45 protein-coding genes are annotated in these 47,390 nt (G+C 41.3%); 35 read left to right on the top strand and 10 right to left on the bottom strand.

Annotated elements, in window-relative coordinates:
• The coding region (locus tag GLIP_RS18545; protein WP_040523599.1) for a glycoside hydrolase family 16 protein at positions 1–480 on the bottom strand (480 nt) is incomplete at its 3' end.
• Between the two features lie 407 nt (positions 481–887).
• On the opposite strand from GLIP_RS18545, the gene GLIP_RS18540 reads away from it, so the two are divergent.
• The gene (locus GLIP_RS18540) at positions 888–2,273 is read left to right on the top strand and encodes a malectin domain-containing carbohydrate-binding protein (RefSeq protein ID WP_153886376.1); all 1,386 of its coding nucleotides are present in this window, start codon (positions 888–890) and stop codon (positions 2,271–2,273) included.
• A 41-nt stretch (positions 2,274–2,314) separates the two neighbouring features.
• Positions 2,315–5,764, top strand: a complete 3,450-nt coding sequence (locus GLIP_RS18535) for a hypothetical protein (RefSeq protein ID WP_040523597.1) — start codon at positions 2,315–2,317, stop codon at positions 5,762–5,764.
• 176 nt (positions 5,765–5,940) lie between these two features.
• Here GLIP_RS18535 and GLIP_RS18530 read toward each other — a convergent pair whose 3' ends face one another.
• Positions 5,941–7,512 carry a sugar porter family MFS transporter gene (locus GLIP_RS18530; protein WP_008846228.1) on the bottom strand — a complete coding sequence of 524 codons (1,572 nt, stop codon included), beginning with the start codon at positions 7,510–7,512 and terminating at the stop codon, positions 5,941–5,943.
• Between the two features lie 202 nt (positions 7,513–7,714).
• On the opposite strand from GLIP_RS18530, the gene GLIP_RS18525 reads away from it, so the two are divergent.
• The 4 genes from GLIP_RS18525 to GLIP_RS18510 all read left to right on the top strand — a co-directional run bounded on the left by GLIP_RS18525 (position 7,715) and on the right by GLIP_RS18510 (position 14,044).
• On the top strand, positions 7,715–8,890 hold the full coding sequence (locus GLIP_RS18525; protein WP_008846227.1) for a sensor histidine kinase: 1,176 nt from the start codon (positions 7,715–7,717) through the stop codon (positions 8,888–8,890).
• Positions 8,887–9,705, top strand: a complete 819-nt coding sequence (locus GLIP_RS18520) for a LytR/AlgR family response regulator transcription factor (protein WP_008846226.1) — start codon at positions 8,887–8,889, stop codon at positions 9,703–9,705. Before GLIP_RS18525 ends, GLIP_RS18520 begins: the two co-directional genes overlap by 4 nt.
• Positions 9,706–9,899: 194 nt before the next feature.
• Entirely contained in the window at positions 9,900–10,940 is a 1,041-nt protein-coding gene (locus GLIP_RS18515; protein ID WP_040523596.1) for an efflux RND transporter periplasmic adaptor subunit, read from the top strand.
• The gene (locus tag GLIP_RS18510) at positions 10,940–14,044 is read left to right on the top strand and encodes an efflux RND transporter permease subunit (RefSeq protein WP_008846223.1); all 3,105 of its coding nucleotides are present in this window, start codon (positions 10,940–10,942) and stop codon (positions 14,042–14,044) included. Before GLIP_RS18515 ends, GLIP_RS18510 begins: the two co-directional genes overlap by 1 nt.
• A 79-nt stretch (positions 14,045–14,123) precedes the next feature.
• Here the strand turns inward: GLIP_RS18510 and GLIP_RS18505 are convergent, their stop codons facing one another.
• Entirely contained in the window at positions 14,124–14,963 is an 840-nt protein-coding gene (locus GLIP_RS18505; RefSeq protein WP_040523595.1) for a DUF2797 domain-containing protein, read from the bottom strand.
• 172 nt (positions 14,964–15,135) lie between these two features.
• On the opposite strand from GLIP_RS18505, the gene GLIP_RS18500 reads away from it, so the two are divergent.
• The 3 genes from GLIP_RS18500 (at position 15,136) to GLIP_RS18490 (ending at position 20,107) form a co-directional block, all read left to right on the top strand.
• Positions 15,136–15,609, top strand: coding sequence for a SixA phosphatase family protein (locus GLIP_RS18500; protein WP_008846221.1), 474 nt, complete (start codon positions 15,136–15,138; stop codon positions 15,607–15,609).
• A gap of 123 nt (positions 15,610–15,732) precedes the next feature.
• Positions 15,733–17,628 (top strand): tetratricopeptide repeat-containing diguanylate cyclase, encoded by a 1,896-nt coding sequence (locus GLIP_RS18495; protein ID WP_008846220.1) that lies wholly within the window; start codon positions 15,733–15,735, stop codon positions 17,626–17,628.
• Between the two features lie 106 nt (positions 17,629–17,734).
• A complete protein-coding gene (locus GLIP_RS18490; RefSeq protein ID WP_008846219.1) occupies positions 17,735–20,107 on the top strand; it encodes a DNA polymerase II in 2,373 nt (790 codons plus the stop codon).
• Between the two features lie 60 nt (positions 20,108–20,167).
• Here GLIP_RS18490 and GLIP_RS18485 read toward each other — a convergent pair whose 3' ends face one another.
• Positions 20,168–20,395 carry a YgaP family membrane protein gene (locus GLIP_RS18485; protein ID WP_008846218.1) on the bottom strand — a complete coding sequence of 76 codons (228 nt, stop codon included), beginning with the start codon at positions 20,393–20,395 and terminating at the stop codon, positions 20,168–20,170.
• A 212-nt stretch (positions 20,396–20,607) separates the two neighbouring features.
• Here GLIP_RS18485 and GLIP_RS18480 point away from each other — a divergent pair, with 212 nt between their 5' ends.
• Complete coding sequence (locus GLIP_RS18480; protein WP_008846217.1) at positions 20,608–20,976, top strand: response regulator; 369 nt, start codon at positions 20,608–20,610, stop codon at positions 20,974–20,976.
• Between the two features lie 52 nt (positions 20,977–21,028).
• A complete protein-coding gene (locus GLIP_RS18475) occupies positions 21,029–22,156 on the top strand; it encodes a MalY/PatB family protein (RefSeq protein ID WP_008846216.1) in 1,128 nt (375 codons plus the stop codon).
• Between the two features lie 18 nt (positions 22,157–22,174).
• Here the strand turns inward: GLIP_RS18475 and GLIP_RS18470 are convergent, their stop codons facing one another.
• Complete coding sequence (locus GLIP_RS18470) at positions 22,175–23,371, bottom strand: Nramp family divalent metal transporter (protein ID WP_008846215.1); 1,197 nt, start codon at positions 23,369–23,371, stop codon at positions 22,175–22,177.
• Positions 23,372–23,506: 135 nt separating this feature from the next.
• Entirely contained in the window at positions 23,507–25,711 is a 2,205-nt protein-coding gene (locus GLIP_RS18465; RefSeq protein ID WP_008846214.1) for a TonB-dependent receptor, read from the bottom strand.
• 155 nt (positions 25,712–25,866) lie between these two features.
• Between GLIP_RS18465 and GLIP_RS18460 the strand changes: the two genes are divergently transcribed.
• Positions 25,867–26,517 carry a UPF0149 family protein gene (locus GLIP_RS18460; protein WP_008846213.1) on the top strand — a complete coding sequence of 217 codons (651 nt, stop codon included), beginning with the start codon at positions 25,867–25,869 and terminating at the stop codon, positions 26,515–26,517.
• A gap of 16 nt (positions 26,518–26,533) precedes the next feature.
• Here GLIP_RS18460 and GLIP_RS18455 read toward each other — a convergent pair whose 3' ends face one another.
• The 3 genes from GLIP_RS18455 to GLIP_RS18445 all read right to left on the bottom strand — a co-directional run bounded on the left by GLIP_RS18455 (position 26,534) and on the right by GLIP_RS18445 (position 28,140).
• Positions 26,534–27,163, bottom strand: a complete 630-nt coding sequence (locus GLIP_RS18455) for a tetratricopeptide repeat protein (RefSeq protein ID WP_008846212.1) — start codon at positions 27,161–27,163, stop codon at positions 26,534–26,536.
• A 190-nt stretch (positions 27,164–27,353) separates the two neighbouring features.
• A complete protein-coding gene (locus GLIP_RS18450; protein WP_008846211.1) occupies positions 27,354–27,590 on the bottom strand; it encodes a TIGR02647 family protein in 237 nt (78 codons plus the stop codon).
• Positions 27,591–27,618: 28 nt separating this feature from the next.
• Positions 27,619–28,140, bottom strand: a complete 522-nt coding sequence (locus tag GLIP_RS18445) for a hypothetical protein (protein ID WP_008846210.1) — start codon at positions 28,138–28,140, stop codon at positions 27,619–27,621.
• Positions 28,141–28,276: 136 nt separating this feature from the next.
• Between GLIP_RS18445 and ubiD the strand changes: the two genes are divergently transcribed.
• The 23 genes from ubiD (at position 28,277) to rplQ (ending at position 46,110) form a co-directional block, all read left to right on the top strand.
• Positions 28,277–29,761, top strand: a complete 1,485-nt coding sequence (ubiD, locus tag GLIP_RS18440) for a 4-hydroxy-3-polyprenylbenzoate decarboxylase (RefSeq protein WP_008846209.1) — start codon at positions 28,277–28,279, stop codon at positions 29,759–29,761.
• Positions 29,762–29,776: 15 nt separating this feature from the next.
• Positions 29,777–30,475: an NAD(P)H-flavin reductase gene (fre, locus tag GLIP_RS18435; protein WP_040523594.1), complete on the top strand. Its 699-nt coding sequence runs from the start codon at positions 29,777–29,779 to the stop codon at positions 30,473–30,475.
• Positions 30,476–30,586: 111 nt separating this feature from the next.
• Positions 30,587–32,998, top strand: a complete 2,412-nt coding sequence (rnr, locus tag GLIP_RS18430) for a ribonuclease R (protein ID WP_008846207.1) — start codon at positions 30,587–30,589, stop codon at positions 32,996–32,998.
• 2 nt (positions 32,999–33,000) lie between these two features.
• Entirely contained in the window at positions 33,001–33,750 is a 750-nt protein-coding gene (gene rlmB / locus GLIP_RS18425) for a 23S rRNA (guanosine(2251)-2'-O)-methyltransferase RlmB (protein ID WP_008846206.1), read from the top strand.
• A gap of 289 nt (positions 33,751–34,039) precedes the next feature.
• Entirely contained in the window at positions 34,040–35,680 is a 1,641-nt protein-coding gene (locus GLIP_RS18420; protein ID WP_008846205.1) for an AMP-binding protein, read from the top strand.
• Positions 35,681–35,962: 282 nt separating this feature from the next.
• Positions 35,963–37,330: a DUF4397 domain-containing protein gene (locus GLIP_RS18415; RefSeq protein WP_008846204.1), complete on the top strand. Its 1,368-nt coding sequence runs from the start codon at positions 35,963–35,965 to the stop codon at positions 37,328–37,330.
• Between the two features lie 292 nt (positions 37,331–37,622).
• On the top strand, positions 37,623–37,991 hold the full coding sequence (gene rplN, locus GLIP_RS18410) for a 50S ribosomal protein L14 (RefSeq protein ID WP_008846203.1): 369 nt from the start codon (positions 37,623–37,625) through the stop codon (positions 37,989–37,991).
• A 12-nt stretch (positions 37,992–38,003) separates the two neighbouring features.
• Complete coding sequence (rplX, locus tag GLIP_RS18405) at positions 38,004–38,318, top strand: 50S ribosomal protein L24 (RefSeq protein WP_008846202.1); 315 nt, start codon at positions 38,004–38,006, stop codon at positions 38,316–38,318.
• A gap of 16 nt (positions 38,319–38,334) precedes the next feature.
• Complete coding sequence (rplE, locus tag GLIP_RS18400; protein WP_008846201.1) at positions 38,335–38,874, top strand: 50S ribosomal protein L5; 540 nt, start codon at positions 38,335–38,337, stop codon at positions 38,872–38,874.
• Between the two features lie 11 nt (positions 38,875–38,885).
• Positions 38,886–39,191 carry a 30S ribosomal protein S14 gene (gene rpsN, locus GLIP_RS18395; RefSeq protein WP_008846200.1) on the top strand — a complete coding sequence of 102 codons (306 nt, stop codon included), beginning with the start codon at positions 38,886–38,888 and terminating at the stop codon, positions 39,189–39,191.
• Between the two features lie 12 nt (positions 39,192–39,203).
• The gene (gene rpsH, locus GLIP_RS18390; RefSeq protein ID WP_008846199.1) at positions 39,204–39,596 is read left to right on the top strand and encodes a 30S ribosomal protein S8; all 393 of its coding nucleotides are present in this window, start codon (positions 39,204–39,206) and stop codon (positions 39,594–39,596) included.
• A gap of 13 nt (positions 39,597–39,609) precedes the next feature.
• The gene (gene rplF, locus GLIP_RS18385) at positions 39,610–40,143 is read left to right on the top strand and encodes a 50S ribosomal protein L6 (RefSeq protein ID WP_008846198.1); all 534 of its coding nucleotides are present in this window, start codon (positions 39,610–39,612) and stop codon (positions 40,141–40,143) included.
• Positions 40,144–40,155: 12 nt separating this feature from the next.
• On the top strand, positions 40,156–40,509 hold the full coding sequence (rplR, locus tag GLIP_RS18380; RefSeq protein ID WP_008846197.1) for a 50S ribosomal protein L18: 354 nt from the start codon (positions 40,156–40,158) through the stop codon (positions 40,507–40,509).
• Positions 40,510–40,518: 9 nt separating this feature from the next.
• Complete coding sequence (gene rpsE / locus GLIP_RS18375) at positions 40,519–41,022, top strand: 30S ribosomal protein S5 (protein ID WP_008846196.1); 504 nt, start codon at positions 40,519–40,521, stop codon at positions 41,020–41,022.
• 6 nt (positions 41,023–41,028) lie between these two features.
• Entirely contained in the window at positions 41,029–41,211 is a 183-nt protein-coding gene (gene rpmD, locus GLIP_RS18370; protein WP_008846195.1) for a 50S ribosomal protein L30, read from the top strand.
• A 3-nt stretch (positions 41,212–41,214) separates the two neighbouring features.
• Positions 41,215–41,649 carry a 50S ribosomal protein L15 gene (rplO, locus tag GLIP_RS18365; RefSeq protein WP_008846194.1) on the top strand — a complete coding sequence of 145 codons (435 nt, stop codon included), beginning with the start codon at positions 41,215–41,217 and terminating at the stop codon, positions 41,647–41,649.
• Between the two features lie 5 nt (positions 41,650–41,654).
• On the top strand, positions 41,655–42,974 hold the full coding sequence (gene secY, locus GLIP_RS18360; RefSeq protein WP_008846193.1) for a preprotein translocase subunit SecY: 1,320 nt from the start codon (positions 41,655–41,657) through the stop codon (positions 42,972–42,974).
• Between the two features lie 24 nt (positions 42,975–42,998).
• Complete coding sequence (gene rpmJ / locus GLIP_RS21760) at positions 42,999–43,115, top strand: 50S ribosomal protein L36 (RefSeq protein ID WP_083880141.1); 117 nt, start codon at positions 42,999–43,001, stop codon at positions 43,113–43,115.
• A 132-nt stretch (positions 43,116–43,247) separates the two neighbouring features.
• Positions 43,248–43,604, top strand: a complete 357-nt coding sequence (gene rpsM / locus GLIP_RS18355; protein ID WP_008846192.1) for a 30S ribosomal protein S13 — start codon at positions 43,248–43,250, stop codon at positions 43,602–43,604.
• Between the two features lie 12 nt (positions 43,605–43,616).
• A complete protein-coding gene (gene rpsK, locus GLIP_RS18350) occupies positions 43,617–44,009 on the top strand; it encodes a 30S ribosomal protein S11 (RefSeq protein WP_008846191.1) in 393 nt (130 codons plus the stop codon).
• A gap of 24 nt (positions 44,010–44,033) precedes the next feature.
• A complete protein-coding gene (gene rpsD / locus GLIP_RS18345; RefSeq protein ID WP_008846190.1) occupies positions 44,034–44,654 on the top strand; it encodes a 30S ribosomal protein S4 in 621 nt (206 codons plus the stop codon).
• A gap of 22 nt (positions 44,655–44,676) precedes the next feature.
• Entirely contained in the window at positions 44,677–45,666 is a 990-nt protein-coding gene (locus GLIP_RS18340) for a DNA-directed RNA polymerase subunit alpha (protein WP_008846189.1), read from the top strand.
• Between the two features lie 42 nt (positions 45,667–45,708).
• Positions 45,709–46,110: a 50S ribosomal protein L17 gene (gene rplQ / locus GLIP_RS18335; RefSeq protein ID WP_008846188.1), complete on the top strand. Its 402-nt coding sequence runs from the start codon at positions 45,709–45,711 to the stop codon at positions 46,108–46,110.
• A 92-nt stretch (positions 46,111–46,202) separates the two neighbouring features.
• Here the strand turns inward: rplQ and GLIP_RS18330 are convergent, their stop codons facing one another.
• On the bottom strand, positions 46,203–46,964 hold the full coding sequence (locus tag GLIP_RS18330; RefSeq protein WP_008846187.1) for a hypothetical protein: 762 nt from the start codon (positions 46,962–46,964) through the stop codon (positions 46,203–46,205).
• Positions 46,965–47,390 lie beyond the last annotated feature (426 nt).

Here is a 47,390-nt window from a genome sequence, read left to right as displayed (position 1 = left end):
TGGCCATTCACCATAAACTTCGTCAGTAGGTAACATCCAAAACGCTGGCCAACTCCCTTGTCCTGAGGGCAACTTAGCCCGCATTTCAAAACGCCCATAGGTCCAATCACCTTTATACTTGGTTCTTAGTCTCGCCGAGGTGTAGGGTAACTCTGCACCTTCTTGTGCTGGCTTGGCAACAATATTTAGCATGCCATCCGCGACAAACGAATTTTCTGTTGAGTCGGTGTAACATTGTTGTTCATTGTTACCGCCACCATTACAGTTTACTTCGTGACTCCATTTCGATGAGTCGATACTATCGCCATCGAATTCATCGTTCCAAATCATTACCCAATCAGGAACTGGGGATTTAGTATCAACTGTTTTTAAATCTGTGTCTGAATTAGAACCGCCACAACCAGTCAACGAAAGGGCGATTGCTGCGCCTACTGATAGAGACAAGCTGCGCGTCGTGTGCTTAACGCTTTTGATTCTCATTATGTTCTCCGAAAACAAAACCTAAGTGATTTTGACTGGCTATTGACCTCATGCTTCTGCTTTATAAATAGCAGTGAATCATCAGGCGCCAAACCAGTTGTTAAATGTCTGTTTTAATTTGTAACACAAAGGTTAATGGAGGGGAGGCGAAAATCGATAAGGCGGGACTAATAGGAGATGGGACGGACTGAATGGGAAAATACACCTCTAATTAACCATCCTTTGAATCGCGTAATATTCTCTGTACTCCACGCAGCGTAAGGGGTTTCGCTATTTTGTGTCTTGTTGTTGCCTGTTTGCCGCAGGCTTGGTCCGCTTTACCTTGTTTACATTGCATGCCGAAGAAAAACGCATAAGGTGATATGAATTTTTGGAATGAATTAACGAATTTTCAACAAGGTAAGTTAATGCAAAACTATCTTTCGCATCGATTGACATTGTTAGTGCCATTTGTTTCTGCTGTGCTTTTTATATCAGCTTGTGTTGATAGCAATAGCAGGGTCAAATCGGCTCATCCGCAAACTGCTACAACTAAAGTGAACACCCCCTATTCAGAATCGATTGAATATGCAATTAATGTAGGTGGAGGGGATTATATTGGAAATGATGGTATTTCGTATCAAGCTGATGATCTCTCTAGTGAATCGCAAAAAGGCACATCAAAAGGAATAAAAGGAAGTCAGGATCCCTATTTGTATGAGTCATACCGAATTGGTGATATGGATTTACCGCTGGCGTTAGAAAATGGCATTTATGACGTCACCTTGAAGTTTGCTGAGCCTGCGAACTTAGATTCATCTAAGCGATTGTTCGATATCTTCATTGAGGACACAAAACACTTAAGTAATCTGGATATTATGCAAGCTAGAGATGGCAAACCATTGTCCGCTTTAGATCGCACAATACCCAATATAAAAGTGAACGATGGTGTACTTAATATTACGTTAAAAGGTCAACAAAAAGATCCTGTCTTACACGCAATAATAGTGCGCCGCAAACAACAGCCAACGACTGACTGGAAGTTAGTTTGGAGCGATGAGTTCAATTATGACGGGGCACCAGATGAGAATAAATGGAACTTTGATATTTGGCCTGCTCGAAAAGTTAACGATGAAGATCAAACCTACACTAACCGGACTAAAAATGTTCGGGTCGAAGACGGTGTGTTGATTATTGAAGCCCACAAAGAAAAGTATGCAAACGCAGAATATACTTCAGGCCGAATTCACTCAAAAGGAAAAGGTGATTTTCTGTATGGCAAAGCAGAAATTCGCGCTCGAATTCCTGCTGGACAAGGAACTTGGCCGGCAATTTGGATGCTACCAAGCGATGCGTTTAAATATGCCACCAAATGCGGCCCTGGTAACGATTGGCAAGGAAATGGTGAATGTGATGCCTGGCCGAATTCAGGTGAAATAGACATTATGGAATATGTAGGTTACGACCCGCACAACATTCATGGCACTGTGCATAACAAAGCCTACTACTGGGTAAACTGGGAACAGCGGAAAGCCAGCATAGATATCGGCGATGAAGTGAATCAAGAGTTCCAAACTTATTCTATTGAATGGGGACCTGAGCATATTCTTATCGCTTACAACAATACACCTTACTTCTTTTATGCAAACCAAGGTGAGGGTTGGGAGGCTTGGCCTTTCGATCATCCTTACCACATCATCTTAAATCTTGCGATTGGCGGAGGTTGGGGGCGTGCTGGTGGGCCAATCGATGACAGCATTTTTCCCGTTCGTTTGGAAGTCGATTACGTACGAGTTTACGAACTTAATCAGTAAGCTTGTCTTTTATGAATTTATACAACTCTGCAGCTAAATATATGAAAAATATTGAACAAAAATCCATTACTGGCAAATTCGTCAATTTAGACGGTGAGCGTTATTATAAAATTGAAAATGTTGATCAAATGCCAGCGTTCTTTATTAGTTTGGTATCTGACAGTGATCACTGGCTATTCGTGTCTTCTACGGGAGGCTTAACTGCAGGTCGGGTATCTCCCGAAACTGCTCTTTTCCCATATGTCACAGTGGATAAAATTCATGAAAGTAGTCATCACACAGGATGTAAAACCCTCTTTAGAATAACGGCAGATGAACACATTGTTGAGTGGGAACCGTTTAACTATTTGCGCGAACATAACTACGCCATTGAACGTAATATTTATAAAAATATATTGGGTAATAAAGTATGTTTTGAAGAAATAAATCACACTCTACAACTGGCATTTCGTTATACATGGGCGAGCAGTGACGAGTTTGGATTCTGTCGAACATGCGAATTTGAAAACCAAGGTAATCGCGACATTAACGTTGAAATGGTAGATGGTTTTCTAAATATTCTGCCAGCTGGAACGCCAAGGTTTACTCAATCACAATCCAGCAATCTGGTAGATGCATATAAGTTTACCGAGATAGATGAACAAACAGGGGTAGGCATTTTCACCTTATATTCAGGTATAACTGATCGCGCTGAACCAAGTGAATCGCTTCGCGCTAACGTAGTGTATTGTCTGGGATTAGATTACCAAAATATTTTGTTATCAGAATCCCAAATAGCGGATTTCAAACGTCAGCAAACAATTACTGCTAGACCGTTTTACCGCGGGGTCCGCGGGGCATATTTAGTGAACAGTCAATTTGACCTGTTGGCAGCACAGCGTAAAAACTGGAAGTTGGTAGCAAATGTTGAATTAGATCAAAAACAAGTAACAGCATTGCTAGAAAGTATTCGAGAGCCGCAAACCTTTGATGCTAAGTTGCTAGATTCAATCGCTTCAGGAAGCGACGCCTTGGCTAAAATTATGGCGAGTAGCGATGGCTTTCAACAAACCAACGAAGAATTAGTTACGGTGCATCATTATGCCAACACCTTATTTAATGTGTTACGAGGTGGTATTTTTAAAGACCAATATAAAATTAATCGCGATGATTTTATAAAAACGATAAAGACGTTTAACCAAAAGGTTTATCTAGCAAACAAAGATGTCCTGTCGAGTTTGGCAAGTACCATTTCAGTACAGACACTTTTAAATAAAGTGAGTCAGTTGGATGACATTCAATTGCAGCGCTTGGCGTTCGAATATTTGCCGGTTACGTTTGGTCGACGTCATGGTGACCCGAGTCGGCCTTGGAATCAATTTGCAATTAATTTGAAGGATAAACAAGGTAACCCGTTACTGTCATACCAAGGTAATTGGCGAGACATTTTCCAAAACTGGGAATCCTTAACTTTTAGTTATCCTGAATTTATAGAAAGTGTGGTCGCCAAGTTCCTTAACGCATCTACGATGGATGGTTATAACCCCTACAGAATTACTAAGCAGGGGATCGACTGGGAAGTGGAAGAGCCCGATGATCCTTGGAGTTATATCGGCTATTGGGGCGACCACCAAATCATCTATTTATTGAAAATGTTGGAGCTATCGAATCAGTTTCACCCTGAAAAACTGCACCAAATGTTACGTCTACCCATATTTAGTTATGCCAACGTGCCTTATCGAATCAAAAACTTCGACGCGTTGTTAGCCAATGCGAAAGATACGGTTACCTATGATAATGAACTAGCCAACCAAATTGAGAAACGCGTTAAGCAGATGGGTTCTGACGGCAAACTTGTGCTGGACCAGAAAGGTGATGTGTATCAAGTTAACTTACTTGAAAAACTTCTAGTACCTTTGTTAAGTAAGCTCAGCAATTTGGTTATTGATGGCGGCATTTGGCTCAATACCCAACGACCTGAATGGAACGACGCTAACAATGCATTAGTTGGGCAAGGTTTATCTATGGTGACCTTGTATTACATGCGTCGCTATTTGCACTTTTTCAGAGCGCTGTTAGCCGAGCAGCAGCAGGATTTTGACTTGTCTTTAGAAGTCAGCCAGTGGTTACATGATACCAGTATTGTGTTAAGTGATATCGCTTCTCATATTTCAAATGGAGACATATCTCCTTCAATGCGTTTTGAATTAATGCAGCAATTAGGAAAAGCGGGTGAAGCATATCGCACGAAAGTTTACCAACTAGAAGGTTTTTCAGCTAAAACAGAGCAATCTATCGATCAAGTTAACAGATTAATTAATGATGCTTTGGTTGCGGTGGATCATTGCATTCAAAGTAATCGTGACGATAACGGCTTGTATCATGCTTATAACTTACTCGAATTGAAACAAAAAAGCACTGATGTTGCTCATCTTTATCCTATGTTAGAAGGGCAGGTTGCTGCATTAAGCAGCGGTGCGATTAAGGGCGAAGAAGCGATTAATGTACTAGAAGCACTGTTTGCATCGGATGTTTACCGCGCTGACCAGCAAACGTTTATGTTGTATCCAGATAGAACGCAAACACGCTTTTTAGATAAAAATTGCGTGCCTCAAGGCGCATTAGATAGTTTATCTGTCTGTCAGCAAATGCTTTCCAATAAAGACGAACGCTTGATTATGCGAGATCAACGTGGCCAGTTGCGATTTAATGCAGATTTAAAAAATGCCAACGATGTCGCAGCCTTGCTTGATGATCTGAGTGAAGACTATGGCGAGCAAATTTCACAGCAGGCCTCATCGATTTTAGCAATTTATGAAACTGTGTTTAAACATAGTGAATTTACCGGTAGATCCGGCGGCATGTTTGGTTTTGAGGGATTAGGCAGTATTTATTGGCATATGGTCTCAAAACTGCTTCTTGCAGTAAAAGAACAATTTTTCCAAGCGATTGACGATGAGCAAAGCGAACAGGTGATTCATCGTTTAGGTGAGTTATATTATCAAGTTCGCAAAGGTATTGGCTTTAATAAAACCCCTGAAGAATATGGCGCATTTCCTACCGATCCGTATTCACATACACCTAAGCATGCCGGGGCTCAGCAGCCAGGAATGACAGGGCAAGTCAAAGAAGAAATTCTTACGCGGTTTGCCGAATTGGGTTTGCATGTCAATAAAGGCCGCGTGTATTTCAACCCCGCATTATTGCGTGCGCAAGAGTTTACCAAAGAACCTACTCAATTCACTTATTTAGACGTGGATGGACAATGGCAAAAATTGCAACTTGCCAGCAATAGCATTGGGTTTACTTGGTGTCAGGTGCCATTTGTATATCACCTGAAGGAACAAGGCAATGCAGAAATAAGGCTAGATTTCGTGGATGGCGAAAGTGAAAACTTGCACCAAAATCAATTATCTGATGAACAAAGCCAGATGTTATTCAATCGCACAGGGCAAATTAGAAAAGTAGAACTAAGCGTAAGTAAACAGCATTTGTTTATTCACGAAAACTAATTTAGTTTCACAGGTTCATTATTTTAGAAGAGAAATGGAGTGTATTTGCACTCCATTTCTCTTTCTCTGTTCTGGGCAAAGGTAAGCGCCAACTCCTCCTACGATGTTAAAGGTACTTCGTTTCCTGTTGATTGGATAATCAGTAAATTATTTTGTAGAAAGCTAGTTATACGGCACTACCGCACTAACATTTCTTCCAATTCTTCCAAGGATTTACCTTTCGTTTCTGGTAGATAAACGATAATAATCGCCAAACCAATTAGTGCGAACAAGCCATAAAATGCGAAAGTGAACGTAGCCCCTAATGTGGCTAATTCCCATGGGAATACCAACTGTACTAAAAAACTAACCGCAGAATTAATAAGCCCTACAAACGAAATGGCAATTCCGCGAATTTGGTTAGGAAATAGTTCAGAAAATAGTACCCACATCACTGGGCCCAGAGAAATTGCAAAGCAAGCAACAAACCCTAATAAACTAGCAAGTACCCATTTTTGATCTACTTGAATCGCTGCAGCTATCAATTCAGATTCGAATCTTAGGGCGTCTTGAGAACCTAAATGCGTCACCAACGCAGCTTTAAATTCTAGGTCGTCTTGATAGGTCGTTTCAAGCAGTGCTGCTTGGCTATTATGATTAATTTCAACAGATAGTTTAGCTAAGCTGTCAGGTTCCAATTGGTAAGTGGCTTGGCCAAATTGAAACGCCATCATCCCCATGCAAATAGCGATTCCGGACACCCCAAACACTAACAATGCTTTACGGCCCACTTTGTCGATTAAAATGATAGCGAATATCGTAAATAGTAAATTAATTAAACCGACTAATACGGCTTGCATAAAGGATGCATCGGTGCCAAATCCACTTTGTTCAAAAATCATCGGTGCATAAAAGAATACGGCATTAATTCCGGTGATTTGTTGCAATATGGCAATGGAAATACCGACAATCATGACTAAGCGCATATTGGGTTTTAGTAATACCAAAAGAGAACGTTTTGGTTTGCTATCGTTTTTCTTCAAATCGGCATCTAAGTTCTTCAAGGTAAGTTGTAGTTCGGAGTCAGGTACTGTTTTTGATAGCACCTTTTTTGCTGCATCTAGTTTCCCTTTTAACACCAACCAGCGCGGGCTCTCAGGGACGAAATTGAGCGACAATAAGTACAATAATGCTGGGATGGCTTCTATGCCTAACATCCAACGCCAGTTCCATTGCTGAATGTTCCAACTATCTTGTTCAGCCAGGGTCGACGCTCCTAGCTGTAAAATTAAGTAATTTGTAAAAAATGCAGCTGAAATGCCTATTACGATATTAAGTTGATTGAGCGAAACCAAGCGACCACGATATTTTGCTGGGGCTATTTCTGCTATGTACATAGGGGCGATTATTAATGCAGCTCCGACCCCAAATCCGCCTAACATTCTGGCTAATACTAAAATTAAAAAACTCGGTGCGACAGCAGATAAAATCGCTGATAGCAGAAACAGAAATGCTGCGATTTTTAACACTCGTTTACGGCCATATTTATCAGAAAGCGGGCCTGAAATCATCATCGATAATGTGGCTGTCAGCGTGAGTGACGCTACTGCCCAGCCTAATTGTAATTTACTTAAATTAAATTCAGGCTCGATAAATTTAACCACCCCAGAGATGACAGACGCATCGAAGCCCATTAAAAACCCACCTAATGCAGCAATCAATGAAATAAAGGCAACATAAAATAGTGAAAACGATGTTTGAGGTGTCATAAATTAAGCTCGAGTTTAAGGAGGAACAGCAAGAGTATTTATAAAGCGAAATACCCACTAATTATTCAATCACGTTAACGTATTTTTTACTTTTAATGCTAATTTTACGCTAAAGTGGTTCAGGGCTGCGGTGGAGCGGACAGCAAAACTAGCAGATAGATCAGCCCGAATGTTATATTGGTCTATCGTGGTAAGGTTAATTATGTTTGAAAGAATAATCGATTTAACAAAGCGTTTTATTTCTACTCAGCCTTCTCGAAAGTTTTGGCTGTGGCAAATTGGTTTCTGGTTGTTTGTAAGTGTCATGAGTTTCGCTGTATTGACACTTTGGTACGGACCATTTGCTTGGCAGCACATACTGCATATCGTATTACAGGCGATTCTTGGTTTAGTCCTATCGTTGGTGCTGTATTGGGTATTCATGCATATTTGGGACAAGAGCACCCGTTCACGGGCGGTGCTGGGTTTCTTCGCTGTCATGACGGTATCTTTTATTTGGACCTTGGCTCGAGTCTATGCATTCGTGTCTTTAACCGGAGATGACACTGAATGGGCCCAGTTCGGCGGATGGCATTTTGCCAGTATTTTTATCTTTTTGTGCTGGGCGGGACTATTTCATGGTATTCGATATTATGACCTATTACAGACTGAGCACGTCATTCTTTTACAAGCTGAATCTGAAGCTAAAGAAGAGCAACTAAAACGGATGAAAGCACAGAGCGTGGCCAGAGACGCACAACTTAAAATGCTACGTTATCAGTTGAACCCTCACTTTTTATGTAACACCCTAAATGCCATAAATTCGTTGGTTGAAAGCAATGAAACAGTCAAAGCGCAAAAGATGACAGTGCAGCTGAGTAAGTTTTTACGTTATTCACTGGATAATAATCCGGATACTAAAATTTCTTTAGAAACGGAAGTAAACGCCTTAAACCTATATTTGGAAATCGAAAAAACACGATTTGAAGATCGACTCAAGTTAGATTTCGAAATAACACCTGAAGCACGCATGGCTCTTCTACCTAGCCTTCTACTACAACCTATTATCGAAAACTCCATGAAACATGCTATTGCTCAAAGCGAATCAGGCGGCACTATCGAGTTTCGAGCTGACGTCGTGGGGGCGAGATTAGTCCTACAATTGAGTGATACTGGATCAGGGGCGAAAATCGCCAAAAGTAAGTTAAAAAGTTCAACTGGCCGTGGTGTGGGTTTGCGAAATACCGACGAACGATTAAAAGCACTTTATTCCAATGATTATACGATGGACATCACATTATTGCCCTCGGGTGGTTTAAAAACCATTATTAACATTCCTTGTGAATACAATTTAGCGGATAAAGTGGAAAGTACAATTACCAAGGAAAGATTGGCATGAACAAAATAAGAGCCGTTATTGTTGATGATGAACCTTTGGCCCTCAATGTGCTGCGAGCAAAGCTGAATGATTTAGAACAGGTAGAGATTATCGGTGAAGGTAAAAATGGTAGACAAGCCATTGAATTAATCGTCGACTTAAACCCAGATTTGGTATTTTTGGATATTCAAATGCCCGGCCTAAACGGCTTTGATGTCGTTAAAAATTTACAAAGTGAATTGGTTCCGTTGATTGTGTTTACTACCGCATATGAGCAGTATGCGTTAGATGCGTTTGATGTGCACGCTGTAGACTATATTTTAAAACCTATTGATGCAGAACGAATTCAAAGAGCGGTAGAGCGTGCGCAAGAGCGCATGGCGGCCAGCGAACAAACAGATAATAAGCCGCCAATTATCGGTGCTATCGATACAATCAGTCGTAAAGAAAATGCATTACAACTCGATGAAGACCTTAATCAGCATTCGGCAAATAACAACTTAGAACGAAAGATTGTTATTAAAGAGCGTGATGAGATTACCGTGCTTAAACAAACGGATATTGAATGGGTCGATGCCGCAGGAGACTATGTGTGCTTACATGCTGAAGGGGAAACGCATATTAAACGCATCACCTTAAAAGAACTACTAGAAGAGCTTGATGATTCAGTATTTAAACGCGTTCATCGTTCTACTATTGTTAATCTTAACTTTATTGAAAAAGTCATTCCCCATACTAAGGGCGAGTTTTTTCTGGAATTACAAGGAGGAGTAGAACGGATTAAAGTGAGTCGAAACTATAAAGAGTCTATCCGCAGTTTTCTTTCAGAAAAATAATACACCGGCATTGATTAATCTACACTATTCTATGACTGTAAAATCGACCAATGCCTATAATTTTGCGTTGTGCTGAGTTGCGTTAAATAAATTGTAATGCTTACATAACACTCCAATGATTACGGTCATCGTCACTTAATCTAATTAGCAAATATTTTCGTACCACTTCATAAACACTAAACGGTTGATACTGCATGAAATACCACTCTAAGGCTTGGCTATCTATCTTTGTATTAATGACATTTTGTCGCATCCATGCCGCCAACGCTCAACAGTTTGGGCAACAAGGGCCGACAGAAGTCATTACTAATAAAGTGAATTTAGATTCCCAAAAAACCAGTGTTGAAGCGGTAGGATCAGCAGAAGCAGTAAAGTCGGTAGACATATTTCCAGCCGCAGCCGATAGAGTTGTATCGGTAAACTTCGTACCTGGACAAAAAGTGACTAAAGGTCAGGTATTGTTAGAGCTTGATTCACGTCGTCAAAAAGCAGCATTGCAACGCGCTAAAATTCAACTTGCAGATGCAACCCGAAATTTAACTCGACTACAACAAAGTAGCAGCAAAGGTGCAGTTACCGAGAGTGCACTGGATGTTGCGTCAACCGCAAAAGAGCTGGCGCAAATGGATGTGATTGACGCTGAAATTGAATTGCAAGACAGAATGGTATTAGCACCATTTACGGGTTACGTAGGGCTTACCGATGTTGAAGTCGGGGATCGTATTACTTTGCAAACGTTAATCACCACGTTAGACGATCGTAGTCAGCTGTTTATCAATTTCAGAGCGCCAGAATCTGCCGCTAACACGCTTAACCAAAATAGTATCGTAACTGTACAACCTTGGACTAATCGTGACACTACGTTAGAGGCCAATATCGCTCAATTAGATTCCAGAATAAGTAATACGGATAGGACGATTTTAGCTCGTGCTATTTTAGATAACCAAAATGATAGCTACAGACCCGGGATGAGTTTTAGAGTCAATATTAGTGTATTAGGACAAAACTTTCCGGTTGTGCCTGAATCAGGGCTTTCCTGGGGCGCAACGGGTGCATATATATGGAAAGTCGTAGATGACAAAGCCGTAAAAGTGGACGTGCAAATTAAGCAACGTATGCGCGGCTTTCTCTTGGTCGAAGGTGACATAAATGCTGGCGATCAGTTAATTGTGGAAGGCATACAAAGGTTAAGACCAGGGCAAGCAGTTGACGTCAGGGCTCAGGAGGCAGACTAATGAGTTCACCCACCCATCATCAACAAGATTTACCTTCGTTATCGGTGCGAAGACCCGTTCTAATTGTTGTGATCAACTTGCTAATTATGATCGCGGGTATTGCTGCGTTAAGCGGATTAGAAGTCAGGGAATTACCGGATGTCGACCGTCCGCGCCTCACCGTCACCGCTAGTTATCCTGGAGGTTCACCAGAAACCGTTGATATGGAAGTAACCAGTCGACTAGAAGGGGCTATTGCACGAGTAAGTGGTGTTGATTCGATCAGAGCGCAAAGTGAAGAAGGAAATTCACGCACCGTAGTTGAGTTTCGTCCGGGAGTCAATTTAGAAGATGCAGCTAACGAAACCCGTGAGGCCGTTAGTCGTGTACAAAGAGAGCTACCTGATGAGGTGGAACGGCTATCTATCATTAAAGCGGATAATGATGCAGAAGCAGTTGTGAATTTAGCGGTTTCCAGTGACAGCATGAGCACAGAAGCCTTAACTGAAATGGTGGAAACTGATTTAGCGCCGATGTTTTTGAGCATACCAGGTGTGGCTGATGTTCGACTCAATGGTGACCGCGAGCGAGTCCTGCGAGTGACAATTGATCCGCTGCGACTGACGAGTTTTGGATTGTCTGTTACTGATGTTTCAGATGCACTTAAACTGGCACCCTTTGATGTTCCAGCAGGAAGTCTTAGATCAACTGATCAAACCTTGATAGTGCGCGCAGATGCGACTTCGGTTACCACTGATGAAGTTGAAAATATTGTGATACGCGGCGACACGCGTGTTGGCGACGTAGCCAGCGTATACTTTGGCCCAGCGGATGCTTCAAGTTTAGTTCGCTTAGATGGGACGCCAGTCATCGGCTTAGGCGTATTGCGACAGGCAAGTTCCAATACCATCGAAATCTCTGACGAAGTGCTGAAAATGGTCAAGCAGCAACAACTGCGCTTTCCTGAGTTAGATATTACCGTCACGTCCGATGATGCCGAATTTATTCGAGGCTCGGTAGAAGAAGTGATTACTTCTTTAACCTTTACCATAGGGCTAGTGGTTTTGACTCTGTGGGTATTTATCGGTTCAGGTAGGGCTACCATCGTACCTGCGTTAGCTATTCCCGTATCCTTGGTAGGTGGATTGGCGGTGATGTGGATGCTCGGATTTTCCATAAATATCCTCACCTTGTTGGCGCTGGTGTTGGCGACAGGGTTAATTGTTGATGATGCGATCGTCGTATCTGAAAACATTCAACGTCGTCGCTCTTTGGGGCTAGGGGCTCGAGCGGCGGCGGTTATCGGAAGTCGAGAAGTGTTTTTTGCCGTTGTGGCGACCACAGCGGTGTTAGCTGCAGTATTTATTCCCATTGCCTTTTTACCATCTACCGCCGGGCGCTTATTTCGCGAATTTGGAGGCGTGTTGGCAAGCTCAGTGATTATCTCATCGTTTGTCGCTTTGTCACTAGTGCCAGCGTTAACCGCGCGTTTACCTCTTAAGAAAAATCCAAAACACTTCTTAGGCAAGTTTGGAACCTGGTGTGGCAATGGATACGAACGCAGTTTGTCTTGGAGCTTACGATACGGTTGGTTGATCGTGCTCTTGTCATTGGCTGCTGCTGGCTACGCGAGTTATCTATATCAGTCTCTAGATAATGAATTGCTGCCCAGTGAAGATCGCGGAAATATTCGTATTTTTGCCCGTGGGCCCGATGGTGTAGGCGTTAACTTTATGGATCGACAAGCCATGCAGATGGAAAACGCACTGATGCCGTTTGTTGAAGAAGGTGAAATTAAATCAATTTTAACGATTGTTGGAAGATGGGACCCGAATATTGTTTTTATCACTGTTCCATTAGTTCCTTGGGATGAACGGAGACAATCCCAGCAAGAAATTATTGATCAACTGCAACCTAAAATTAATTCGATTCCCGGAGCGCCCGGGCGTGCATTCGGTTCAAATAGTTTGAATTTACGAGGCCAAGGTGGGGGCTTAGAGTTGGCTCTAACCGGCGAAGATTATGCTCAAATTTATCAAGCGGCGTTGGACTTTAAAGCCAAAGTTGAAGAACAGCTTTCGGGGTTTGGTAATATTCAAATTTCCTATCAGCCGACACAGCCGCAATTGCGAGTGAATATTGATCGTCGTCGTGCTGAGGAGTTGGGTGTTTCTTTTGCAGATATATCAACCACATTGAGAGCGGCAATAAATGGTGATGATGTTGCTGATTTAAACGTGGGCGATCAGGCTATTCCTATTATATTGCAAGCGTCGAATGCGAATTTGAGTAACCCATCAGATCTCACTAATCTCTATGTATCCTCCAGCACCGGGGGCTTAGTTCCGCTTTCCAGTTTGGCTTACATTACCGAAGAGGGAGTCGCTTCTGAATTAGAGCGACATGCGCAACGAAGAGCCATAGAAATCGAAATGGAACTTATCGATGAGTCCTCTATGCAAGCGTCAGTAGAAAGTATTCGGCAGTTGGCTCAAGACACTTTACCTCCGGGAATTGGCTTAGTTTTCTTAGGAGAAGCAAAAACCTTTGAGGAAACATCACAGCAGGTACTAATGACCTATGTCTTAGCGTTTATTATTGTTCTGTTAGTGTTAGCTGCACAGTTTGAGAGTGTTAATAGTGCGATAGTGGTAATTTTAACCGTGCCATTCGGTATAGCCGCCGCGCTTTTTGCCCTGTACTTAACAGGTATCTCGATTAATATTTATTCGCAGATTGGACTTGTAATGCTAATAGGCTTGTTGGCTAAAAATAGTATCTTATTGGTTGAGTTTGCCGACCAAATGCGCGACCAAGGATATAGTGTGAAAAACGCTATTGTAGAGGCCGGTAAGGTTAGATTACGTCCTATTATGATGACGTTAGTTTCAACTATTCTTGGTGGCCTACCATTGATTTTATCAACCGGAGCGGGCGCTGAAGCACGTAACTCCATAGGTTGGGTAGTCTTCGGTGGTTTAGGTATTGCAGTAGTATTTACACTTTATTTGACGCCGGTGTTGTATTTGGGGCTGGCCAGATTTACTAAGCCCAGAGCAGATGAAGCCAAACGTTTAGACGAGGAGCTAGACAAGGCGAGTGAAGCTGGGTTGTCTGTCGAGTAACCTTCAATCGATTTAATTCGATGGACTGGATGATTCGTTTTAACCTGCGTTCATCCAGTTCACACTTTGGCAAATGATTTTAATCTGTAGTGATCTCTAAGTGATAACCTGCATATTTGCGCATGTTGATGACACGATCGTTATCAAGCATCCAATATTGCCCTTTGATGCCATTTAACTTGCCTTCGAATTGCCCCTCTTTTTCAAGATTAATTGATTTTATTTTAGTTGGGTATTTTGACACCGGATATTGAATATCAATCACTGGCATGTCGACTAAATTGACCGCCTGAATTCCATGTTCTGAGCCAATTTGGTCTAATTCCATCTCCACTAAACCAAACAAATGCTCACGCATGGCGATTAAATCAGCTTGTACTGGCTGTTCTTTTAACATGGTTCGCCAATTTGTTTTATCCGCGATATGTTGCTTAATGACACTTTCTGCCAATCCACTAACTAATCTGTTTTTAACTCGCAGAATCGGAACTGCCTGAGTAGCCCCCTGATCTATCCAGCGGCTGGAAACACCATCGCTCACGTGGCGCGTGATACCTACTTTTAGGGTGCCAGTGTTGGCCAAATACACAAAGTGATCATTCATGCAGTTTTCTTCGCCCCATTGAGGCTCGCGACATGTACCTTGGTGATAATGGCAGGTTTCTGGCCTGATGATACATGTATCACATTGAGCTAGTTTCATTAGGCAGCGATAACAATACCCCTGATTAAAGCTCTTTTTGGTTTTTGTGCCGCAATGTACACAATTTATAATACCGGTAAAATTCACTTGCACAGAGCTACCAATTAATGGATTCATGTTGATTAGTTCATCACCAATAGGTAATCGATATTCAACGAGTGAGCCTGTTTCAGCAGCTCCACGCATTTTGCGAATATTTCCTGTGTATGTTGGCATTATATTTCTACTTCTTTTTTAGTTCTTGGGCGTTAACTATCCCAGTTTATTAATACTTAGTCTAAGTGCTTTGCTAAGAATGCATTGTTCGCATCAAAAAGTGAACAGTTTTGATTTGACTTGCCTCACCTATATACTTGCACATTAGTCGATAACAATGTGGTGAAGAACAATGAAAAGCTGGATAATTTTAGCGCTGTTTTTGATACCTTTTGATAGTTATAGTTTTGAACTTTATCTGACAAGACATTTTGAAAAACAGGCCGATATCCCCAATCCCGAATTGACCGAACACGGTAAAAAAAGGGCCATTGCTTTAGCGGAATTTATTGCAGATAAAAATATTACCCATATTTACAGCACAGATTATTTAAGAACCAAGCAAACCGTTGAACCCGCGATACAGCAACTTGAACTCTCTATGTCACTCTATGATCCCAAGCAACTTGTTGATTTTGCGAGTGAATTATTATCAAAAAAGCAAACGGCATTAGTGGTTGGTCATAGTAATACCACACCTGAACTCATTTCACTATTAGGTGGTAAGGCAACAAAAATGACGGAAAATGATTATGGAGAGCTGTTTATTTTGCGGATATCTGGTTCCCATATTACAACTGACAAAATACTTATCGAAGCAAAGTGATCCACTAAAACTATTCCACGCAAACGATTGGAGACCATGGTATAAAAACACATAATGTTTTGTGCTTTTAATTAACTAGAATATGCATTCATTATTTGGGTGTCTTAATAATAAGGGATTTTTTTGACTCAGTGTAAGCAAGTATTCATAGCTTTTTGGGCACTTTGGATAGTGAGTCTATCTGCTATGGCAGAGCCTATTTATGACTGGCAATCACCCTATGATGAGATGATTGAGCTATCAGCGAAATCGCCAACAGAAGTGCTAAACAGGTTATTGCAAAACGAGCCTTCAGAAACTCACGATAATTTAGCGATTGCACAATATCACTCAAGTTTAAGCATGGTTTATTATTTGTTGAGTTTCCCCAACGAATCTTTGCAACACGCACAAACAGCATTAACTTTCATCGATCCTAAAGCGCAGCCTTGGCTGTTTCACATGACTAAACTAAACGAAGCGCAAGCCTATGATATTTCGGGGAAACCGAGGAATGGGCTAGTGGGTAGTAACGCCGCTTTAGTATGGGCTGAGCTCAATAACAATACTAACTTGCTAGTATCTGCACTATATGTAAGAGGCATAATTCTTAACTCATTAGTGGATTATCAAGGAGCACTCAATGATTTGCAGCGTGCCTACGATTTAGCGCCTAAAAGTACTGTAATGAGTAGCGGTGATGTGGCCGGTATGCTTGCGTTGGTGTATGAATATCGTGGAGAAGATTCGCTATCAATTCCATTTTTTGAAGAAGCTGCCCAGTATCACCAGCAAAATGAAAACATTCTTGAATTAAGTATTGCTTTATATGGCTTGGGGCGCGCAAATAAAAATGTAGGTAATCGAGAACTAGGGCGATCTCAACTTGAGCAGTCGAAAGAATTCGCAGAGCAGGTAGGAGATGAGCAAGGGGTGGCTTACGCATTAAAAGAGTTAGCTGGAATCTCGTTATCCGAAAAAGATTTTGTTGGGGCTAAATTTAAACTACAGCGTGTGTTTGGCATTTTTGAAAAAAGCCAGAATGTTTATATGCTTTTAGACACCAATTTATCTCTATTGAAGGTTGCATTAGCCGAACACAACCCTACCAATGCGCGGCAATATTTACTGGCAGCCAAAACGTTTATCGACCCAGAAAACATGCCGATGCAAAACGTTGCTCTGGAAGAGATGCATGCCAAAGTATTAGCTTTAGAAGGTAAATACCAAGAAGCGTTTAATAAATTGGATGCCACAGTGGCGTGGAAACAACAGTTATTAAATCAGCAAAGTACTCAACAATTGCATAGTCTACGTTCTAAGTACGAAATTGACCTAAAAGAGCGGGAAAATAGGTTACTAGAGCAGCAAAACAAACTCCAACAAATTAGCCTTAATGACGTTGAAACGAAAAACTTACAATTACTTTTGCTGTTTGGCGCGACACTTATCATTTGTGGCTTATTGGTGGTTTTGGTGTATCGCACTATTCAAAATCGCTCAAAACTAGAACAACTCGCAAATATAGATAGTCTCACTGGATTGGCAAACCGTAGGAACGCTTTTGAATTGTTGCAAAAGCAAATTGAGTTAGCTAATCGTCATCATTTCCCGCTTTCTGTGGCGATCATCGATATTGATTTATTTAAGAAAATTAATGATACGTTTGGCCATGCTGGTGGTGACAAAGTCTTAAAAAGCTTTGGCAAACTTTGCCAAAATACTTTCAGACAGACCGATGTTATTGGCAGGATTGGAGGTGAAGAATTTATTATTGCATTACCTCACACATCACTTTTAGATGCTGAAAAAACGCTAAAAAGCTTATCTTTAAATGTTAAAAAGTTAATCGATTCAATTGATCTTGAAGGGCTTAGGTTGTCGATTTCTACTGGGTTAACCCAATACACTCCTGGTGAGCAACTAGAAAGCGTGATGGTACAGTGTGACCAAGCGTTATATCAGGCCAAACGAGGCGGCCGCGATAAAGTTGTGATTTTTGATGAACAAGACCCGTCGCTGCTACAACTAGAGCTTTAAGGTTCGAACTCAAATAATATTAAAATGGCACAGTTTGGACCAGGCTGTATAATAGCAACAAGAAAAATCTCGCCAATAAAACGTATGTTATGGAGTTCTCCTGCTTTTGCAAAATACCCCGCTAAAAGGATTCTTACTGACTCGTAATGCGATTGAAAAAAACGGACGTACTTACATAGAGTTTTGGTTAAGTACCCCAGACGGGCCTGTAAAAGTCACTACAGAGCAGCAAAATGCGGTTATGTTTATTGCATGGAAAGATGAACAAGCTGCATGTTCAGTGTTAAAGCATTCAAGCATCTCGGTTAAATCGACTCGGCTTAAATTAAAGACTTTTACCCAAGATCTAGTTTGTGCTCTGTATTTTACCACCACAAGCGCATTTTATCGGGCACGGGATATATTAAAGCAAGCAGGTATCACGTCATTTGAAAACGATATTCGACTTGCAGACCGTTATTTGATGGAGCGTTTTGTCTGTGGCGGAGCTTTTTTTACCGGCGATATTGAAACATCCGATCTTGACTCTAAAGCTTATATTGCAATGAAAAACGGCAGGCTCAAACCCACAGAGTACATCCCGAAATTGACACTATTGTCGTTAGATATTGAATGCAGTTTGGATGGCGAGCTGTATTCGGTAGGCCTTTCAAGCGCGGAATATAAAAAAGTCATAATGATCGGCAAGCCTCAGCACAGTGAAGAATGGATTGATTGGGTGGCCGATGAGAGAAGTCTTTTAGAAGGTCTTATTTCACATGTAATGGATTTCGATCCCGATTTAATCATTGGTTGGAATATCGTTAATTTTGACTTCAAGATATTGACCGAAAGAGCCAAAAAACTAAATATCAAATTGCGCCTTGGCAGAGACGGAAGCGAAGTCTACTGGCGAGAATCTCGAAATGATAGCAATCTGGCCTTTATGAGCATTGCAGGTCGGGTGGTGATTGATGGAATTGATAGTTTAAAAACAGCCACGTATCAATTTGACAGCTTTTCATTAGAAAATGTAGCCCAAACGTTGTTGGGAGAAGGTAAGGATACTCAAGACGTTGATAATCGAATAGCGGCCATTAGCCATGATTTCTTGCACAATAAGATGAAACTAGCGCGTTACAATTTACAAGATTGCCAATTAGTAGAACGAGTATTCGCTAAAACAAACTTAATCGATTATTTGTTACTTAGAAGCCAATTAACCGGATTAGAGTTGGATAAAATTGGTGGTTCGGTGGCGGCTTTTGTTAATCTCTATTTACCCAAATTACATCGTGCGGGTTATGTATCGCCTAATCGCCCAGTTAACGGAGGGTTAGCCAGTCCAGGCGGTTATGTCATGGACTCATTTCCAGGTCTATACAAAAATGTTTTAGTGCTTGATTTCAAGAGTCTATATCCATCTATCATTCGTACCTTCAAAATTGATCCTCTAGGACTTACCGAAGGTTTACTTGAACCGGATAATGCAATTCCCGGCTTTCGTGGAGCTTTGTTTTCCAGAGATAAGCATTTTCTTCCTGATATTATTTCGAGCTTGTGGGAGCAACGAGACCAAGCTAAAAAGCAACAGGATGCAGCACGCTCTCAAGCGATTAAAATAATCATGAATTCGTTTTATGGCGTTTTAGGGTCTGGAGGCTGTCCTTTTTATGACACCCGTTTAGCAAGTTCGATTACGTTGCGCGGCCATGAAATAATGCAAACAACAGCAGCATGGATCGAATCTAAAGGTTATAAAGTAATTTACGGTGATACAGATTCAACGTTTGTCTGGTTAGAAAATATCGACTCAATTGAACAATCTATGCAAATTGGCAAGCAACTTGAAAAAGAGATTAATCAATTATGGCGAGAAAAAATTCAACAGCAATTGGATCTGCCCTGTTTTTTAGAAATAGAATTTGAAACCTTATTTTCAACCTTTGTAATGCCCACAATCCGAGGCGCTGAAACGGGCAGTAAAAAGCGCTATGCCGGCTTGAAATACCAACCTAATAAACCTTCAGAATTGGTTTTTAAAGGGCTGGAAACGGTTCGTTCAGATTGGACCAAGCTGGCAAAAGAGTTTCAGCCTACTCTATATAGCATGGTTTTTGATAATCAGGATGTGAGTGCTTACTTGCTTGATGTGATAGCGAAAATAAGAAGTGGAGAATGCGATGAACAGCTTGTTTATCGGAAAAGACTACGCCAGCCGTTAGCTTTATATACCAAAAATGTTCCACCTCACGTAAAAGCGGCTCGAATAGCCGATGAGCAAAATACATTGCTGCAGCAACCGTTGCGTTATCAAAACAAAGGGTGGATAAGTTACGTCATTACCTTAGATGGCCCACAACCTATTGAGTACGTTACCTCTGAATTAGATTATGAGCATTATATTGATAAACAAATTCGACCCATTGCAGAAGGTATTTTGCCGTTTATAAATGTCTCTTTTGAAGACATAACCAGTGACCAACTTGGACTATTTTGATGTTTATTTTAACCAGCTGTTTCGTTTGTGTTTCAATTAATATCACTAACATTACCGTGTTTATTCTGGGTGATAAGAATCATCCTTAAAGTTGGGGTATGTGTCGATACCGAGTAATTTGTAAATGTAGCAAACCCCAAAACTGCTTGTGTAGAATAATGCGCCACCTATCACTGCTAATATTATACTTGCGGTAGTACCATAAAGTCCTTCAAATGCAATCGCTAACATGATCAATGCTAGAACTGAGCGAATCGCTGTATCTAAAATGCCCACATTTTGTTTCATATTTCTATCTCCTCAATCAATGTTGCTATTTTAGATTGGTACAAAAAAATATGACTTGATCTAAATCAATCTATAAACACGTTTGCTTATTGCGAATTTAAATTAGAAAATGGCAGAATGTGAATTGAACATTTGCTGTAAATTAGATGTTCAAGTGAGTTTGTTAAGAGTATATTAATTACCCAATATGTAGCGTTAAAAAGGTATGGTTGATGCGTAAAATACTTGTAATAGATGATGATCAGATTACCTTAGAATTATTGCAACACATTTTAGAAGAGTTTGTTGAAGGTGAGATTATCGCGATAAACAGTTCGGTAGAAGCAATTAACTATGTGGTCAAAAATGATTTAAGTGGTATTGATTTAGTCATTTGTGATTGGCAAATGCCCGAACATGATGGCATTACTGTATTGAAAATGGTGCGATCAAAAAATAAAGAAATCCCATTTTTAATGATAACCGGTACGGCCACAAGAGACTTGGTTATGTCAGCAAAAGAAGCAGGTGCTTCTGGTTTTATTGCAAAGCCATTTAAAAACCATGATTTAACAGAAAGAGTTGCCAGACTATTAAATTAACCTCTTTTTTATCTCCTCTTCTTCAGTTTTTACAATCGTTATAGGAACCCTCATGCAGTTTGATGACGTTATCGATAGATCCTCTACTTATTCATTCAAATGGGAGAAATACAAGGGCAAAGATATTTTGCCTATGTGGGTAGCTGATACCGAATTTGCCAGTCCTCAGGCTATACAGTTGGCACTTGCTGATCGTGTTAAACATGGTTTATTCGGTTATACACTACCAGCTCAATATGAACCGGCTAATCAAGCTGTACAACGCTGGTTAAAAGATAAATATGATTGGCAAATTGATCCCCAATGGATTGTATGGACACCGGGTGTTGTTCCAGCCTTCAATGTAGCCTGTAAAGCGTATTGCGAAGCCGGTGATTCAGTGATGATTCAAACACCTAACTACCCTCCGTTGCGAGCTGCACCGGGTATCAGTGGTCTAAAAACGATAGAAATTGCTAGTGTTGAAGTGGATGGTCGCTGGACCTTGGATTTTGATCAACTTGAAAAACAAGCAAGTGATCCTAAGTGCAAGTTATTCATTATCTGCAATCCAATGAACCCTGTGGGTTCGGTTTTGAATGAATCTGAATTACGTAGAATTAGCGAAATATGTAATAAATTTGACGTTAAGTTATGCTCAGATGAAATCCATTGCGACCTCATTCTTGATCAAACGCTAGCTCATTTGCCAGCAGGTAATTTCCCCGGTCTAGAAAATCACTCAATTACCTTAATGGCAGCCAGTAAAACCTTCAATGTTGCTGGTTTAGGTACTTCGTTTGCCATAATTCCCGATAACAAGCTGCGGTCAAAATTTGTTCTTGGCATGAGAGGGTTTATTCCTTGGGCAAATGTTATGGGGCTAGTAGCGACTGAGGCAGCGTTTACAAAGTGTGATGAATGGCACGCTGACTTACTTGATTATTTGCGTGGAAACTTAGCTTACATTGAACAAAAAATTGCGCAAATTGACGGTCTGCGCATGTTAAAAGTGGAGGCAACTTTTCTTGCATGGATTGATGCTAGTGGGTTGGGGCTAGATAATCCTCAAGCCTATTTTGAAAGTAAAGGTGTGGGTCCTTCACCAGGTGTGGATTTTGGTAACAAACAGTTTGTTAGAATCAACTTTGGTTGTCCAAGAAGTATGCTTGAAGAAGCATTTAAAAGACTAACTGCTTAATAGCGAGAAACAAAGTCGTCAGAAAAATAAGCTGACGACTTTATATAATCCCAATGTGGATACAAACGCGACAATTAAGCCACCAAACAGATTGGCTAAAAATCCATTTGTTTGATTTCCCATTAAGCTCTTATTGTTTAATGTCCAAATTAAAAATATTGCAATAACCGGTAACAGTAACCCGTTGGCTGCTTGGGCAAATAAAATTGCTGCCAGTGGTTTAATGCCGATGCTGGCAAATGTGATGCCAGCAAGCATTACGGTTATCCAGATAGTCTTAAATTTCTTATTTGAAAGATCAGGTTGCCAGCCAAGCGCGCCACTTACTGCATACGCCGCCGCCAACGGAGCTGTAATTGCGCTGGTAAGACCGGCAGAAAATAATCCTATAGCAAAGAAAATATTAGCGTAGTTACCTAACAAGGGTGTTAATTGTTGGCCTATATTGTGTGCTTGTACTTCAGTTTGCGTGGCAAAGAATGCAGTGGCAGCACAAGACAGAATTGACAAGGTGATGAATCCGCCAAGCCCAATCGATAACGTAGTATCGATACGGTTATTCTTCATTGCGGATGGAAGATCCTGATTATCCTGCCGGTTGTTAGCAACGATACTCGCATGCAAGAACAGGTTGTAGGGCACTACTGTGGTGCCAATCAAAGCGATAACCATTAAACTGCTACCACTAGGTAACGCAAACGAAAATGCACCTTTGAGAATCTCTATTAAATCTGGTCCAGCAATAAACATGGTCGCGATAAATACAGTCGACATGGTAAGCACTAAGCCGATAAGGGCTTTTTCAACTAACTTGTATTTTCCTGAGAGTAGTAATGCACTTGAAATTGCTGCAAGTAACCAAACCCAATGAACAAGTTTCCCTCCTGCCAAACCAGATAAACCAAGCGCTGCACCCGTTAAATTACCACCTTGATAAGCTGCATTTCCTATACCAATGGCACTAATTACCAAAAACACGGCTAACAATCTTTTGATACCTGAAAATTGTTCGGTGATTGCTTCCGCTAATCCTCGACCAGTGACTAATCCTAAACGCGATGCCATTTCTTGCAGAACAAATGTTGCGATAACCGAGAAAATTAATGCCCATACCAAAGCAAAACCGTAGTTTCCGCCTGCTAAAGTGGCAGTGGTTACCGTACCGGGTCCAATAAATGCGGCAGTAACTAATAGGGCAGGTCCAAATTTTTTCATGAGAATCAATACCTAACGATGACGTCCTAAAACGTTAGCAAGCTTATAGAGTAATTGATAGTAAATTTATTTGGATTAATGACAGTGGCCTTGCACAATAAGAAATCGTAACAAAGCCACTGTTTTGAAAGAGATTTAGAAGTGCATTCTCGCGCCAACAACGATTGAGCGGCCAGGTAGAGGTGCGGTATCTTTTATAAAGGACGCATGTACTCGGGCTTCTTTATCTAAAAGATTGTTGCCTCTAACAAATAGTACCAATTCATTATCTGAAACATCTATATAGTAATTAAATGCCGCATTGACTAAGGTGTAGCCAGCTGTTTCCGTTTCATATTCAGCGATATTGTCTTGTTTCGCATTGTAGGTCGCGCCTAATTCTGCGTGCCAATAGTCACTTTCAAAATGTAACCCAAAACCAATTCGTGCAGGCGGAATTCGCGGTAGATTTTCCCCATTACTTAATTCAGCTTTAGTAATATCCGCAAAGGTTTCTAAGCGAAATTGTTTGCTTAAGTGCCAATCAACTTCTGCTTCAAGTCCATAAATATCTGCATTTTGTTGACGAAATAAATAGATCGGAAGCGCTGTTTCTTCATGGTCATGCTCTTCAAGGCCTTCTTCCTCTATTTCGTCCTCATTATGAATATGACCGTCTTCAGCAACCAAACCTGTATTTTGTTGAAACAGGTAGTTATCAATTTGGTTGTAAAACATACTGAAAGTTGCTTCGACTGATTTACCTGAAACTTGGTAAGTAATGTCGATATTATTGGAAATTTCTTTTTCTGGCGCATGTGTATTCTGCACTATTTGGTATTCACCCGCTTCATCTGCCGGTTCAATCTCAAATGCTGCACCCAATTCATAGGTACTGGTAGCAATATGTAAACCATTGGAAAATAGTTCAGCTGCAGAAGGTGCTCGTTCAGAGCGAGCATAGTTGAAAGAGAGAGTTGCGTTGTCTCGAATACTCCAAACAACCCCTGCTGATAGACTCAATGAAGAAAAGCTTTCTTCTTCAAAGAAAATGTCTGGTGCATCATCTTCAGTTATATAAAAACTGTTATCAACAGCTATATTACTTTTTTCATAGCGAAATCCTAATTGCCACAAGAATGCACCTGAGTGTTTCTCTTCGAGCAAAAATATGGCTGCAGAATCACTTTCAGAGGCTGGCGTGAAGGCTTCTTCCCCTAACGCTGAAAAGTCGGTATTAGTGTAGTTAAGCCCGAGAACACCTTCCCAACCATTGATGCTGCGGTGTTTACCCCACAGTCGAGATTCAAATGATTCGTTAGTAAAAGTTGTTCCTATCTCACCATCTTCAATTTCACTATGATTATAATCGGTGTAAGCATTTCGAAATTTTATTTCAGTAAAAAAGCCGTCTAAATCATGGAAGTCTACTAAGAATTGATAACGATCTTGTTTTAAGCGACCAAATACTTCCTCTTCGTGCTCTTCATCATGTTCTTCTTCATGTTCATCTTCATCATGATCTTCTTCTTCATGCTCATCGTGATGCGAGTGACCGGGAATGCCATAATCGCTATCAAGCTGACCAAAAGAGAAGGCGACGTTCAAATTATCCGATGCCCATCCTAAACCTGCTGTAAAACCGCTTGCGTCGATAAAAGAATTATCTAGTTCACCACTATCTTCCGTGCCATCTATTTCTGCAGAACCTGGAATTTTATAATTTTCCGTTTGTCTATCAAAGGCATCGAAGTGCCACATCACAGTGTTGTTGCCACCGTCTACATTTAGATTAAACAAATCCTCACTAGAAACACTGTCGTGTAAGTAACTCACTTTGCCATCTATTTCTTCGCGTCTTTGGGTGGGTAATCGATTATCTACAATGTTCACTACGCCACCAATTGCACCACTGCCATACAATAGGGTTGCAGGTCCTCGAAGTACTTCTATCTGAGTAGCATTTGCAGATTCTGTTGAGACCACATGGTCAGGACCAACACGTGAGGCATCCGATACGTCGAGACCATTTTGTAAAACCTTGACTCTAGGTCCGTCAAGTCCTCTAATAATAGGGCTACTTGAAACTGGCCCGAAATAAGTACTATGTACACCAGGCACATTTTTTAATGTTTCGCCTAGAGTGGGAGCAATTCTCGATTCCAAATCATCTCCAGCGATAATAGAAACAGGTGTTGCGGACTCGAGTACCGTTGGATTGAGTGGATTAGAGGTTATGACTAGCTTTTCTATATCTTGCTCATCTTTTTGAATAGGTTTAGTTTGTGCGATGGCTTGATTGGAAACACTTAGTGCTATAAAAATGGTACTGGCAAGTAAAGAGTATGGTTGCGGAAGCACGGTGATCCCCTTGAGTATCGTTAATTTGTTAATGCAATGTTATACTGTATCAATTGATATATTATAACGTTTTAAACCGTTTTTTTGTCAATGTTTATTTTGCGTTTTCGAAAATGACTTCAATTTTAAGATTAAATTAATGCTAGGAAAGTGTATTGCCGTTCGTGAAACCTGAAGCCTTACAACAAGTTGAAAGCGTTTGTACAAAGCATTCTAAAATATTACATTCACCAAATTATATTCGTGGCTTGGTATTCGCTGTCAGCGCCGCACCTGAAATTCCAATGCCTGACCAATGGTTGAAATGGGCATTTAAGGGAGCCGGTGGGTCTATTTCTGAAGCGGAAATTGATCATGTCGCTGAGGTTTTAATGGGGCTTTTGCAATATGAATTAGCCCAGATGCGAACCAACAATCTTGATTTCCCCGGTAAAGGAGTTCCCTTACCTGATAATTTATCTGAGAAGTTATCAGTGAGTGAATGGTTGAAAGGGCTATTAAGTGGGCACTCTCGTTTGGAGTCGGTTTGGCAGGCTTGCTGGCAACAAGTGGAAACAAAAGAACCTGAAAAGTTATTAAAATTTCAACGAGATCTAAAACACTGTTTGCTTATGTTTAGTTCCTTTGCTGACATTCCAATGGCGATTGAGCAAGCGAAAAAAGTGAACAACATTAAACTACTGGATAATTTGCCAAAGATATATGCATCGCTGCCCGAGGCGCTCAAAACCTATGTGAAGTTATCCGGTCAACTAGCACAATACTTGCCAGAACAATTTGAAACTTTTGAGCAAGAAAAGTCTTAATTTCTATACAAATGCACTAGCTGTCTAATGGGCGTTTCGCTGTTCTAACTGCTTTAGGATGCATTAGTTTTTCTAAATCTTGCATACAACTGGCAATCTTTTCATGGGTTTTCTTGTCATTTGTAATCGCGTTGTATAGCCAATGGTAGGCATCTTCATAGTCATAACGGCTACCGAATCCATCGATAAACAAATCGGCAAGTTGAATTTGCGCTTTTAAATTTCCCAGCGCGGCTGCTTCACGCAGATAAATCACCGCTCGCTGCTTATCTTCTTGCACCAATTTGCCAGTGGCATAGTATCGACCTAACTGTTCAAGCGCAGCCGCAAGTCCTTGGTCTGCAGCTTCCTGCATGTAACTAATCCCTCTGCTAGGTTCTGCATCTATGCACACACCCCAAGCTAACATGTCCCCCCATAAAAATTGAAATGCTGGAATTTTTAAGGTATCTGCTCGCGCTTCAATATCTTGCACCAATTGACATCGATCTAACACAACTCGATCAAGGTGCTCGTTTTTATTTATCAGGTTAATTAACTCGTCTTGACTATATAACTCTACGGCTTTGATTGGCTCAGCACTTTGCGCGCACAATGAAAAAAGCGTTAATGCAGTAGTCACTGATAAAATTTTAAATAAATCCATGATGAACGTTCCACACAGTCAAGAGTTAGACCTAATACAGTATTGTATCGACATTTGTACAAAATACTAAATAGCTAAACTGAATTGTTGGCACTAGGCATTGGGAATGTGTTACTTAATTTCTGCCTTCACTTGAAATAACCTGACGACAACAGTGGATGTAGCTGTTGTCGCGGGATTCTATTGGGTTTTAACGATGTGAAAGGGCGGATTGAATCACTTGTGCATGTTCAGCAAGATCATGGCCTAAATCGGTTAAATAACCACCATCTGGCTGGCTAACAATGCCTTTTTCAAATAACCGTTGCGCTGCGCTTACCATTGAAGGTTCGGCATCATGATGAATTTTTAATCCTTGCATTAAACTACTGTTTGGAAATTTTAAGATCAGATTTAGCTCTTCTGTGAGTTCTTTATTAAAAGGCATAGGTTTCTCGTCTCTTTAGTAATGAATATTATTTTCGTTTTACATATTTTCCATCAAATAAGGTTGTCCAAGATTTCCCATTGTCTTGGCTGGACTCCCAATGTTGACGAACGTTATTATCAGCCGATGCTGTCCATGTGATTCGATGCACTATATTATCTCCTTTTGTGGATTTACCTGGGCCCTCTAAAATCATGGAGTGGCCGTCGAAGCTGCCATTTAAAGACAATAACAAGCCGCTATTATCTACCCAAGTTTGATGCCATTGTTGATTGTTGGAATCATAGATATTAAAGCTTTGGCCTTGATAGCCAGAAGGTGTGGTGTAATCTTCTTTGAGGATACAGCCATTTAGTTGAGACGTAATTTTATTGACCCCAACAAGTTTGTTTTGTGTGGAATATACATCCCAAGTACCAAGCCAAAAATCAAACTGTTTATGGGCTGGACTGTCGCAAGCGGCAAAACCACTAAAACTCAATATTGAGATAATGAAAAATACACTTGATCTAATAATTATTCTCATCACATTAGTTAATTGAATCTGCATTGCTAGTTAGATTATCCCTGAATGCAAACAATTACAAAAAATTAACAATTTATTTTTTCAACTAAATTGGTACATCTCTCGTATAACGGCTTTTACAGGTTTATACTTAGAGGTTCTGAAGAGACAGCGGTTCAATATGAAATACAAAGACTTACGAGATTTTATAGCACAGTTGGAAAGTAAAGGTGAACTTAAGCGTATTACCTTAGAAGTAGACACCGACTTAGAGATGACAGAAATCGCTGATCGTACTTTAAGGGCTGGCGGGCCTGCCATCTTATTTGAAAACCCAAAAGGTCACTCGATACCTGTTTTGGTTAATTTGTTCGGTACGCCCGAACGCGTTGCATTAGGTATGGGGCAAACTTCTGTTTCGGCGCTACGCGAGGTAGGAACTTTACTTGCCTACTTGAAAGAGCCTGAACCGCCTAAAGGACTCAAAGATCTGTGGGAAAAACTGCCTGTATTCAAACAGGTTTTGAATATGCCGGTTAAAGAAGTGCGAAAAGGAGTATGTCAGCAGGTCGTTATATCAGGTGACGAGGTAGATTTGTCAAAGTTGCCTATTCAACGTTGTTGGCCTGGTGATGTTGCACCTCTAATCACTTGGGGTTTAACCGTTACCAGAGGCCCAAATAAGAAACGCCAGAATCTGGGCATCTATCGTCAACAAGTGATTGCTAAAAATAAAGTCATCATGCGTTGGTTGTCACATCGTGGTGGAGCCCTAGATTTCAAAGAGTTTTGTCAACAAAATCCAGGTGAAAATTATCCGGTATCTGTCGCTTTAGGTGCAGACCCGGCTACGATTTTGGGGGCGGTAACACCAGTACCCGACAGCTTATCTGAATACGCATTTGCCGGATTATTACGAGGTGATAAAACTGAAGTCGTTAAATCTATTAGTAACGATTTACAAGTGCCAGCCAACGCGGAAATCGTATTAGAAGGCTACATTGCGCCGGGTGAAACCGCGCCAGAGGGGCCATATGGTGATCACACTGGCTATTATAACGAAGTAGATGAATTTCCGGTCTTTACTATAACTCATATTACGCACCGTAAAGATCCTATTTATCATTCAACATATACGGGAAGGCCGCCAGATGAACCGGCGATTTTAGGGGTGGCATTAAATGAGGTGTTTGTTCCTATTTTGCAAAAACAATTCCCTGAAATTGTGGATTTTTATCTTCCACCTGAAGGATGTAGCTACCGATTAGCCGTCGTTACCATGAAAAAACAATATCCTGGTCACGCAAAACGGGTCATGATGGGGGTTTGGTCTTTCCTACGTCAGTTTATGTACACTAAATTTGTGATAGTCTGTGATGACGATGTGAATGCCAGAGACTGGAAAGATGTTATTTGGGCGATCACGACTCGAATGGATCCCGCTAGAGATACCACAATGATTGAAAGTACGCCGATCGATTATTTGGACTTTGCATCCCCAGTTTCTGGTTTGGGTTCAAAAATGGGCATGGATGCAACCAATAAATTGCCAGGCGAAACTGATAGAGAGTGGGGAGAGCCTATAGAAATGGATCCCACTGTTGTAAGCTATGTCGATGAAATATGGGACAGTCTAGGACTGTCTACCAAATCTGAAAATAAATGAGAAGCTAACGTTTTTATGTCACCAATACGTTGTAAAATTGAGTCAATTGAGCCTTTAACCAACATTGTCAGCAGCGTGATTTTGCGCACTGAGACTCCTATGTCTTACAAGGCGGGACAATACCTCCGGGTCATTATGGGCGAAAAAGACTTTCGGCCTTTTTCGATAGCTAATCCGCCAGATGGCAGCGACCGGATTGAATTACATATTGGCGCAGGTCCAGGAAATGATTATGCAGGTCAAGTCTTAGAAAAAATGAAGCGCGATAGTGAAATCTATGTGGATGGTGGACATGGTGAAGCATTTTTGCGTGAAGATAATATTAAACCAACAATTTTATTAGCAGGTGGAACCGGTTTTTCTTATACCTACGCAATTTTATTGCAACGCTTAAAGATAGCAAACAATCAGCCTGTATTTTTATATTGGGGTACACGCACGTTAACTGACATGTACGCATATGAAGCGTTGGTTGAACTTGAAAAACAACATACGAACTTTCGTTTTCTGCCCGTCGTCGATGTACCAGAACACGATTGGATCGGGAAATCTGGTTGGGTACATAAAGCTATCATGGCTGACTTTGTGAGTTTAGAACCGTATCAGGTGTATGTCGCCGGTCGATTTGAAATGGCTGGGGTAGCACGTGAAGACTTTCAGACTAAGGGATTGCTGAAACAAAATTTGTACGGGGACGCCTACCAGTTCATTTAATCGTGACGCTTTATCGCTGATTTCCTTAATAGTTGGGTGGTTTTGAATAAAAATTGCCCAAATATTCAAAAAAACATAGTTTCGTCACAATCAATGGCTATAATGCCGCTCATGAATATAAAAAATAAACAAAATTTAGAAAAGAACGATCCTCATTTCCTGCGTGAAAAAGACAAGTATGAAAATCCTGTAGCAAGCAGAGAATATTTGTTTCAGGTGTTGGTAGAACAAAAAACTCCCCTGACTTTCTTAGAAATATGCCAATTCGTTAAAGCTTTAGACGAGGATAGCCGTGTAGGTGTGCAGCGTCGTTTAAGAGCAATGGAACGCGAAGGTCAAATAGTATTTAATCGTCAGAAAAAATACGGCCTGGCAGATAAAATGGAATTGATCAAGGGCCGAGTTATTGGTCATCGTGATGGTTTTGGATTTTTGAAACGCGATGATGGTGAAAAAGATTTATTTATACATCAAGCACAGATGCAAGCCTTGTTGCATGATGACATAGTGTTAGTCAAAGAAAGCGGTACAGATAACCGTGGTCGCCGAGAAGCAAGAATAGCCAGAATTATTGAGCCTCGAACTGAACCCATTGTAGGCCGTTACTTTGTCGAACATGGGGTAAGCATGGTTATCCCAGATGATAGCCGTATTGGTCACGAAATCATGATTCCAGCCGAGCATGTTAATGGCGCACGCCAAGGCAATGTGGTGGTGGTGGAAATTCTGCAGCGCCCTCGCAAACGTGTAAACCCGATTGGTAAAATACTGGAAGTACTTGGTGAGCACATGGCACCCGGTATGGAAATTGAAATGGCGCTGCGCACGTTTGATATACCTCATCAATGGCCCAAAGCCGTTAGCAAGCAAATTGCTAACTTAAATGAACAAGTACCAGAAGAAGCGAAACAAAATCGTATTGATTTACGTCAATTACCCTTAGTCACAATCGATGGGGAAGACGCTCGTGATTTTGATGATGCGGTATTCTGTGAACCTTTGGATGAGGGCGGCTGGCAGCTTTGGGTTGCCATTGCCGATGTTAGCTATTACGTTAAAACCGGAACCGCTTTAGATAACGAAGCTCAAGTGCGTGGCAACTCAGTGTATTTTCCTGAACAGGTTGTCCCAATGTTACCGGAAGTACTAAGTAACGGTTTATGTTCATTGAATCCTGAAGTGGATCGCTTGTGCATGGTATGTGAGATGACCGTTAGTGCGCAAGGTAAGCTAAAAGACTATCAATTTTACGAAGCCGTGATGAACTCTAAAGCTCGCCTGACTTATAGCAAAGTTGGCGAAATCTTAGATGGAAATCCAGAATTACATAAACGTTATGCTGAACATGTGCCGCATTTACGTAATTTACACAATATGTATCGCGTATTAAAACGTGCACGAAACAACCGTGGTGCAATTGAGTTTGAAACCCAAGAAAGTAAGTTTGTTTTCAACGCTCAACGTAAAATTGATCACATAGTGCCAGTTGTTCGCAATGACGCTCATAAGCTCATTGAAGAATGTATGATTTTGGCGAATGTGTCAGCGGCTAAATTTTTAGAGCAAAACAAAGCACCTGCGTTGTATCGAATTCACGATGAGCCTAACGAAGACAGATTGACTTCGTTTACGTCTTATTTAAAAGAAGTAGGTATTGAACATCGCATTGGAAAAGAGGCAAAGCCGCAAGATTTCACGGACTTAGTAAGCAAAATACAAGGGCGGCCTGATCAAGAGCTCATTCAAACCATGTTGTTGCGTTCGATGAAACAAGCGGTCTATGACAGTGACAATATAGGCCATTTTGGTTTGGCGTTGGAGGCTTATGCTCACTTTACTTCGCCGATCCGTCGTTACCCAGATTTAGTTGTTCATCGCGCAATAAAAGCTGTGTTGGACAAACAAGCCAGCCGAAAAAGTAAAACTGGCGGAAAATCTTATAATGCCGAAGAAGTTGAAGCGTTAGGTGAACAGTGCTCAATGACTGAGCGCAGAGCGGACGATGCAACTCGTGATGTGGCTGATTGGCTCAAATGTGAATTTATGCTTGATCATGTTGGCGACGTGTTTGAGGGGGTTATCGCATCGGTCACCGGCTTTGGTTTTTTTGTTCGGTTAGGTGAGTTCCATATTGATGGGCTGGTGCATATTTCATCCCTTGAAAATGATTATTATCATTTTGATGAAGTGAAACAATGCTTGGTTGGCGAAGCGATGGGGAAACGATATCGATTAGGTGATCCGTTAAAAGTGAAAGTGGCCGCAGTTAATTTAGATGAACGTAAAATTGATTTCATTCTAGATGAGCCCAAAGGTCGTGGTGCAAGAAAAGCTGCCGGAGCTAAGCGCGGAAAAACCAACAAAAAAGACAATGCAGATAGAGAGTCTAATCAGAACAACAATGCAACTGCGACTAAGCAACCTGCTAAAAAAGGAACAGGTAAGCCATCTCGTAGAACTACCGATAAATCATCGTCGAAAGCACCAAAATCTAAACGTCGAACAGCGAAAAGGAACAAATAAATATGGCACAGCAAGAGTGGTTGTATGGCATTCATGCACTTGAGTCGGTCATTCAGCGCGAGCCAGAGCGGCTAATCGAATTATTTGTACTCAAGGGGCGTGAAGACGATCGGCTGTTTAATATAATCAATCAAGCAAGACGATTCGGTATAGCGGTACAGTTTTGCCAACGGAAAACCTTGGACGACAAAGTTGATGGTGAGCAACATCAAGGTGTCGTAGCACGGGCTAAGCCGGGTAAGCAATACAGTGAAAACGATTTAATGGCCTTGGTAGAAGACAATCAAAAGCCATTTTTATTAATTCTTGATGGGGTCACAGACCCGCATAACCTCGGAGCATGCTTACGCACAGCTGAAGCGGCAGGGGTGCATGCTTTGGTCGTGCCTAAAGATAACTCTGCGGCTTTAACCCCTACTGTTCGCAAAGTGGCTAGTGGTGCTGCTGATGTGATTCCCTTGGTACAGGTAACTAATTTAGCGCGAACAATTCGCGAACTTCAAAAAGCCGGTGTTTGGATTGTGGGCACTGCTGGAGAAGCAAAACAAAGTTTATATGAATGTACCTTTTCAGGATCCATCGCGCTGGTGATGGGGGCAGAAGGTAAGGGAATGCGCCGCTTAACCAGAGAGCACTGTGATGAATTAATCAAGCTCCCTATGGCAGGCACTGTTACCAGTTTGAATGTATCAGTGGCAACAGGCGTATGTTTATTCGAAATAGTTAGACAAAGACTAGAATCTCAGTCATAAAATCATATCTAAGATTCACCTATCCAGTAGTATCTGAGATAGGTGAATATTCCCTTCCTTAATTATAAAAATTCATAAATTTCAGTTGATTAGACCATTTGTGTTAGTTGAAAAATCTCACGAATAGTTTTCTATCATCAAAAATGATGCATCGAAACGAAAAAATAAGGTTAAATCAATCTAGAGCAATGTTTTAATAGTGTTATGTTTTTGTTAATTTTCAAGCTAGTCTATTAATTCTATAAATAAATCTAAAAAACTAGCAAAGTTTCTATAATTGAGTACCCAAATGAGTATAAAAACGCCGTTAGAATTGTTTTACGATAAAGTGAAATCCCATCCTAATAAGCTCTATTTAACCCAACCTCATGATGGGGAAGTGCAAGAGTACAGTTGGCAGCAAGTTAATCAAAAAGTACGACAAGTAGCCCAAGGTTTGATGGAGTTGGGCTTACCTAAAGGCAGTCATATTGCGCTGATTTCAAAAAATTGCGCAGAATGGTTTATTACTGATTTAGGTATTATGATGGCAGGTCATATTTCCGTCCCTATTTTTCCAACTGCGGGACCTGAAACAATTTCATATGTCCTTGAACATGCCAAATGCCCAGCCATATTCGTAGGCAAGTTAGAACAACCAGATCAACAACTCGCTGCTATTCCTGAAACCACAAAAAGCATCGGTTTTCCCTATGCAAAATCTAAGTGTGATATTGATTGGGAAACTTTCCTTTCACAGGGGGAGTTTGCGGGTTACCCAGTGCCAAGCATGAATGAAGTTATGACTATCATTTATACTTCCGGTAGTACAGGTAGTCCAAAAGGTGTGGTGCATACATATGAATCAATAAGCTGGACGGCCAACTGCTCGTTAAAAGCGCTTAATGTAAATCAAGAAGATAGAATATTAAGTTATCTACCGCTTGCTCATATTACAGAAAGGTTGTTGGTGGAAATGTCGAGCCTCTATTCTGGTTTAGAGATTTTCTTTATCGAGTCATTAGATACGTTCAAAACGGACATTCAACGCTGTAAACCCACTTTGTTTATTTCTGTACCCAGACTTTGGACTCGCTTCCAAATGGGAATTTTAGCGCAAATGCCACAGAAGAAACTCGACCGGCTACTGCGAATTCCAATTATACGCGGCATAGTTGCGAAAAAAATTCGTCAAGGTCTGGGACTCGATTGTGCGCGACTATGGGCTAGTGGTTCTGCTCCGATTTCGCCAGCGACGATTCATTGGTTTAATCGCATCGGTATCAAAATTTCTGAAGGCTGGGGAATGACCGAAAACTGTGCATATGGCACAAGCAGTGTTCCATTTCGTGAAGACAAAATCGGTTGTATTGGTAAAGCTTATGAGGGCGTCGACATTCGCATTTCCGAAGATGGAGAGATCCAAGTAAAAGGGCCGTGCAATATGAAAGAGTATTATCTCGAGCCCGAAAAAACAGCAGAAGTGTTTACCGAGGATGGATATTTACGCACGGGTGACAAAGGCGAAATAGATGCCGATGGATATGTTCGTATTACCGGTCGATTAAAGGATATGTTCAAGACTGCAAAAGGCAAGTATGTCACGCCGGTACCGATTGAATCCAAACTAATGGAAAATGAGTACATAGAGCAAGTGTGTGTAACAGGTAGCGATCTGAAGCAACCAATTAGTTTGGTCGTTTTGTCTGAAGACGGTAGGAAACAAAATAGAGCAGAGTTAACCAATTCATTAGAATTGACCTTAAATAGCGTAAACGCAAAGTTAGAGAGTCATCAAGTACTCGATAGGTTAGTGGTTGTTCCGGAGGATTGGACAATCGAAAATGACCTATTAACCCCCACTTTGAAAATAAAACGGCATGTTTTAGAGAAAAAATACCAAGATGTGATTAATGCACCTTACAAAGAAAAGGTGGTTTGGTTATCATAGGGGAATATAACCCAATCACTTTAGGTGAAATGGTTATTAACTACTTGCGAAATGATGGGCGGTTTTTAGCAGTTTGCATTTTCAGTAGGGGCCGGTCGAACGGTATTATGACGACAAAATAGTCATTCTATGTGATTTGCTGCCCATCATTTTAGTGAAGTTAGCGATTATTTGATAAAGATTATCTAAAGGTTTGAACTTTTATTTAGTGTATGAATCGTAACTTCGTTATAGAATCCCCTGCAATTTGGTTTTGCGCTTGTTTTTAAGGAAAGTGTTTTAATGCGAAGTAAAGTTAGTTTTGCCCTGTTGGGTGTTATTTTGGCCTCAGGGTTAACAGCCTGCAGCAGCTCAGACGACAATAATACAGAATTCAGTTCTTCTGGTTATATTCAGTTTTATAATGGTTCAGCTAATAGTGCGGTTACCACTATGCGTGGTACTGAAGAAACGCAAGTATTAGCTTCGGCGTCATACGGCGATGTGACTAGTATGATTCAGACCGAAACTGGAAATACTGAAATTGAGTTTTATCGTACCGATTCAGATGACCAAGAAGTAATTTTGGAAACGCGTGATATCGATTTGCGTAACGGTGAAAAAACGTTGGTTATGTTGACTGGTGATTTTGATACCCCTACTTTCAACGAATATCGTTTTGAGCGTAAAGAATTAGAAGATCATTTTCGTCTTTTCGCAGTATCAGTAGTGACAGATCAAAGTAGTTACGATTTGTATATGAGTGATTCTGGTGCTCCTTTCTCTGAAGCAAATCTTCTAGCGACTGTAAATTATGAAAACTTCGAAGAGATGACCTACTGGGCACCTGACGAAGATGAAGAGTTTAATGAAGGTACTTATACTATTTATTTAACTGAACCGGGTTCAACAGACGTTATTTTTGAGTCTAATACGGTTTCGTTTCAATTTGCCACAGAATACGTGTTAGTGATTCGTAATAGCAGTGGTGCAATTCAAAATGGCATCGAAATCGACTTAGTACTTAACTCATCTACGGTTTCTAACTTAGATGATGTTAATGCTAGTGCGCAGTACAGATTGTATAACAGTCTTGATGACCACGACATAGAATTCACACTTGAAGGGAACGAAGATACTGACCCTATGCAAGTAAATTCAAATGCTAAAACCGATTTCCAAGATATTGAATTTGGTGATTATCGTTTATCAGCTACTTCTACTTCAGATAGTACACTGACGTTCAACAATCGTTTGGTTACACTTAACCAAGGTGAGAGTAAAGCAATCCTCATTTATCAAGGTGCGAATGACAAACTAACTTCGTTATCGTTTGACGAGAGTACGCAACCTCAGGTTTATGACAAACAAGTTGTTGCTGCAAATCTAGTTTCAGATTTCGTCGATGTAGATTTATATTTTGTGCGTAAAGATGAAACCATTGAGTCAGCAGAATATCTGATTTCGAGTATAGATTTTGGTGAAGCAAAATCAGTTACTCTACCAAGTGACTTTTATGAGCTAGTTGCGGTTTTTGATGACAACGAAGATACTCAAATTTTGTTAGATAGAACCCAATTGTTAGGGTTTGATGAGCAAGCGAATTATATTATTACTATTGAAGAGTCTTTAGATTCTCCTACTGGATATAAAATTTCACTGCTCTACTAAGTTAAATGCTTTTTAAAATCGGCCCAACAGGGCCGATTTTATTATCTTCTACTACTATTTCTTCCGCTTAATAGCCCATTTTGTACATCTAAATTTACTCCATCTGATTTAATCTGTAATTATTTTGAAATTGAACTATCACAGAGCAATCTTTTCTGTTATAGTTTCGCGCCCTTTTTATAGGGGTATGTATGAATTTTCTACAGGTTTTCGTTCAAAAGACTAGGCTTGTAAGATTTTTTGTAGCTTAAACGACTCGTGAGAGTCTTAATTTAAACAGCGGAGCACTAACATGATCCAAATGCAAACTAACCTGGATGTAGCCGACAACTCCGGCGCTCGCAGGGTTCAGTGTATTAAGGTTCTTGGTGGCTCGCATCGCCGTTATGCACATATCGGTGACATCATCAAAGTTACTGTCAAGGAAGCAATTCCTCGTGGCAAAGTAAAAAAAGGTGACGTTCTGAATGCAGTGGTGGTGCGTACTAGGAAAGGCGTTCGTCGAGCTGATGGTTCAACTATCCGTTTTGATAATAACGCAGCTGTTTTGCTTAATGCAAACAAGCAACCTATTGGTACGCGTATCTTTGGCCCGGTCACTCGTGAACTTCGTGGAGATTCCTTCATGAAGATCATTTCATTGGCCCCAGAGGTACTATAAGGAGTCACGATAATGGCTAGAAAAATTCGTCGTGATGATGAAGTAGTCGTATTAGCAGGCAAAGACAAAGGAAAACAAGGCAAAGTCCTTAAAGTACTTGCGTCTGAAGACAAGCTAATCATAGAAGGTGTGAATTTGGTGAAGAAACACCAGAAGCCTAATCCTCAATTGAATGTCCCTGGTGGCATCGTTGAAAAGGAAGCAGCAATTCACGTATCAAATGTAGCGGTTGTTAACCCGGCGACGGGTAAAGCAGATCGCGTTGGTTTCCGTTTCGAAGATGAGAAGAAAGTTCGTTTCTTCAAATCTAACGGCGAACTAGTTTAATTAATTGGAGTGTACGATGGCGAAACTGCATGATTTCTATAAAGAAACAGTAGTGGGAGAACTTGCGAAGCAGTTCAACTACAAAAGCGTCATGCAAGTCCCTCGGATCGAAAAAATCACCTTAAACATGGGTTTAGGTGAAGCGATAGCGGACAAAAAAGTATTAGAAAGCGCGCAGGCTGATATGGCTGCAATTGCTGGACAAAAACCAATTGTTACTGTTGCTCGTAAGTCTGTAGCGGGTTTTAAAATCCGTGAAGGTTATCCGATTGGCTGTAAAGTAACCTTACGTGGTGAGCGTATGTGGGAATTCTTGGAACGTTTGATTTCAATTGCAATTCCTCGTATCCGTGACTTCCGTGGCTTGAATGCGAAATCATTCGATGGCCGTGGTAACTATAGCATGGGTGTACGTGAGCAAATTATCTTCCCTGAGATCGACTTTGATAAAGTTGATAAAATTCGCGGTATGGATATTACTATCACTACTAGCGCAAACTCAGACGACGAAGCAAAAGCGCTTTTAACCGCTTTTAACTTCCCGTTTAGAAAATAAGGTGTAGGGTTATGGCAAAAGAATCAATGAAAGCGCGCGAAGTAAAACGCGCCAAGCTAGCAGCAAAGTACGCAACTAAGCGTGCAGAGCTAAAAGCAATTATCAGCGATGTTAACGTTACTGATGAAGAACGTTGGGATGCTGTTCTTAAGCTACAACAACTTCCACGTGACTCAAGTTTATCACGCAAGCAAAACCGCTGCCGTGTAACTGGACGTCCACATGGGTTCCTACGCAAATTTGGTCTTAGCCGTATTAAGTTGCGTGAAGCAGCTATGCGCGGTGAAGTCCCTGGCCTTAAAAAAGCCAGCTGGTAAGGAGTAGCCAATATGAGCATGCAAGATCCTATCGCGGATATGTTTACCCGCATTCGTAACGGCCAATTGGCAAGCAAAGTATCAGTTGCTATGCCTTCTTCTAAACTTCGCGTGTCTATCGCTAAAGTTTTAAAAGATGAAGGTTATATCGCTGACTTCGCAGTCACTGGTGACGTTAAGCCTGTTATCGAAGTAGCACTTAAGTATTTCGAAGGCAAAAAAGTAATTGAGAGCATTGAACGAGTCAGCCGTCCAGGTTTGCGCATCTATAAGAAAAAAGATGAGCTTCCTAAAGTGATGGGTGGTTTGGGCATCGCTATCGTGTCTACCTCAAAAGGTGTGATGACTGACCGTGCAGCGCGTAAAGCTGGCATGGGCGGTGAGATCATCGGTTATGTAGCGTAACGGGAGATAGAATATGTCACGTATAGCAAAAGCTCCTGTCGATATCATCTCTGGCGTAGAAGTAACTATCGCTGGTCAGGGTGTCACAGTTAAAGGAAAAAACGGTACTCTAAGCCGTGTATTCAACGACGCAGTTGAAGTTGTACAAGAAGAGAACCAATTGAAAGCACTTCCTCGTGAAGGTTTCGCTAACAACTGGGCTCAAGCTGGTACTGCTCGCTCAATCTTGAATGCAATGGTTACAGGTGTATCAGAAGGGTTTGAAAAGAAACTTCAACTTAATGGTGTTGGTTACCGTGCGCAAGCACAAGGTAGCAAATTAAACCTTACGTTGGGTTTCTCTCACCCAGTAGTTTATGAAATGCCTGCTGGTATTTCAGTTGAAACTCCTACCCAAACTGAAATCGTCGTCAAAGGCGCTGATAAGCAAGTGGTAGGTCAGGTTGCAGCTAACATCCGTGGATATCGTCCGCCAGAGCCTTATAAAGGTAAAGGTGTTCGTTATGCTGATGAAGTTGTGCGTCGTAAAGAAGCTAAGAAAAAGTAGGTAGGTGATACGATGGATAAGAAATCAGCTCGCTTGCGCCGCGCTACCCGCGCCCGCAAAAAAATCAGTGAACTGGCCGCGCATCGCTTGGTTATTAACCGCACACCTCGCCACATATACGCGCAGTTAATCGCGCCAAGTGGTTCAGAAGTGTTAGCGGCGGCTTCTACAGTTGAAGCAGATCTTCGCAAATCCCTTAAAGCTACGGGAAATGCTGAAGCTGCGGCAGCGGTAGGTAAAGCGATTGCAGAACGCGCTATAGAAAAAGGCATCAAAGAGATTGCTTTTGACCGTAGTGGTTTCAAATATCACGGTCGAGTTAAAGCATTAGCTGACGCTGCTCGTGAAGCAGGCCTTCAGTTCTAGGAGTTAATTATGGCTAAAGTAGAAGTTCAACAACAGGGCGACCTGTTAGAAAAGTTGATCGCTGTAAACCGTGTATCAAAAGTAGTTAAAGGTGGTCGTATCTTTAGCTTTACTGCTTTGACAGTAGTTGGTGACGGTAATGGTCGTGTTGGCTTTGGTTACGGTAAGGCACGTGAAGTACCTGCTGCAATCCAAAAAGCAATGGAAAAGGCGCGTCGCAATCTTGTGAACGTTGACCTTAACGGCAACACGCTACAGCATCCAATTAAAGGACGTCACTCAGGCTCCAAGGTCTACATGCAACCAGCATCAGAAGGTACTGGTATCATTGCCGGTGGTGCAATGCGTGCAGTTCTTGAAGTTGCGGGTGTACAAAACGTACTTTCAAAATGCTACGGCTCAACAAACCCAATCAACGTTGTTCGTGCAACAATCAATGCATTAGTAGAGATGAACTCTCCTGAAGCAATTGCTGCAAAACGTGGATTGCCTGTTGACGAAATTTTGGGGTAATTGAACATGGCTAAGATGATTAAAGTAAAGCAAACAAAAAGCTCTATTGGTCGTCTACCTAAGCACAGAGCTACATTGACTGGTTTAGGTTTGCGTCGCATCGGGCATGTTCGTGAATTAGAAGATACCCCTGCCGTTCGTGGCATGATCAACCGTGTATATTACATGGTTGAAGTAGTGGAGGAGTAACAGATGAAATTGAATACTATTGCTCCTGCACCTGGAGCTAAAAATTCTGGTAAGCGCGTAGGTCGCGGTATCGGTTCTGGTCTTGGTAAAACTGGTGGCCGCGGTCACAAAGGTCAAAAGAGTCGCTCTGGCGGTTCTGTTAAGCCTGGTTTTGAAGGCGGACAAATGCCAATTCAGCGCCGTCTACCTAAGTTCGGTTTCACATCTCGTGTTTCTTTGGTTTCTGACCAAGTTACATTGAGCGAAATCGCTAAAGTAGAAGGTGATGAGGTTTCACTAGCAACTTTGAAAGCAGCAGGTCTTGTTAAGAAAGAAATGCTAAACGTCAAAGTAATGAAAAGCGGTGAAATTTCACGTGCAGTTACTGTAAAAGGTTTAAAGGTATCTAAAGGCGCACTTGAAGCAATTCAAGCAGCTGGCGGTAAAGTAGAGGAATAAGCTAGATGGCAAAACCAGGACAGGACTCAAGCGCTAAAGGCGGCTTGAGCGAGCTTAAATCAAGACTGTTGTTCGTACTAGGTGCGATCATAGTATTTAGACTCGGTTCATATGTACCTATTCCTGGTATTGATGCCAATGTGTTAGCTCAATTATTTGAGCAGCAAAAGGGCACTATCGTGGAAATGTTTAATATGTTTTCAGGTGGTGCACTGGAGCGCGCATCGGTTCTTGCCCTAGGTATTATGCCATACATTTCAGCTTCAATTATTATGCAGTTGCTCACAGTAGTGCATCCGCCGATGATGGAGTTGAAAAAAGAAGGCGAAGCCGGACGTCGTAAAATTAGTCAATACACACGTTATTTTACGTTGGTATTGGCCACCTTCCAAGCGATTGGAATTGCGACAAACTTACCAAACTTGATTTCAGGTTTAGTAATAGCTCCTGGTTTCGGTTTTTACTTTACAGCGGTAGTGAGCTTAGTTACCGGTACCATGTTTTTAATGTGGTTAGGTGAGCAAATTACCGAAAGAGGTATCGGAAACGGTATTTCCATTTTGATCTTCACTGGTATTGTTGCCGGTCTACCTACAGCGATTGGTCAGACTGCGGAACAAGCCAGACAGGGTGACCTGAATGTACTGTTGTTGTTGTTAATTGGGGTAATCATTATTGCCATCACTTACTTTGTTGTGTTTGTTGAACGTGGTCAGCGACGTATTGTCGTTAACTACGCGAAGAAACAGCAAGGCCGTAAGGTTTTTGCAGCGCAAAGTACACATTTACCACTTAAGGTAAATATGGCGGGTGTTATTCCTCCAATCTTCGCATCAAGTATTATTTTGTTCCCTGGAACTATCGCAAGTTGGTTTGGTCAAAATGAGTCATTTTCTTGGTTACAAGATGTGGCTTTGATGTTGTCCCCAGGACAACCTTTGTATGTGATGTTATATGCTACGGCGATTATCTTTTTCTGTTTCTTCTATACTGCGTTGGTATTTAACCCACGCGAAACAGCAGATAACTTGAAGAAGTCTGGTGCTTTTGTACCTGGTATTCGTCCTGGTGAGCAAACGTCTCGTTACATCGATAAAGTAATGACACGCCTTACTTTGGCAGGCGCACTTTACATAACCTTTATTTGTTTGGTGCCTGAGTTCATGTTGATCGCCTGGAACGTTCAGTTCTATTTTGGCGGTACATCACTACTCATTATTGTAGTGGTTATCATGGATTTCATGGCGCAGGTGCAGACTCATTTGATGTCACATCAATATGAATCTGTTCTTAAGAAAGCGAATCTTAAAGGCTACGGTCGTTAAGATAAGCGTTTACGGAGTGGTGATATGAAAGTTCGTGCATCCGTTAAAAAGATTTGCCGTAGCTGCAAAGTTGTAAGACGCAATGGCGTTGTACGTATTATTTGTAGTTCTGACCCTAAGCATAAGCAAAGGCAAGGCTAATCAAAAAGTGGTATTTGGGTAAATTTGGTCATACTACCGGTTTACCCAAGCTTAATTTGCAATTTGGTCATCGGGTAAGTATCCTATCGGGCTTTTTAGGCTGATGACAATAATTAAAGAGGAGTGCTGTTAATGGCCCGTATCGCTGGCATTAACATCCCTGAACACAAGCACGCTGTGATTGCTATCCAATCAATCTACGGCGTAGGCGCGACACGTGCGAAAAGCATTTGTGAAGCTGCTGGTGTTACAGAGTCAACCAAGATTAAAGATCTTGATGAAACAACGATTGACAAGCTTCGTGACGAAGTCGCGAAATTTATGGTTGAAGGTGATCTTCGCCGTGAAGTGTCAATGAACATCAAACGTTTGATGGACCTAGGTTGCTTCCGTGGTATACGCCACCGTCGTAGCTTACCTCTACGTGGTCAGCGCACTAAAACTAATGCGCGTACCCGTAAAGGTCCTCGTAAGCCAATTAAAAAGTAAGCGAGGTTAGTTATGGCTAAAGCACCTACAAAGAGCACGCGTAAGCGCGCAAAACGTCAAGTTGCAGACGGTATGGCTCATATCCATGCGTCTTTCAACAACACAATAGTGACTATTACTGACCGTCAAGGTAACGCCTTGGCTTGGGCAACATCAGGTGGTTCTGGTTTCCGTGGTTCACGTAAATCAACTCCTTTTGCTGCACAGGTTGCTGCTGAGCGTGCAGGTGTTGCTGCTCAGGATTACGGTTTGAAAAACTTAGAAGTATTCGTTAAAGGTCCAGGTCCAGGTCGTGAATCTGCAATCCGTGCTTTGAATGCAACTGGTTATAAAATCACTAATATTACCGATGTGACACCTATACCTCACAACGGTTGTCGTCCACCGAAAAAACGTCGCGTTTAATCGACGGACAGTTGGAGAAAGATCATGGCTAGATATTTGGGTCCAAAACTCAAACTTAGTCGTCGCGAAGGAACAGATTTGTTCCTTAAAAGTGGCGTTCGAGCAATTGACTCGAAATGTAAAATAGATACTGCCCCTGGTCAGCATGGTGCCCGTCGTGGCCGTTTGTCTGATTACGGTGTGCAGCTACGTGAAAAGCAAAAAGTACGTCGTATGTATGGCGTATTGGAAAAGCAGTTCCGTAACTACTATAAAGAAGCAGCACGTTTAAAAGGCAACACAGGTGAAAACTTGTTACAGCTTTTAGAACAGCGTCTTGACAATGTTGTTTACCGTATGGGTTTCGCTAGTACACGTGCAGAAGCTCGTCAGCTAGTAAGCCATAAAGCTATTATGGTTAACGGTAAGGTTGTTAATATACCTTCTTATAACGTTTCTGCTGAAGACGTTGTTTCCGTTCGTGAAAAATCTAAGAAGCAAGCGCGTATCGTTGCTGCTTTAGAGTTGGCGGACCAACGTGAGAAACCAACTTGGATTGAAGTAGACAGTAAGAAAATGGAAGGCGTTTTCAAACGTATTCCAGAAAGAACTGATTTGTCTGCTGAAATTAACGAACAGTTGATCGTCGAACTTTACTCTAAGTAAAGCATAATCAAGAGAGGAAACAATGCCGGGTTCTGTAACTGAATTCCTAAAACCAAGGTTAGTGGAAATAGAAAACTTATCACCAACACGCGCTAAAGTCACACTTGAGCCATTAGAGCGTGGTTTTGGTCATACTCTTGGTAACGCGCTTCGTCGCATCCTTTTGTCATCGATGCCTGGTTGCGCCGTGACAGAAGTTGAAATCGATGGTGTATTACATGAGTACAGCACTAAAGAGGGTGTACAAGAAGATGTCATCGAAATATTGCTTAACCTTAAAGGTTTGGCAGTTAAAATCGAAGGCAAAACTGAAGCTACTCTAACTTTAGTCAAGTCTGGTGCAGGCCCTGTTACTGCTGGTGATATTCAGCATGATGGAGATGTAGAGATCTTTAATCCTGACCATTTGATTTGTACGCTAACTGGCGATGCCGAGTTAAGCATGCGTATCAAAGTTGAAATGGGTCGTGGATATGTTCCTGCGTCAACTCGCCGTTCCTCTGAAGAAGATGATCGACCTATCGGTCGTTTGTTAGTGGATGCTTCATATAGCCCAGTAGAGCGTATTGCTTATAATGTTGAATCTGCTCGTGTTGAACAACGCACAGATTTGGACAAATTAATTATCGACATGGAAACCAATGGTACTTTGGATCCGGAAGAAGCGATTCGTCGTTCAGCTACAATCTTAGCTGAGCAATTAGACGCATTCGTAGAACTTCGTGATATTTCAGAGCCTGTTGCTAAAGAAGAGAAACCGGAATTCGATCCGATTCTTCTTCGTCCAGTGGATGATTTAGAGCTTACTGTACGTTCAGCTAACTGTTTGAAAGCTGAAGCTATCCAGTACATTGGTGACCTGGTGCAACGCACCGAAGTTGAGTTGTTGAAAACGCCTAACTTGGGTAAGAAATCTCTTACTGAGATTAAAGACGTGTTGGCATCTCGTGGTCTTTCTCTGGGAATGCGCCTTGAAAACTGGCCACCAGAGAGTATCGCAGAAAAAGATTAATCAGGTCGCAAGATAAACTGATTTGTAAAGAAGGATAGAGCTATGCGCCATCGTAACAGTGGTCGTCAGTTAAATCGTAACAGCAGTCATCGTCAAGCTATGTTCAAGAACATGGCTGGATCTTTAGTTAAGCACGAAGTGATCAAAACTACGTTGCCAAAAGCAAAAGAACTGCGTCGCGTAATCGAGCCTCTTATCACACTTGCTAAGCAAGACAGCGTAGCTAATCGTCGTTTGGCGATGGCTCGTACAGGTGATAAAGAAGTTGTAGGTAAATTGTTCAATGAACTTGGTCCGCGCTATGAAGCTCGCCCAGGCGGATACCTTCGCATTTTAAAATGTGGTTTCCGTTCAGGTGATAATGCGCCGATGGCTTTCGTTGAGCTAGTTGACCGTCCAGTTGCTGAAGAAGTTGAAGAAGCTGAAGTAGTAACTGAGGAGTAATAACTCCGAACAAATTAAAAAGCCGAGCATTTGCTCGGCTTTTTTGTTTAACTATTTTGACTGGTTTGAGTAGGCGCTTTTAATCGCTTAGTTTATTGATTTTGAATAAACGCTAGTTGTTCTTCACTCGCACCCGCATTCTTAGCATATTTTAATAAATCTTCTGGTGAAATACCTGCGTTAATAGCAGTAACTAAGATTCTTCTAACACTTTCCTGCTCTTCAGCTGATTCTCGTAGAGCTGTGGTTACCACTTGCTCTGCTTCGTCTGGAAATGTGGCTAACAAAGCGTCAACTACATATTCACCCACAAATGGCATAGCTGAAACTGCAGTTTTAATTATCTCTACCATTTCATTGGGATGTGAACGAGACAAGGTTTGCACTATGTTATCTGCAGAATCAGGCTCAGTCTCTACAGCAATTCGAACGATTTCATCCAATTCATCAGGAGTTGAATAAGCAGCAGCTCTAACTATGAAATCTACATAACTAGGTTCTGCATTAATTGCTGTCTCAACGATACTAGCACAATTACTTATCCCTTTTTCCAAGGCCAAGGTAACCACTTCGCCGGTTAATGCCGGTTCTGCAGATATCGCAGCGTGAATAATTTCTTTATATTTCTCGGGGTATAAATCTAGTGCTGTACTAACTACATTTATGGCTTCTCTAGGATAATTACCTATGATGCTTTTTATTGCCCGGCCAATGGACATCGACTGGTCAACCTGCTTTTGCACAAAGTCTGCGGTCAAGCGACTATTACTGTCACTAGTACCATTTGCGGTAATTGCAAATGCGTGAGCACTTAAAAAACCCAAAGTAAAAACGATTGGGGTAATTTTTTTCATAATAAACACCTACTTAGACCTAGTAATCTAGTATATGACAACAATAACTCTCAAGAGTTTAAAAGTAACAAGCTTTTAATAAAAATAATACTTTATTAACCGATTGTTGGATAAATAATCTGTATTTAGCAATATTAAAATAAATTTGGATTTTTTTCGGTATTAGGGTTGACCTAAAGTTATAAATCTCTACAATGCGCCCAGCTTTGTGAAGGGCATCCCAAGTTTGGTAGAACATTCTTTAAATGACCGAACAAAGTTTAAAGATTGAAACGAGATATTTTAAAATAAATCGTTGACATCAAAACCGGAGAGTGTAGAATGCGCCTCCCGCTTGAGAGAGACCTAACGGACTCCTTCAGCAGACAAGATTTCCAGGTAGCGTCAGATGACAGCGACCTGATGTACGAAACCTTCGGGGATTAA

The sequence above is a fragment of the Aliiglaciecola lipolytica E3 genome, assembly GCF_000314975.1.
Lineage (GTDB): Bacteria > Pseudomonadota > Gammaproteobacteria > Enterobacterales > Alteromonadaceae > Aliiglaciecola > Aliiglaciecola lipolytica.
This window is presented reverse-complemented; position numbering and strand designations above follow the sequence as displayed.

What these genes read in the sequence shown, in the direction of transcription:
- GLIP_RS18540 (WP_153886376.1), top strand. Translation starts at nt 888, where the DNA reads ATGCAAAACTATCTTTCGCATCGATTGACATTGTTAGTGCCATTTGTT.
- GLIP_RS18535 (WP_040523597.1), top strand. Translation starts at nt 2,315, where the DNA reads ATGAAAAATATTGAACAAAAATCCATTACTGGCAAATTCGTCAATTTA.
- GLIP_RS18530 (WP_008846228.1), bottom strand. Translation starts at nt 7,512, where the DNA reads ATGACACCTCAAACATCGTTTTCACTATTTTATGTTGCCTTTATTTCA.
- GLIP_RS18525 (WP_008846227.1), top strand. Translation starts at nt 7,715, where the DNA reads ATGTTTGAAAGAATAATCGATTTAACAAAGCGTTTTATTTCTACTCAG.
- GLIP_RS18520 (WP_008846226.1), top strand. Translation starts at nt 8,887, where the DNA reads ATGAACAAAATAAGAGCCGTTATTGTTGATGATGAACCTTTGGCCCTC.
- GLIP_RS18515 (WP_040523596.1), top strand. Translation starts at nt 9,900, where the DNA reads ATGAAATACCACTCTAAGGCTTGGCTATCTATCTTTGTATTAATGACA.
- GLIP_RS18510 (WP_008846223.1), top strand. Translation starts at nt 10,940, where the DNA reads ATGAGTTCACCCACCCATCATCAACAAGATTTACCTTCGTTATCGGTG.
- GLIP_RS18505 (WP_040523595.1), bottom strand. Translation starts at nt 14,963, where the DNA reads ATGCCAACATACACAGGAAATATTCGCAAAATGCGTGGAGCTGCTGAA.
- GLIP_RS18500 (WP_008846221.1), top strand. Translation starts at nt 15,136, where the DNA reads ATGAAAAGCTGGATAATTTTAGCGCTGTTTTTGATACCTTTTGATAGT.
- GLIP_RS18485 (WP_008846218.1), bottom strand. Translation starts at nt 20,395, where the DNA reads ATGAAACAAAATGTGGGCATTTTAGATACAGCGATTCGCTCAGTTCTA.
- GLIP_RS18480 (WP_008846217.1), top strand. Translation starts at nt 20,608, where the DNA reads ATGCGTAAAATACTTGTAATAGATGATGATCAGATTACCTTAGAATTA.
- GLIP_RS18475 (WP_008846216.1), top strand. Translation starts at nt 21,029, where the DNA reads ATGCAGTTTGATGACGTTATCGATAGATCCTCTACTTATTCATTCAAA.
- GLIP_RS18470 (WP_008846215.1), bottom strand. Translation starts at nt 23,371, where the DNA reads ATGAAAAAATTTGGACCTGCCCTATTAGTTACTGCCGCATTTATTGGA.
- GLIP_RS18455 (WP_008846212.1), bottom strand. Translation starts at nt 27,163, where the DNA reads ATGGATTTATTTAAAATTTTATCAGTGACTACTGCATTAACGCTTTTT.
- GLIP_RS18450 (WP_008846211.1), bottom strand. Translation starts at nt 27,590, where the DNA reads ATGCCTTTTAATAAAGAACTCACAGAAGAGCTAAATCTGATCTTAAAA.
- GLIP_RS18445 (WP_008846210.1), bottom strand. Translation starts at nt 28,140, where the DNA reads ATGCAGATTCAATTAACTAATGTGATGAGAATAATTATTAGATCAAGT.
- ubiD (WP_008846209.1), top strand. Translation starts at nt 28,277, where the DNA reads ATGAAATACAAAGACTTACGAGATTTTATAGCACAGTTGGAAAGTAAA.
- fre (WP_040523594.1), top strand. Translation starts at nt 29,777, where the DNA reads ATGTCACCAATACGTTGTAAAATTGAGTCAATTGAGCCTTTAACCAAC.
- rnr (WP_008846207.1), top strand. Translation starts at nt 30,587, where the DNA reads ATGAATATAAAAAATAAACAAAATTTAGAAAAGAACGATCCTCATTTC.
- rlmB (WP_008846206.1), top strand. Translation starts at nt 33,001, where the DNA reads ATGGCACAGCAAGAGTGGTTGTATGGCATTCATGCACTTGAGTCGGTC.
- GLIP_RS18420 (WP_008846205.1), top strand. Translation starts at nt 34,040, where the DNA reads ATGAGTATAAAAACGCCGTTAGAATTGTTTTACGATAAAGTGAAATCC.
- GLIP_RS18415 (WP_008846204.1), top strand. Translation starts at nt 35,963, where the DNA reads ATGCGAAGTAAAGTTAGTTTTGCCCTGTTGGGTGTTATTTTGGCCTCA.
- rplN (WP_008846203.1), top strand. Translation starts at nt 37,623, where the DNA reads ATGATCCAAATGCAAACTAACCTGGATGTAGCCGACAACTCCGGCGCT.
- rplX (WP_008846202.1), top strand. Translation starts at nt 38,004, where the DNA reads ATGGCTAGAAAAATTCGTCGTGATGATGAAGTAGTCGTATTAGCAGGC.
- rplE (WP_008846201.1), top strand. Translation starts at nt 38,335, where the DNA reads ATGGCGAAACTGCATGATTTCTATAAAGAAACAGTAGTGGGAGAACTT.
- rpsN (WP_008846200.1), top strand. Translation starts at nt 38,886, where the DNA reads ATGGCAAAAGAATCAATGAAAGCGCGCGAAGTAAAACGCGCCAAGCTA.
- rpsH (WP_008846199.1), top strand. Translation starts at nt 39,204, where the DNA reads ATGAGCATGCAAGATCCTATCGCGGATATGTTTACCCGCATTCGTAAC.
- rplF (WP_008846198.1), top strand. Translation starts at nt 39,610, where the DNA reads ATGTCACGTATAGCAAAAGCTCCTGTCGATATCATCTCTGGCGTAGAA.
- rplR (WP_008846197.1), top strand. Translation starts at nt 40,156, where the DNA reads ATGGATAAGAAATCAGCTCGCTTGCGCCGCGCTACCCGCGCCCGCAAA.
- rpsE (WP_008846196.1), top strand. Translation starts at nt 40,519, where the DNA reads ATGGCTAAAGTAGAAGTTCAACAACAGGGCGACCTGTTAGAAAAGTTG.
- rpmD (WP_008846195.1), top strand. Translation starts at nt 41,029, where the DNA reads ATGGCTAAGATGATTAAAGTAAAGCAAACAAAAAGCTCTATTGGTCGT.
- rplO (WP_008846194.1), top strand. Translation starts at nt 41,215, where the DNA reads ATGAAATTGAATACTATTGCTCCTGCACCTGGAGCTAAAAATTCTGGT.
- secY (WP_008846193.1), top strand. Translation starts at nt 41,655, where the DNA reads ATGGCAAAACCAGGACAGGACTCAAGCGCTAAAGGCGGCTTGAGCGAG.
- rpmJ (WP_083880141.1), top strand. Translation starts at nt 42,999, where the DNA reads ATGAAAGTTCGTGCATCCGTTAAAAAGATTTGCCGTAGCTGCAAAGTT.
- rpsM (WP_008846192.1), top strand. Translation starts at nt 43,248, where the DNA reads ATGGCCCGTATCGCTGGCATTAACATCCCTGAACACAAGCACGCTGTG.
- rpsK (WP_008846191.1), top strand. Translation starts at nt 43,617, where the DNA reads ATGGCTAAAGCACCTACAAAGAGCACGCGTAAGCGCGCAAAACGTCAA.
- rpsD (WP_008846190.1), top strand. Translation starts at nt 44,034, where the DNA reads ATGGCTAGATATTTGGGTCCAAAACTCAAACTTAGTCGTCGCGAAGGA.
- GLIP_RS18340 (WP_008846189.1), top strand. Translation starts at nt 44,677, where the DNA reads ATGCCGGGTTCTGTAACTGAATTCCTAAAACCAAGGTTAGTGGAAATA.
- rplQ (WP_008846188.1), top strand. Translation starts at nt 45,709, where the DNA reads ATGCGCCATCGTAACAGTGGTCGTCAGTTAAATCGTAACAGCAGTCAT.
- GLIP_RS18330 (WP_008846187.1), bottom strand. Translation starts at nt 46,964, where the DNA reads ATGAAAAAAATTACCCCAATCGTTTTTACTTTGGGTTTTTTAAGTGCT.